Here is a 56,361-nt window from a genome sequence, read left to right on the forward strand (position 1 = left end):
GAAGCGGCTCTCGATGTCGCGCATCCGGGCGTCCAGCACCACGCGCCGGCCGTCGGCGATCTCGGCGAAGATGGCGCGGGCCACCACGTCGCGCGGCGCCAGCTCCTGCCCCGGCACATCGGCCATGAAGCGTTCGCCGCGCTCGTTGAACAGCCTGGCGCCTTCCCCGCGCAGCGCCTCAGTGGCGAGTGGCATCGGGTCGGCGCCTACCGCCATGGCGGTCGGGTGAAACTGCACGAACTCCATGTCGCGGAGCACCGCCCCGGCACGCGCCGCCAGCGCGAGGCCGCCGCCGGTGGCACCGAGCGGGTTGGTGGTGGAGCCGTAGAGCCCGCCGAGACCGCCGGTCGCCAGCACCACGGCGCGGGCGGGCAGCGGGAGGAGGCGTCCCTCGCGGTCGCGCGCGGCGATGCCGGCGACGCGGCCCTGCGCGTCGCTCAGCAGCGCGGTCGCCCGCCAGCCTTCCATCACGTGGATGGAGGGGCAGGCGCGGGCGGCGCGCGCCAGCGTTTCCAGCACGACGCGGCCGGTGCCGTCGCCGTCCGCATGCACGATGCGCCGGCGCGAATGGGCGGCCTCCAGCCCGAGGGCGAGGCTGCCATTGGCGTTGCGATCGAACGGCGTGCCGATGTCGAGCAGCCAGTCGATGGAGGCGGGCGCGGCGCCCGCCACCCGGCGCGCCACATGCGGCTCGGAAAGCCCGGCCCCGGCGGTCAGCGTGTCGATGGCGTGGAAATCCGGCCGGTCGTCCGCGCCGATGGCGGCGGCGATGCCGCCCTGCGCCCAGCCGGTCGCCGCCTCGCTGCCGAGCGGGGAGGCGACGACGAGGGTGACGGGCAGCGGCGCCAGATGCAGCGCGGTGGCGAGGCCGGCGACCCCGCCGCCGACCACGACGACATTCTGCGGCGAATGGTTCACGAAGCGATCCTCTCCCGCGATCAGCGGATGGCGAGCATGCGTTCGACGGCGAGCCGGGCGCGGCCGGCCACGGCGGGATCGATCTCGACCTGCGTGGTCATGGTCTCCAGCGCGCGGCGGATCGCCGGCAGGGTGATGCGCCGCATGTGCGGGCACAGGTTGCACGGGCGCACGAACTCGACGTCGGGATGGTCCACCGCGACATTGTCGGCCATGGAGCATTCGGTGATCAGCACCACGCGGGCGGGCTTCTCGTCGCGCACATAATCGGCCATGCCGGCGGTCGAGCCGGCATAGTCGGCCTCCGCCACCACCTCGGGCGGGCATTCGGGATGGGCGAGCACGATCACGCCGGGATGCGCCTCGCGCAGGTCGCGAATGTCCTGCGGGGTGAAGCGCTCATGCACCTCGCAATGGCCCTTCCAGGCGATCAGCTCGATCTCCGGCACGTCCTTCTGCACGTTGCGGGCGAGGTATTCGTCCGGCAGCATGAGGATGCGGTTGACGCCCCATTCCTTGGCCACGTGGCGCACCACCTTCACGGCGTTGCCGGAGGTGCAGCAATAGTCGCTCTCCGCCTTCACCTCGGCCGAGGTGTTGACATAGGTGACGACCGGCACGCCGGGATAATGCTTGCGCAGCAGGCGGATATCCTCCGCCGTGATGCTCTCGGCCAGCGAGCAGCCGGCCTTGCTGTCGGGGATCAGCACGGTCTTGGAGGGGTTCAGCAGCTTGGCGGTCTCGGCCATGAAATGCACGCCCGCCATGACGATGACGTCGGCGTCGACCGTCACCGCCTCGCGGGCGAGGGCGAGAGAGTCGCCGACGATGTCGGCCACCGTGTTGAAGATCTCGGGCGCCTGATAGTTATGGCCGAGCACGACGGCGTTGCGCTCGCGCTTCAGGCGTTCGATCGCCTCGACCTCGCGGGCGACCAGCGGCCATTCCGCCGGCGTCAGGTGCTTGGACACGCGGGCATAGAGATGGGGAAGCGGGAGCGCCGCGGGGCTGGCGGCGGGCGCCAAGCCGTGCACGAAACCGGTGGAGCCGGCGGCGATGGGCTCGCCGCCGTCGCGGCGGGCCGCCACGTTCAGGTCCAGCATCGCATCCTCCCTTATGCTCGTTTTGAGTATAATTTGGGCCAAAGAGAACCGGGCTCCAAGCCCGGCGATCCTGCTTATGCTAGGACTGAGTATAAGTCGCTGTCAACAGTTCGTCACAAATCGGGCCATTGGATTTTTTGGGTGTCGGCAGGGCTGCGGGAGAATGCAGGAATGACGTTGAAGATCGAGCCCGCGCGGGAGGCGGACGAGCGGGCCGTGGTGTATCTGTGGCGTGCCTGCGGGCTGACCGTGCCGTGCAACGATCCGGCGACGGATTTCCGCTTCGCGCGGGCCGGCGCCAGCTCGGAGGTGCTGGTGGCCCGGCTCGAATGCGGCCGCGTCTGCGCCAGCGCCATGGTCGGCCATGACGGGCATCGCGGCTGGCTCTATTACGTCGCGGTCGATCCCATGCTGCAGCGCCAGGGCGTCGGCGCCTCGATCGTCGCGGCGGCCGAGGACTGGCTGAAGGCGCGCGGCGTGGTCAAGGCGCAGCTTCTGGTGCGCGAGACCAATAGGGCGGTCGTCGCCTTCTACGAGAAGCTCGGCTTCGAGGTCGCCCCGCGCATCGTCATGGCGAAGTGGATCGACGGGCGTGATTGATCCGCCGCCAGTGATCACCGCCGCGCAAAGCCGCCGGGCAGGCGCAGGCCGGGGGCGGGGCGCTCCAGCAGCACCTCGCGGCGGAAGCGCACCAGCCGGGCGGGGCGGCCGCCGGTCTCGGCGGTGGTCTCGCCGGTCTCCTCGACCAGCCGCTGCTGCTCCACCAGCCGGCGGAAGTTCTGCTTGTGCAGCGGCGTGCCCGACAGCGCCTCCACCGTGAGCTGGAGTTGGCCAAGCGTGAAGCTCGGCGGCATCAGCTCGAACACCACCGGGCGGTACTTGATCTTGCCGCGCAGCCGCGCGATGGCGAGCGCCAGCATGCGGCGATGGTCCTCCCGCATCTCCGCGCCGGAGGTGCCGGGCGCCAGGCGGTCGGAGCCGCGCTCGCGCAGCGCCTCGGCGACCAGCCCCGCCTCGTAGAGCAGTTCGTAGCGTTCCAGCACGCGCTCTTCGTTCCAGCCGGCCTCGCTGCCGCGCGCGGCGCCGCCGAAGCACAGCGCCACGCGTTCGGCGCGCATCTCGCCCATGCGCGAACTCGCCGCTCCCGCCGCCCAGGCGCGCAGGCCCGGCTCAAGGCTGTCGAGCACGCCCGGCCGCCCGTCGCGCCAGTCCTCCCACGGGAAGTAGCGGTACCAGCTCTGCCACGCCGCGTCGGCGTCGCCCGCCGGGCGCGCCTCGCGCACCAGCGCGAGATAGGCGAGGGAGAGCGCGCGCGCGCCATCCTCGCCGCGGTCGCGGTCGCCGAAGGTGTAGAGCTGCTCGACATGGCCGAGCTCCTGCAGCGTCTGCCGCTCCACCCAGCTCCGCAGGCCCACCTCCAGCGTGCGGTGGCCGCGCTCCAGCGGGCCGGAGGGAAGCGAGTCGCGCCCGTCGCCATGGCGGATGGTCAGCACCTTGGGGTCGTCGCCCGTCACCGCCACGATCACCGCCGACAGGCCGATGGCGAGGCTCGGCTCCGGCGCGTCCGGCGGGTCGGCCTCGGGGGGCGTGTGGTGAAGGGGCGTCGGCATAGGCGTCCGGTGTCGGCGGAAAGGATGGTGACGGCACGAAGATAGCATGGAAGCGTGCCGCCCGCTTGCGCACGCCGCGCGGGAGTGGCAATCCGCCTGAACAGGCAATGGAGAGGCGCGATGAGCGGCAAGGTGGTTCTTCCCGGCGGCGAAAAGGTTCCGGCCCTCGGCATCGGCACCTGGATGATGGGCGAGCGGGCGGCGGCGCGTAAGGACGAGACCGAATCGGTGCGCCTCGGCGTCGAGCTCGGCCTCAGACTGGTCGACACCGCCGAGATGTATGGCGAGGGCGCGTGCGAGAGCTTCCTCGGCGAGGTGCTGGCCGGGCTGCGCGACAAGGTGTTCCTCGTCTCCAAGGTCTATCCGCAGAACGCCAGCCGCGCCGGCGTCGTCGCCGCCTGCGAGCGCAGCCTGAAGCGGCTGAAGACCGATCATCTCGATCTCTACCTGCTGCACTGGCGCGGCGGCGTGCCGCTGGCCGAGACGGTGATCGGCTTCGAGCACCTCAAAAGCCAGGGCAAGATCCGCCACTGGGGTGTCTCGAATTTCGACACCGACGACATGCTGGAGCTTTGGGACACGCCCGGAGGCGACGCCTGCGCGGTCAACCAGGTGCTCTACAACCTCACCCGGCGCGGGCCGGAATTCGACCTGCTGCCGTGGCTGGAGGAGAACGAGGTGCCGCTGATGGCCTATAGCCCCATCGAGCAGGGCCGCATCAAGACCGCCGGCGTGCTCGCCGAGATCGCCGCCAAGCACGGGGTGAAGCCGTTCCAGGTGGCGCTGGCCTGGGTGCTGCGCAGCCCCAACAACATCGTCATCCCCAAGGCCTCGCGCCCCGAGCACATGCGCGAGAACGCTGGCGCGCGCGACATCAGGCTCGACGCCGACGATTTCGCCGCGCTCGACAAGGCCTTCCCACCGCCCGGCCGCAAGCGCGCGCTGGAAATGCTGTGAGACTGTTCGGCGGCCCCGTTTCCCGTCGCCGTCATCCCCGGGCTCGACCCGGGGATCCATATCTTTGCCCGATGAAGGCGTGGATGGCCGGGTCAAGCCCGGCCATGACGCTCTGACCGCGGGTCGGCCGCGATGAACGCCTCCCTCCGCCTCGACAACGTCACCCTCACGCGCGGCGGGCGCACGGTGCTCGACGGCGTGTCGCTGGAATTGGCCGAGCGGCGCGTCGGACTGATCGGCACCAACGGCTCGGGCAAGAGCTCGCTGGTGCGTCTGTTCAACGGCTTGCTGACGGCCGATGCCGGCCGTGTCGTCGTGCATGGGCTCGACGCGGCGGAGAAGGCGGACGAGCTGCCGCGCAAGGTCGGCTTCATCTTCCAGAACCCCGACCACCAGATCATCTTCCCGACGGTGGCCGAGGAGGTCGCCTTCAGCCTCGAACAGTCCGGCCTGCCGCGCCGCGAGGCGGCGAAGGCGGCCATCCCCGCGCTCGAACGCTTCGGCCGCGCGCACTGGGCGGAGCGGCCGGTGCATGCGCTCTCGGAGGGCGAGAAGCAGTTCCTCTGCATCATCGCCGTGCTGGTGATGGGGCCGGCGGTGATCGTGCTCGACGAGCCTTTCTCCAGCCTCGACCTGCCGACACGGCGGCGGCTGGAGGCGCTGGTCGCCGGCCTGCCGCAGCAGGTGGTGCTGGTGGCGCACGAACTTGACGCCTTCGCCGCCTATGACCGCGTGGTCTGGCTGCATGAAGGGCGGGTGCGGATGGACGGCGCTCCCGGCGAGGTGGTCGCGGCCTACCGCGCCTTCGCGGAGGCGCTGGCGTGAGCGGGACATCCTGCGTTTCCCGGCCCAACGGAGGGGAAGCCGAAGTGCCGCGCCGGGACCCAGCACAAGAATCACCCGTAGGGACATACTTTTTAGGTTCGGCGGCTTCGCCGGATTATTCCTGGGTCCCGGATCGGCGCTGCGCGATGCGCAGCTTGTCCGGGAAACCCGGTGGCGCCGCGCCGGAGATCCCTCGTCCATGATCTCGCTCTATCTGCCCGGCCGTACCTGGCTGCATCGCATGCCCGCCGGCTGGAAGCTGCTGGCGCTGGCCCTTGTCAGCCTCGCCATCACGCCGGTCGACAGCGTGGCGGTGATGACGGGCCTCGTGGTCGCGGTGCTGGCGCTCTATGCCTCTCTCGGGCGCGCGGCGCTGGCGCAGATCGCGCTGCTGCGCCCGCTCTGGATGCTGTTCGTCATCCTGCTGGCGCTGCATTGGTGGAGCGGCGACGTCCTGTTCGGCGTGCTGGTGGTGCTGCGCATCGTCGCCATGGTGCTGCTGGCCAATGCCGTGACCATGACCACCCGCATGGATGCGATGATGGACGCGGTGGAGCCGCTGCTTATGCCTTTGCGGCTGTTCGGCGTCGCCCCGCGCCGCGTCGCGCTGGCGGTGGCGATGATGATCCGCCTCATCCCGCTGCTGTTCGCCCTGTGGGAGGCGCTGAACGAGTCCTACCGTGCCCGTTCCGGCCGGCGGGGCGGCTGGCGCCTGCTCGCGCCATTCTGTATCCAGACGCTGAGACTGTCCCATAACACCGCCGAGGCGCTTGCTGCGCGGGGCGGCGCACCCCGAGGAGGCCACCGATGAAGGATCGTTCGCTCGTGCAGATCGCCCTTTATGCCGCGATCTTTGCGATGCTGGGCCTGCTGCCGCGCTTCGACCTGCCCTTCGCCGGCGGGGTGCCCATCACCGCGCAGAGCATGGGCGCCATGCTGGCCGGCGTGATGCTCGGCGCGTGGCGCGGGGCGCTCGCCATCGTGCTGCTGCTGTTCGTGGTGGCGCTCGGCGCGCCGCTGCTGGCCGGCGGGCGCGGCGGGCTCGGCGTGTTCTTCTCGCCCTCCGTCGGCTTCATCTTCGGCTGGATCGCGGTGGCCTTCGTCGCCGGCTGGATCATGCAGGCGCTGCGCACCGCGCCGGTATTCCCCTCCGCGCTGGTGGCGGCGGTCATTGGCGGCATCTTGGTGATGTACGCCTTCGGCATCGCCGGCATGTCGCTGGTCGGCGGGCTGGCGCCGCTCGACGCCGCCAAGGCGTGCCTGATCTTCATCCCCGGCGACACGATCAAGGCGGTGCTGGTGGCGCTGATCGCCCAGACGGTGGCGCGCGGCATGCCCGAGGCCCTGCTCTCGCGCAACGCGTGAGCGCGGAGGCGCCGATCATCGGCGCGAGGCTGCCGGCGCTGGCGGAGGCCGCGCCGGACCGGCTGGCGCTGGTGTGCGACGATGAGGTGCTGACCCGCGCGCAACTCGCCACGCACGTCGGCGGGCTCGCCGCATGGCTGGCCGGGCGCACCGCGCCGGGCGAGGGCGTGGCGCTCACGAGCGGCAATGCGCCGGCGCTGGTGGAAGCCTTCTTCGCCTGCGCGGTGAGCGGGCGACAGGCGCTGGTCTACGATCCCTCTTGGCCGGCGCCCTACCGCGCCGCCATCGACGCGGCGCTGGCGCCCGCTCTCACGCTCGACGCGCTGCCGGAAGTGCCGCCCGCGCCCTTTGCCGAGCCACCCGCGCCGGAGGCGCCCTTCTATGTCGGCTTCACCTCCGGCTCGACCGGCCTGCCGAAGGGCTATCGGCGCAACCACCGCTCCTGGATCGACAGTTTCGCGGTAAGCGCCGCCGAGTTCGGCGTAAGCGACGCCGATGTCGTGCTCGCGCCGGGCGGGCTCGCCGCCTCGCTGCATCTCTACGGCGTCGTCCACGCGCTCCATATCGGCGCGCGCGCGGTGATGATGCGCCAGTTCCACCCCCGCCGGGCGCTGCGGCTGATCGGGCGCCACGGCGTGAGCGCGCTCTACGCGACACCGACGCAGCTTCAGATGCTGGTCGAGGCCGGCACCGGCGAGAGCTTTCCCTCGCTGCGCATGCTGATGATCAGCGGCGCCAAATGGCGGCCGGAGACCCGTGCGGCGGTCGAGGCGCTGTTCCCGAATGCCCGCATCGCCGAGTTCTATGGCGCCTCGGAGCTGAGCTTCGTCGCCATCGCCCATCCCGACGAGCGCGTGCCGGCGGGCGCCGTGGGCCGGGCCGCGCGCGGCGTCACGCTCCGCATCCGCGATGCGGCGGGCCGCGATCTGCCGGTGGGCGAGGCGGGCGCCATCTGGGTCGGCAGTTCCATGCTGTTCGACGAATACGCCTGCGGCAGTGCCCCGGAGACCCGCCGCGCGGACGGCTTCCTCACCATCGGCGACCATGGGCGGCTGGACGAGGCGGGCTTCCTCTATCTGCACGGGCGCGAGCGGCGCATGCTCGTCACCTCGGGGCTCAACGTCTACCCGGAGGAGGTCGAGGCCGTGCTGGCGGGGCTTTGCGGTATCGAGGAGGCGGCGGTGTTCGGCGTGCCCGACCCGCTGCGCGGGGTCGAGCTGGTCGCGGTGCTGCGCGGGCGATATGACGAGCCCGCCCTGCGCGCCGCCTGCCGGGCGGTGCTGCCGGCGGCCAAGATCCCGCGCCGCTTCCTCGCCCTCGACGACTGGCCGCGCACCGCCGGCGGCAAGGCGGACCTCCGGGCGCTGGAGGCCATCGTTCATGAGAGGCTGAAACGGTGAGCGGGGCCTTCATCGTCAGCGCTCGCCGCACGGCGGTGGCCCCGCGCGGCGGCGCCTTCCGCGCGATGGAGGCGCACGATCTCGCCGCCCCGGTGCTGCGGGCCTGTCTTGTCGATGCCGGTCGCGAGCCGCACGAGGTGGAGCACGTCATCCTCGGCAACGCGCTGTCCGGCGGCGGCAATGTCGCCCGCCTCGCGGCGCTGGCGGCCGGCCTTCCCGCGAGCGTGCCGGCGCTGACGCTGGACACGCAGTGCTGTTCCGGGCTCGACGCGATCCAGCTTGCCGTCCGCATGGTGGAATCGGGCGCGGCGGAGCTCGTGCTTGCCGGCGGGGTGGAGAGCTTCAGCCGGTCGCCGCTGCGCGCCGTGCGTCCGAGGACGAAGGGCGAGGCGCCGGTCTTCTACGACCGCCCGCCCTTCACCCCCTTTCCGGCGCGCGATCCCGACATGATCGAGGTGCTGGCGCGGGCGGCGCGGGGGATGAGCCGGGCCGAGCAGGCGGCCTTCGCCATTGCGAGCCACGCCAAGGCGCTGGCGGCGCGCGGGCGGCTGGAGGCCGAGATCGTGCCGGTGGCGGGCCTCGCCTTCGACAGCTTCACCCGTGAGCTCACCGAGCGCCTGTGCGCCCGCGCGCCCGTGCTCCATCGCGACGGGGAGACGGAACTGGACGCGGCCGGCGTCGCGGTGGAGGCGGATGCGGCCGCAGTGGTGCTGGTGGCGTCGCGGCAATGGGTGGAGCGTCGCCTCCATGTCGGCCGTCCGCTTGCTGAGGTGTTCTATGTCCGCTCCTTCGCCGGTGCGCCGGAGGACCCGCCGGGGACGGTGGATCACGCGCTGCGGGAGACGGCCTTCGAGACGGCTTTGGTGGACGTCCACAACACGGACTCTGAAGCGAGGCTGGATTGGGCGCAGATTCCCGTCGTCGAGCTGATGGAAGCCTCGGCCGGGCAGGCATCGCGTAATTGCGCCTGGGCCGGACTCGATCCCGCCCGCATCAATCGCGGCGGCGGCGCGCTCGCGCGTGGCCATCCCATCGGCGCCTCGGGCGCCATCCTCGCCGTGCGACTGTTCCACGAGATGGCGGGCGAGCCGCCGGAGACGCTCGGCCTCGCCGCCATCGCGGCGGCCGGTGGACTGGCCAGCGTGCTCATGTTGCAGCGCAGCTAAGCACCTGTTTGCCGCGAACGCCTCCAATGTGCAGGATGCGTTTCGAATCGTCCGTAGAAGACGATCGTCTGTTCCCGGGAGACAGGACCCGCCGGCCGAATGAACGCTATCTCCTCTCGCCAGCAGGACATACTCGTGCTGGCGCGCGCGCAGGGGCGGGTGAGCGTCGAAGACCTCTCCGCGCGTTTCGACGTGTCGCCCCAGACCATCCGCAAGGACCTCAACGATCTTTGCGTGCGACGGCTGATGTCGCGCGTGCATGGCGGCGCCGTGGTCGCCTCCGGCGTCGAGAACCTCGCCTATGAGGCCCGCCGCGCCATGGCGCAGGGCGCCAAGCGCGCCATCGCCGAGGCCGCCGCCAGCATGGTGCCGAACCGCGCCTCGCTGTTCATCAATATCGGCACCACCACCGAGGAAGTGGCCCGCGCGCTGGCGGACCATGAGGACATGCTGGTCATCACCAACAATCTCAACGTGGCGACGCTGCTCTACCGCCACCCGAAGATCGAGCTGATCATGGCCGGCGGCCCGGTGCGCCACGCCGACGGCGCGGTGATCGGTTCGGCGGCGGTTGACTTCGTGCGCCAGTTCCGGGTCGACTACGCCGTCATCGGCGCCTCCGCCATCGAGGAGGACGGCACGCTGCTGGATTTCGACTATCGCGAGGTGCAGGTCGCCCGCGCCATCATCGACAACGCACGGCAGGTCATACTGGTGGCCGACCGCTCCAAGCTGGAGCGCACCGCGCCGGTGCGCATCGGCTCCATCGCCGAGATCGACACCTTCGTCACCGACACGGTGTCGTCACCCGAGCTGCGCAATGTCTGCCAGCGCGAGCAGGTCGAGCTCATCGAGGTCGGCAGCCTCGACGACGAGGCGTTCTGAGCGCGCGGGCGGCGCGTTACAACCGGGAGGTGGCTGGCCCTCCCGGCGTCCTGCCCTAGATTGGCTGACGCATTCGCGACCCGTTCCGCGCGGAGCGCCGACCTGAGGCCGGTGCCGCGCCCGCGACCCGGAGGAAAATGACGATGGAACTGCGCCGCCTCGGACGCTCCGACATTCTGGTTCCCCCGCTGTGCTTCGGCGGCAACGTGTTCGGCTGGACCGCCGACGAAGCCACGTCCTTCCGCCTGCTGGACGGGCTGTTCGAGGCCGGCTTCACCTTCATCGACACCGCCGACGTCTATTCGCGCTGGGTGAGCGGCCATGAGGGCGGCGAATCCGAGGCCATCATCGGGCGCTGGATGAAGGCGCGCGGCAACCGCGACCGGCTCGTCATCGCCACCAAGGTCGGCGCCGACATGGGGCTCGGCAAGGTCTGCCTGAAGCCGGACTATATAAGCGAGGCGGTCGAAGCCTCGCTGACGCGGCTGCAGACTGACTATATCGACCTCTACCAGTCGCATTGGGACGACCCGGAAACCCCGTTCGAGGAGGTGCTGGGCGCCTATGACGAGCTGATCCGGGCCGGCAAGGTGCGGCTCATCGGGGCTTCCAACCTCTCCGGCCCGCGCCTGTTCGAGGCGCTGGCGGTGGCCACGCGGGAGAAGCTGCCGCGCTACGAGACGCTGCAGCCCGAATATAATCTGTGCGAGCGCGCCGGGTACGAGGCCGAGCTGGAGCCGATCTGCCGGGCCAACGGGCTCGGCGTCATCACCTATTTCTCGCTCGCGGCCGGCTTCCTGACCGGCAAGTACCGCACCCCGGCCGACGCGCAGAAGAGCGTGCGCGGGCGGTCGCTGGTCGACAAATATCTCAATCCGAAGGGCCTCGGCATCCTCGCCGCGCTCGACGAGGTGGCCAATGCCAAGGGCGCGACGCCGACGCAGGTGGCGCTCGCCTGGGTGATGGCGCGCCCCGGCGTGACGGCGCCGATCGCCAGCGCCTCGCGCGTCGAGCAGCTCGGCGAGCTGATCGCCGCCGCCGAGCTGACGCTCTCGGACGCCGAGATCGCCCGGCTCGACCGGGCGAGCGCCTGGAAGGAATAGAGGTTAGGACGCTGGCCATGACCACCCGCAGCCCCGCGCAGATCGGCCGCCTCATCGACGCGGGGCGCGGCGTCGCCCCGGCCGATCTGGTGATCAAGGGCGTCCGCCTGCTGGACGTCATCACCGGCACCATCACCCGCACCGACATCGCCATCGTCGGCGACCGCATCGTCGGCACGTACGACAGCTATGACGGCGCGACGGTCATCGACGGCAGCGGGCTGTTCGCGGTGCCCGGCTTCATCGACACCCATCTGCACGTCGAATCCTCGCTGGTGACGCCGCTGGAATTCGACCGCTGCGTGCTCCCCCACGGCGTCACCACGGCGATCTGCGACCCGCACGAGATCGCCAATGTGCTGGGCGCGGAGGGCATCGCCTGGTTCCAGCGCTGTGCCGAGCACACGATCATGGACCTGCGCGTGCAGCTCTCCTCCTGCGTGCCGGCGACCGGCTTCGAGACCGCAGGAGCCGAGCTGGATGCCGCCGATCTCGTGGCGCTGCGCGGCCATGCCTCCGGCATCGGCCTTGCCGAGTTCATGAATTTCCCCGGCGTGCTGTTCCGCGACGCGGGCTGCCTCGACAAGCTCTCCGCCTTTTCCGACGGGCACATAGACGGCCACGCGCCGCTGCTGCGCGGGCGCGACCTCAACGGCTACATCGCGAGCGGCATCCGCACCGAGCACGAGGCGACCTCGCTGGAGGAGGCGCGCGAGAAGCTGGTGAAGGGCATGACGGTGCTCATCCGCGAGGGCTCGGTTTCCAAGGACCTGCACGCGCTGATCCCGCTGATCTCGGCCGACACCTCGGCTTTCCTCGCCTTCTGCACGGACGATCGCAACCCGCTCGACATCGCCGAGGAGGGCCATCTCGACTACATGATCCGCGAGGCGATCAAGGGCGGCGCGCCGCTGCACCATGTCTACCGCGTGGCGAGCTGGTCGGCGGCCAACGCCTTCGGGCTGAGGGATCGCGGCCTGATCGCGCCGGGCCGGCGCGCCGACATCGTGCTGCTCGACGATCTGGAATCCTGCTCGGTGCGCCATGTCGTCAGCGCCGGAAGGCTGGTGACGCCCGAGCTCTTCGCCACGCGCGCCCATGTGCCGCCGGTCGGCCTCGATTCCATGAAGGCCGAGCCTGTCGAGGCCGCCGATTTCCGCATCCCCGCCACCGGGCCCGCCACCCGCGTCATCGGCGTGGTGCCGGGGCGCATCATCACCGAGGATCTGAGCTTCGACCTCGCGGTGATCGACGGCGAGAAGCACGCCGATCTGGACAAGGATGCGGTGAAGGTCTGCGTCGTTGCCCGCCACGGCAAGAACCGCAATATCGGGCGCGGTTTCGTGCATGGCTTTGGCATGAAGCGCGGCGCCATCGCCTCCTCGGTCGGCCATGACAGCCACAACATCACCGTGGTCGGTGTCGACGAGGCCGATATGGCGGTGGCGGTGAACCGGCTGATCGACCTGAAGGGAGGCTTCGTGGTGGCCGAGGGTGGGCAGGTGCGGGCCGAGCTCGCCCTGCCGGTGGCTGGGCTGATGGCGGATACCTCGTTCGAGGAGGTGCACGACGCGCTGATTCCGCTGCGCGCGGCGGCCAAGGCGCTCGGCGTCGTGCTGCCCGAGCCGTTCCTGCAGGTCGCCTTCCTGCCGCTGCCGGTGATCCCGCATCTGAAGATCACCGATTTCGGCCTGTTCGACGTGAACGCCTTCGCGCTGATCGAGGGGTAGGGCGTCACCGGCCCGCTTCGCCCGCACCCCGTCATGGCCGGGCTTGACCCGGCCATCCACGCCTTCGTCGAGGCGGGGAGGTGGGAGTCGTGGATCCCCGGGTCAAGCCCGGGGATGACGTTGTATCGGGATGACGCGGTAGAGGGTGGGGCGTCGAGCCCGACGGCGCCCCCGCGCCGCCTCTCGGAGCCGGGTCTCTGTCCGCCACGCCCGCCGGCCCTCCCGCCGGCCGCGCCGATCTGCTAGACCGGCCGGGTGATCCGTGAGGCCTGCCGCTCCGCAATGTCCCGCCTGCGCTCGACCGTCTTCCTCGTCCTGCTCGTCCTGTGGACGCTGCTGCTGGCCGCGACCATTCCCTATTACGCGCTGCGCCGCGATCCGCCCGCCACGCGGCGCTTCTCGCGCGTGTGGGCGCGCGGAGTGCTCGCGCTGCTGCGGCTCGTGGGGGTGGCATGCCGCACCGTCGGCGAGGCGAACCGGCCGGACACGCCCGCGCTCTATGTCGCCAACCACCAGTCGACCTTCGAGACCATCGCCGCCGCCACGCTGGTGCCCGATGTCGCCATCGTGCTGAAGGAGGAGCTGTACCGCATCCCGGTCTTCGGCTGGTTCCTCAAGCGCTCGCCGATGATCGCTATCGACCGGGCGGGCGGCGGCGCGGCGATGAAGAAGATGTTCCGCGAGGGTCGCGAGGCGGCGGGTGAGGGGCGCAGCCTGCTGATCTTCCCGGAAGGCACCCGCCAGCCGGTGGAGGCGCGCGCGCCGATGCAGCGCGGCGTGCTGCTGCTCTACAAGGCGCTCGGCCTGCCCGTGGTGCCGGTGGCGCACAATGCCGGGCTGTTCTGGCTGGCGCGCAGCTTCGAGATACGGCCGGGCACCATCACCGTGTCCTTCCTGCCGCCCATCCCCCCCGGCCTGCCGGATGCCGAGTTCATGGAGCGGATCGGCGCGGCGATCTATGACGAGCGCGACCGGCTGGTGGCGCTCGCAAGAAGTGAGGAACAAGCGTGAGCGATATTCCCGGTATCGTCATCGTCGGCGCGGGGCAGGGCGGCTTCCAGGCCGCCGCCTCGCTGCGCGAATCCGGCTATCAGGGGCGCCTCGTCCTCGTCGGCGACGAGCCGGGCGTGCCCTATCAGCGCCCGCCGCTCTCCAAGGCCTATATGAAGGGCGAGGCCGGCATCGAGCAGATCGAGCTGCGCCCGGCCGCCTTCTATGCCGATCACCGCATCGAACTGGTGAACGCGCGCGCCGCCGCCATCGACCGGGCGGCCAAGCGCCTGCTTCTGCAGGGCGGCGAGCCGCTGAACTACGCGCACCTCATCCTCGCCACCGGCGCGCGCAACCGGCCGCTCCCGGTGCCGGGCCGCGAGCTTGCCGGCGTGTTCTATCTGCGCAGCCGCGCCGATGCCGATGCGCTCAAGCAGCGGCTGGAGGCCGCCCGCCGCGTGGTGGTGATCGGCGCCGGTTTCATCGGGCTGGAATTCGCGGCGGTGGCCCGCGCGCTCGGCCATGAGGTGACGGTCATCGAGGCCGCCGCCCGTCCGCTGGCCCGCGCCGTCTCGCCCGACATGTCGGCCTTCTTCGCGCAGGCCCATGCGGCGATGGGCACGAAGCTGCTGCTCGGCGCTGGCGTCGTCGGGCTGACGGGCGAGGGCGGCCATGTGACCGGCGTTGAGACGACTGACGGGGCGGTGCATCCCGCCGATTTCGTGCTGGTCGGCATCGGCGTGGTGCCGAATGTGGAACTCGCCGCCGAGGCCGGGCTGGAGGTGGCGAACGGCATCGTCGTCGACGCGCATCTGGCGACCGCCGATCCGTCGATCTCCGCGCTCGGCGATGCTGTGGCCTATCCCAGCCGCTTCGCCGGGGCGATGGCGCGGCTTGAATCAGTGCAGAACGCCGTCGATCAGGCGCGCAGCCTTGCGCACCGGTTGACGGGCAAGGTCTCGCCCACGGGGGAGCCAGCGCCCTTCGATGCCGTGCCGTGGTTCTGGAGCGACCAGGCCGACCTCAAGCTGCAGATCGTCGGCCTCGCCGGCCCGACGGATGCGGGGGTGCTGCGGGGCGATCCCGCCTCGCGACGCTTCTCGGTGTTCCGCTTCCGCGAGGGCGTGCTCACCGCCATCGAGAGCGTCAACCGCCCGGCCGACCACATGCTCGGCCGCCGCCTGCTGGCCGGCACGCCCGCGATCACCCCGGAGCAGGCCGCTGACGAGAGCTTCGAGCTGAAGAGCCTGCTGGGGCGGTAGTCTCGTTTTCTTTCATTGTCATCCCGGCCGCAGCGAAGCGGAGAGTCGGGATCGCCATTCATTTCGCGCGATCCCGGATCGGCCTGCGGCCGTCCGGGATGACGGGAGGTGGAGGGGAGCCGCTCGTCGTCTTTGTCTTCCCCCGTTTGTATTCCTCCGTGCTACCATCGGAAAATCCGTTCCATCATGGGTCGCCCGATGGCCTTTTCGCTGCGCCAGCTCCAGTATTTCGTGGCCGTGGCGGAGAACGGCTCGGTGTCCTCGGCCGCGCATACGCTCTCCATCTCGCAGTCGACCGTTACCGAGGCGCTGCGCGAGCTGGAACTCGATCTCGGCTTCCGGCTGCTGGAACGGCACGCGCGCGGCGCTGATCTCACGCTGAAGGGCCACCATTTCCTGCGCCACGCCCGCAAGATCCTCGGCGACGTCGCCGATGCGCGCCGCGCGCTGGCCGGGCCGGAGACGGCGGCGCTCACCGGCCGGCTGTCGGTCGGCGTCACCCCGCTGGTTGCCGGCTACATCTATTCCGATCTCATCGCCCGCTTCCGCCGCGCCTTCCCCGGCATCACGGTGGAGGCGGTGGAGGACGCGGCGGATTATCTCGAACATCTGCTGGTCGGCGGCGAACTCGACGTCGCCGTCATGGTGCTGCCGCCGGGGCGCCGCTCGGCGGCGTTGCAGACCGAGGCGGTCGAAGTCTCGCCCTATCGGGTCTGGCTGCCGCTCGGCCACACGGCGCTTGCCGAGGAGCGGGTGAGCCTGCGCGAGCTCTCGGGCGAGCCGCATGTGCTGCTGACCATCGACGAGATCGCGGAAGCCTCGGAAATCGTCTGGCGCCGGCTCGGCATCCGCCCGCCGGTGGCCTTCCGCACCCGCTCGGTGGAGGCGGTACGCTCGCTGGTGGCGACAGGCGCCGGCGTCGCCGTGCTGCCGGACCTCACCTATCGTCCCTGGTCGCTGGAAGGCGACAAGATCGAGGCGCGCACGCTGGTCGACGACGTCCCGGCGGTGGAGGTGGCGACCGCCTGGCGGCGCGGCTCGCCGCTCTCCGGCGCCGCCGCCGGTTTCGTCTCCATCGCGGCCACGCGCCATGCCGGCCGGCGGTGACAGCGGCTGGAAGCTGCACATCCCGTACTCATCGGTTTTTCCGATGCCTGCCTTCTGATCTTTGGTGTGGCGCGCGCCGTGGTGCGGCGGCACACTTTCCCTAAAGGGCGGCCAGCGCCCGCAGAACAGAGGGAAAGATCATGCCGACCATTGCCCGTTATCTGCATCTGCCGGCGCTCGTCGCCTGCGCCTCGCTCACCCTCCAGCCCGCCTTCGCCGCCGAGATGAAGGCGCTCGGCAAGGGCGAGGGGCAGGTCGATATCGTCGCCTGGCCCGGCTACATCGAGCGCGGCGAGACCGACAAGGCCTATGACTGGGTGAGCGCCTTCGAGAAGAAGACCGGCTGCAAGGTCAATGTGAAGACCGCCGGAACCTCCGACGAGATGGTCGCGCTGATGAACGAGGGCGGCTTCGACCTCGTGACCGCCTCGGGCGACGCCTCGCTGCGCCTCATCGCCGGCAAGAAGGTCGCCCCCATCAACACCAAGCTGATCCCGAGCTGGAGCACGGTGGACGAGCGCCTGCAGAGTTCGCCCTGGCACACGGTGAACGGCACCCATTACGGCGTGCCCTACCAGTGGGGCTCCAACGTGCTGATGTACAACACCGAGACCTTCAAGGACGGCGCGCCCAAGAGCTGGAACGTCGTCTTCGAGGAGCAGACGCTGCCGGACGGCAAGTCCAACAAGGGCCGCGTGCAGGCCTTCGACGGGCCGATCTACATCGCCGACGCGGGGCTCTATTTGATGGCGCACAAGCCCGAGCTCGGCATCAAGGACCCCTACGAGCTGACCGAGGACCAGTACAAGGCCGCGCTCGACCTGCTGCGCGCGCAGCGCAAGATCGTGCAGCGCTACTGGCACGACGCCATGATCCAGGTCGACGACTTCACCAATGAAGGCGTGGTCGCCTCTTCCTCCTGGCCGTTCCAGGTGAACCTGCTGGTCAGCCAGAAGAAGCCGATCGCCTCGACCATTCCGCAGGAGGGCGCCACCGGCTGGGCCGACACCACCATGATGCATGTCGACGCCAAGCACCCGAACTGCGCCTATATGTGGATGGAGCACTCCCTCTCGCCGAAGGTGCAGGGCGACCTCGCCTCGTGGTTCGGCTCGGTGCCGTCCGTCCCGGCCGCCTGCAAGGGCAACGAGCTGCTCGGCGCCGAGGGCTGCAAGACCAACGGCATGGAAGACTTCGAGAAGATCCACTTCTGGCGCACCCCGGTCGCCAAATGCGCCAGCCAGGCCGCCGGCTGCGTGCCCTATTACCGCTGGGTGTCCGACTACATCGCCGTGCTCGGCGGGCGGTAGGCCGCTGCGGGCCTTTCCGCTTCTCCTCCTCTTTCGCCGGGGGAGGAGGAGCGGTTCCCGCCTTAAGGCGCGATTCTCCGCCGGATCCCGGATCGGCGCTTCGGCTGCGCCTCCGCTTGTCCGGGACACAAGGCGCGACTGTTTCCCGGATAAGCTGCGCGAAGCGCGGCGCCGATCCGGGCCCAGCGCAAGACTCTGCGCAGCAGCCCTTCCGTTCTGCTCAAACCGCCTTTTGCCGGACCGCCGCCTCATGCATCTTCAAACCTCCACCGCCACCCCCGCCGTCCGCTTCCAGGGTGTGGAGCGGCATTTCGGCCATGTGCGTGCGGTGGACGGCGTCGATCTCGCCATCGCGCCGGGCGAGTTCTTCGCCATGCTCGGCCCCTCCGGTTCGGGAAAGACGACGTGCCTGCGCCTGATCGCCGGCTTCGAGCAGCCCGATGCCGGCCATATCGAAATCTTCGGCGAGACGGTGGAGGGCCTGCCGCCCTATCGCCGGGCGGTCAACACCGTGTTCCAGGACTACGCGCTGTTTCCGCACCTCTCGGTCGGCGACAACGTGGCCTATGGGCTGAAGGTGCGCGGCGTCGGCCGCGCCGAGCGCGACCGGCTCGCCCGCGAGGCGCTGGCCATGGTCAAGCTCGCCGGCACCGAGACGCGCCGTCCCTCCCAGCTCTCCGGCGGCCAGCGCCAGCGCGTCGCGCTCGCCCGCGCGCTGGTCGTGCGGCCCAAGGTGCTCCTCCTCGACGAGCCGCTCGGCGCGCTCGACCTCAAGCTGCGCGAGGAGATGCAGTCCGAGCTCAAGGGCCTGCAGCGCGCGCTCGGCCTCACCTTCGTCTTCGTCACCCACGACCAGGGCGAGGCGCTCTCCATGGCCGACCGCGTGGCCGTGTTCAACGAGGGCCGCATCGTCCAGGTCGGCCCGCCGGAGGAGGTCTATGAGCGGCCGGCGACGCGCTTCGTTGCCCGCTTCGTCGGTTCCGCCAATGTGCTGGAGGCGGCGCAGGCGGCGTCTCTCGGCGGCGCCGCCCGTCCCTCCAGCCTGCGACCGGAGAAGATCGCATTGCTCGCCCATGGCGCTCCCGCGCCGGAGGGGGTCGCCGTGATCGAGGCGCGGGTGATCGACGTGTCCTATCAGGGCCCGGTGCGCCGGGTGACGGCGGTGACGGAGCCGGGGCTCACGCTTGCCGCCGCCGTGCCCGCATCCGCTGCCGGTGTCATCGCCGGCGCAACGGTCCGGCTCGCCGTGCCCGCCGCCGCCCTCGTGCCGATGGAGGGCGAGGGATGAGCCTCGCCACCTTCGAGCTTCCCGAGCCCCGCGAGGGGGCGCTGCGCCGCCTCTCCGACGTGCTCACGCGCCACACCCGGCTGCTGACGCTGCTGCTGCTCGTGCCGCCGCTGCTCTGGCTCGGCCTCGTCTATCTCGGCAGCCTGTTCGTCTTCCTCGGCCAGTCGATCTTCTCCATCGACGAGTTTTCCGGCACCATCGTGCGCGAGCCGACCACGGCGACGCTGCTCGAACTGTTCCGCCCGGCCAATTACGACATCGTGCTGCGCACCGTCGGCATCGCGACCGCCGTCACGCTGCTCTGCGCGCTCATCGCCTTTCCCATCGCCTATTACGCCGCCCGCTATGCCGGGCCGAAGGTGAAGGCGGCCTTCTACCTCGCGGTGATGATGCCGCTGTGGTCGAGCTACCTCGTCAAGGTCTATGGCTGGAAGCTGCTGCTGGCCAAGGAGGGCGCCATCGGCTGGTTCGCCGACCGACTCGGCCTCGGCGGCGCGCTGGAGGCGTGGCTCGACCTGCCGCTGGTCGGCGGGCCTTCGCTCTCGGTCAGCTATACCGGCATGGTGCTGACCTTCACCTATCTGTGGCTGCCCTTCATGATCCTGCCGGTGCAGGCGGCGCTGGAACGTGTGCCGCCGCATCTCATCGAGGCGGCCGGGGACCTCGGCGCTTCGCCCGGCCTCGTCTTCCGCACGGTGATCCTGCCGCTCGCCATGCCGGGCGTGGTGGCGGGCGCCATCTTCACCTTCTCGCTGACGCTGGGCGACTACATCGTGCCGCAGATCATCGGCACTTCGGCCCTGGTGCTCGGGCAGGCGGTCTACACGCTGCAGGGCACGGCCGGGAACATCCCGCTGGCAGCGGCCTTCTCGCTGGTGCCGATCCTCGTCATGGCGGTGTTCCTCACGGTGGCGAAGAGGACGGGGGCGTTCGATGCGCTGTGATATCGGGCGTTTCGACTGGAGAGTCTTCGCTGGGTCCCGGATCGGCGCTCCGCCTGCGGCGTCGCTTGTTCGGGACACGAATGCCTCGCCGTTTCCCGGACAAGCTGCGCGCCGCGCAGCGCCGATCCGGGACCCAGGGGAAGATGCACCGAAGGTGCCCTTCGGCAGCCTCGACGGGAGCCCCGTTCCATGACCCGCGCGCCGCTCTCCCTCAAGATCGCCGCGCTGGGCGGGCTCGCCTTCCTGCACGTGCCGCTGCTGTTCATCCTGCTCTACTGCTTCACCACGGAAGAGAAGAGCTATGCCTTTCCCCCGCCGGGCTTCACGCTGAAATGGTTCGGCGTGGTGTGGGAGCGGGCCGACATCTGGGCGGCGGTGGGCCTTTCGCTGAAGGTGGCGGCGCTCGCCACCGTCATCGCCCTCGTGCTCGGCACGCTGGCCGCCGGGGCGCTGGCGCGGGCGCGCTTCTTCGGCCGCGAGCCGGTGTCGCTGCTCTTCGTGCTGCCCATCGCGCTGCCCGGCATCGTCACCGGCATCGCGCTGCGGCAGGCCTTCGGCATGATGGAGATCCCGTTCTCGGTGTTCACCATCGTGCTCGGCCACGCCACCTTCTGCATTGTCGTCGTCTACAACAACGCGGTGGCGCGGCTGCGCCGGCTGTCGCCCTCGCTGATCGAGGCCTCCATGGACCTCGGCGCCGACGCCTTCCAGACCTTCCGCCTCGTGGTGCTGCCGAACATCGGCACGGCGCTGCTGGCGGGCGGCATGCTGGCCTTCGCGCTCAGCTTCGACGAGGTGATCGTCACCACCTTCACCGCCGGCCAGCAGTCCACTTTGCCGATCTGGATGCTGTCCGAACTCATCCGCCCACGGCAGCGGCCCGTCACCAATGTGGTCGCCGTTCTCGTGATCCTCGTGACCTTCCTGCCCATCCTCGCCGCCTACTACCTCACCCGCGAGGGCGAGGCGGTGGCCGGAAGCGGAAAATAGGAGACGCCCCATGACTGCCCCCTCCGACGGGAACACTGCCCTTTCCGATACGCAGATGCTGATCGGCTCGGCCTTCGTCGCCGGCACCGAGACCCCCGAGACGGTGCTGAACCCGAAGACCGAGGAGACGCTGGTCGAGCTGCCCGAGGCGTCGCCCGATCAGGTCGACGCGGCGGTGAACGCGGCGGAGAAGGCGTTTTCGAGCTGGTCGCGCACCACGCCGGGCGAGCGCTCCAACCTGCTGCTGAAGCTCGCCGACCGCATCGAGGCCGAGGCCGAATCCTTCGCCACGCTGGAGGCGCTGAACTGCGGCAAGCCGCGCCACGCGGTGCTGAACGACGAACTGCCGGGCGTCGTCGACTGCTTCCGCTTCTTCGCCGGCGCCGTGCGCACCCAGCACGGCATGGTGGCGGGCGAGTACATGGCCGGCCATACCTCGATGATCCGGCGCGATCCCATCGGTGTCGTCGCCTCCATCGCGCCGTGGAACTACCCGCTGATGATGGCGGCGTGGAAGCTCGCCCCGGCGCTGGCCGGCGGCAACACGGTGGTGATCAAGCCTTCCGAGCAGACGCCGCTGACCACGCTGAAGCTGGCGAAGCTGATCGCCGACATCTTCCCGGAAGGCGTCGTCAACGTCGTGCTGGGGCGCGGCGAGAGCGTCGGCAACGCGCTGATCAACCACCCGAAGGTGGCGATGATCTCGCTGACCGGTGACATCGCCACCGGCAAGAAGGTGCTGACCGCCGCCGCCAGGACAGTGAAGCGCACGCATCTCGAACTCGGCGGCAAGGCGCCGGTGATCGTGTTCGACGACGCCGACATCGAGGCGGTGGTCGAGGGCGTGAAGGTCTTCGGCTATTACAATGCCGGGCAGGACTGCACCGCCGCCTGCCGCATCTATGCCGGCGACAAGGTCTACGAGAAGCTGGTCGCCGACCTCGCCTCCGCCGTCTCGGGGCTCAAATTCGGGCAGGCGGACGATTCCGAAAACGACATCGGCCCGCTCATCTCGGCCCGCCAGCGCGCCCGCGTCGCCTCCTTCGTCGAGCGCGCGACCGAGCTCAACCACATCGAGATCGCCACCGGCGGCAAGCTTGCCGGCGGCAGCTCCGGCAAGGGCTTCTTCTACGAGCCGACCGTGGTCGCCGGTGCGCTGCAGTCCGACGAGATCGTGCGCCGCGAGGTGTTCGGCCCCGTCGTGTCCGTCACCCGCTTCTCGGATGTGGAGGAGGCGGTGAGCTGGGCGAACGACAGCGATTACGGGCTCGCCTCCTCGGTGTGGACCAAGGACGTGTCGAAGGGCCTCGCGACCGCCGCGCGGCTGCAATATGGCTGCACCTGGGTGAACTGCCACTTCATGCTGGTCAGCGAGATGCCGCATGGCGGCCTCAAGCAGTCCGGCTACGGCAAGGACCTCAGCGCCTATGCGCTGGAGGACTACACGGTCGTGCGCCACGTGATGGTGAAGAACGGCTGATCCGGGCCGTCCCGGCCGGCCGCCGCGCGGCCGGCGCCTCCGGCGGGATTGGCTTCGCGCGGCACCGCCAATTTGGAGTATGATACCCCGCGCCGCGCGATTGTGATCGCCCGGCACGCATTATGACGCATAATTAAGTTGGAAGATTTTCTCATATCTGCTGTGTCGCAGCATGGATTTTTTCCTTTTCCGACACGGCTTGATGAGGCTCTGATGCGACGCAGAACCGGCGTGTGGCTGATTGCGGCACTTCTCGTGGGAGCGGGAGCCCTCGCACACCAGAAAGGCTGGGTCGACGTCGGCGCGCTGCTGGGCGGTCGCGGCACGGCCAATGCCGCCGCCGAGCCGAAGGCGACGCCCGCCACCGCGGTCGAGGTGGCGCTGGCCCGCCAGGTAACGGTGACGACCGACATCTCCTCCATCGGCTCCCTGCAGTCGGACGAATCGGTGAAGGTGGCGTCCGAGGTCTCCGGCCGCATCCAGGAAATCCGCTTCCGCGAAGGCGAGCATGTGAAGGCCGGCGACGTGCTGGTGCAGCTCGACCCCGCGCTGGTGCAGGCCTCGCTGGAGGAGAACGAGGCGAGGCTCGCCCTGGCCGAGGCCAATTACAGCCGCGCCCAGCGCCTGCAGCAGTCCGGCTCGGGCACCGCGCGCGCCCTCGACGAGGCGCAGGCCGAGCTCAACACCTCGCGCGCCCTGCTCAATTCCCAGCGGGTGCAGATCGGCAAGCACACCATCACCGCTCCCTTCGACGGGGTGGTGGGCCTGCGCACCGTGTCGAACGGCGCCTATATCGCCACCGGCACCGAGCTGGTGAACCTGGAAAAGATCGACACCCTCAAGCTTGACTTCAAGGTGCCGGAAACCCAGCTCGCCGCCATCACGCCCGGCCAGACCGTCATGGTGACGCTGGACGCGCTGCCCGGCCGCTCCTTCACCGGCACCATCTATGCCATCGACCCCATGGTCGACGTGAACGGGCGCTCGCTCAGCGTGCGGGCGCGCCTCCCCAATGACGAGATGGTGCTCCGCCCCGGCCTGTTCGCCCGCGTCGTGGTGAAGGGCCGGCAGACCCGCGACGCCGTGTTCGTGCCGGAGAGCGCCATCGTGCCGCGCGGCCAGGACCGCCTCGTCTGGCAGATCGTCGACGGCAAGGCACGGCAGGCCAAAGTTCAGCTCGGCCAGCGCCTGAACGGCGAGGTCGAGGTGAAGGGCGTGCCCGTCGGCGCCAGCATCGTCGTCGCGGGGCAGGGGCGCCTCCAGCCCGGCGCCGCCGTGGAAATCGTGACCGCGCCGCCGGCGCCGCAAGGCTGAGGCCGCGTCCATGGGACTTTCCGAACTCTGTATCCGCCGTCCGGTTTTCGCGACGGTGCTCAGCCTGCTGCTGATCCTCGTCGGCATCGTGTCGTTCAGCCGGCTGACGGTGCGCGAATACCCCAATATCGACGAGCCGGTCGTCTCGGTCGTCACCAACTATCCCGGCGCCTCGGCCTCCATCGTCGAGAGCCAGGTCACGCAGGTGCTGGAAGGCTCGATCGCCGGCATCGAAGGCATCGACGTGCTGGAATCGACCAGCCGCTCGGAATCCAGCCGCATCACCGTGCGCTTCCGCCTGGAGATCAACCCGGACGTCGCCGCCAGCGACGTGCGCGACCGCGTGAGTCGCGTGCGCCAGCGCCTGCCGGACGAAATCGACGAGCCGGTCATCTCCAAGGTCGAGGCCGACGCCCAGCCGGTGGTGTTCATCGTCTTCCGCTCCGACAAGATGACGGGGCTGGAACTGTCCGACTATATCGACCGCTACGTGGTCGACCGCTTCAAGAACCTCACCGGCGTCGCCGACGTGCAGATCTTTGGCGAGCGGCGCTATGCGATGCGCATCTGGATCGACCGCGAGCGCCTCGCCGCCTATGCCCTGACGGTGCAGGACATCGAGGACGCGCTCAACGCGCAGAATGTCGAGATTCCGTCCGGCCGCATCGAGAGCGCCGACCGCGAGTTCACCGTGCTCTCGCGCACCGGCATGACCTCGGTCGACCAGTTCAACCAGATCGTGGTCAAGCGCGCCGACGGGGCGCAGGTCCATATGAGCGACGTGGCCCGCGTCGAACTCGGCGCGGCCGACGAGCGGCGCGCCAGCCGCTTCAACGGCGGCGCGGCGATCATCGTCGGCCTGATCAAGCAGGCCGTGGCCAACCCGCTCGACGTCTCGGCCGGCGCCCGCTCGGTGCTGCCGGCGGTGAACGAAAGCCTGCCCGAGGGCATGACCGCCACCATCGGCAACGACAACGCCATCTTCATCGACCGCTCGATCAAGGCGGTGTTCCACACCATCTTCGAGGCGGTGGTGCTGGTGGTGCTGGTGATCGTGGTGTTCCTGCGCTCGCTGCGCGCCTCGATCATCCCGATCGTCACCATACCGATCTCGCTGATCACCACCTTCGCGATCATGTACGCGCTCGGCTTCAGCGTGAACACGCTGACGCTGCTCGCCTTCGTGCTCGCCATCGGCCTCGTGGTCGACGATGCCATCGTCGTGCTGGAGAACATCTTCCGCCACATCGAGCACGGCATGAAGCCGATCCCCGCCGCCATCAAGGGCGCGCGCGAGATCGGCTTCGCGGTCGTCGCCATGACGATGACGCTCGCCGCCGTCTATGCGCCCGTCGCCTTCGCGCCGGGCCGCACGGGGCGCCTCTTCCTCGAATTCGCGCTGACGCTGGCCGGAGCGGTGATCATTTCCGGCTTCATCGCGCTCAGCCTGACACCGATGATGTGCTCGCGCCTGCTCAAGCACGAGGACAAGCCGGGCCGGCTCTCCGCCTTCATCGAGCGGCGGCTGCGCGGGCTGGAGGAGGGCTATCGCCGCGTGCTGCAGGCCAGCCTGCGGGCACGCCCGGTGGTGATCGTGCTGGCGCTGGTGGTGGCCGCCGGCAGCGCGTACTTCCTGCGCGCGCTGCCCTCCGAGCTGTCGCCGGTCGAGGACCGCGGCATGATCCGCGTCACCGGCAGCGGGCCGGAAGGCTCCACGCTGGCCTACACCTCCCGCTACACCAACCAGATCGATTCCGTCGTCTCCAAGGAGCCGGAGGTCGACAGCGTCCTCATCATCAACGGCTTCCCGGAAGTGCACCGCTTCCTGGTGATCGGCCGGCTGAAGGACTGGGACGAGCGCGACAAGCGCCAGCAGCAACTGGTTGCCGAGCTGACGCCGCAGCTACGCCGCATCGCCGGCCTCAACGCCTATGCCAACAATCCCCCCTCTCTCGGCGCCTCCAACAATTCGCGGCCCATTGAGTTCGTCATCCAGACCTCGGGCACCTATGAGCAGCTCGACGAATATGTCGACCGCTTCCTGGAGCGCATCCGCGACTATCCCGGCCTCGTCAGCATCGACAGCGACCTCAAGCTGAACAAGCCGGAAATCTCCGTCGCGGTCGACCGCGCCAAGGCGGCCGATCTGGGCATCGACGTCGCCGTGCTCGGCCGCACGCTGGAAAGCCTGCTGGGCGGACGGCAGGTGACGCGCTTCGAGGTGGCGGGCGAGCAGTACGACGTCTATGTCCAGCTCGACGCGCGCGACCGCTCCTCGCCGGCGACGCTCGACACCATCTATTTGCGCGCGGCGAGCGGGGAGATGGTGCAGCTCTCCAACCTCGTCACGGTGCGCGAGAGCGTGGCACCGCAGGAGCTCAAGCGCTTCAACCAGCTTCGCGCCGCCACCATCTCGGCCAATCTGGCGCCCGGCTTCTCGCAGGGCGAGGCGCTCGCCCATCTCGACCAGGTGGCGCGCGAGGTGCTGCCGCAGACGGTGCAGACCGACGTCGCCGGCCAGAGCCGCGAATTCCGCGCCGCCGGCCAGAGCCTCGTCGTGGTGTTCCTGCTGGCGCTCGGCTTCATCTATCTGGTGCTGGCGGCGCAGTTCGAGAGCTTCCGCGATCCGGTGATCATCATGCTCACCGTGCCGCTGTCGATGACCGGCGCGCTCGCCGCGCTTTATTTCGCCGGCGGCTCGCTCAACGTCTATTCCCAGATCGGCCTCGTCACGCTGGTGGGCCTCATCACCAAGCACGGCATCCTGATCGTCGAATTCGCCAACCAGCAGCAGGAGGCCGGGCTCGACCGGCGCGCGGCGGTGGTGGAGGCGGCGGTGCTGCGCCTGCGGCCGATCCTGATGACCACGGGCGCCATGGTGCTCGGCGCGGTGCCGCTCGCCTTCGCCGACGGCGCCGGCGCGGAGAGCCGCTCGCAGATCGGCTGGGTCATCGTCGGCGGCATGTCGCTCGGCACGCTGCTCACCCTGTTCGTGGTGCCGACGGTCTATTCGCTGATCGGGCGGGTGCACCACACCGCCCATGCCGAGATCGCGCCCGGACTCGTGCACACCAACCCGGCGGAGTAACCGGCGGCGCCGGTCGACCCGTCACGGCATCACGGTTCCGCAATTGGGGTCGAGCACCTGCCCGGTGAAGGCGTCGCCGTCCGCCGAGGCGAGGAACACCACGGAGCGGCCGACATCGCGCGGTTGGCCCCAGCGCTTGAGCGGAATTCTTTCGCGCACCGCCTCGGTATATTCCGGCCCGGCGCGGAAGCGGCCGGTGGCGGTCGGCCCCGGCGCCACGCAGTTCACCGTTATGTCGGGGGCGAGCGCCAGCGCGAGCGATTTCGACATCGCCATCAGCCCCGCCTTGGCGGCGGCGTAGTGCGGCAGGGTCGGATCGCCGATATAGGCCTGCTCGGAGGCGATGTTGACGATGCGCCCGCCGCCGCGCGCCCGCAGATGCGGGATCGACGCCTGCGCCAGGAAGAACGGCCCGCGCAGATTGACGTGCAGCATCTCGTCGTAATCGGCCTCGGAGATATCGGCGAGGGGCTTGTGGCGGGAATAGCCGGCATTGTTGACCAGCAGGTCGAGGCCGCCCAGCGCCCGCGCCGCCTCCGCCACGATGCGCCGGCAGTCGGCGACGACGCTGACATCGCCCGCCACGGGGAAGGCGCGCCGGCCCAGACGCTCGATCTCGCGCACCACCTCCATCGTCTCATCGGGCCGGTTGAAGTCGGCGACCGCGACATCGGCGCCCTCTTCCGCCAGACAGATGGCGATGGCCCGGCCGATGCTCTCGCGCCGCCCCGCGCCCGTCACCAAAGCGAGCCTGCCCTCAACGCGTCCCATCGCTCCGCTCCCGAATCGCGTGCGGAATGTCGCCGCCCCGGCGACGGCACCCGGAATTCACGGCAGCGCCGCCCCGCTCAGGGCCGCCCCGCTCATGGCCGCCCCGCTCATGGTCGGCTCCAGCGCGAAGGGGCCACCCCAGGCGCGCAGCATCGCCGGATCGCGGCTCGCCAGCATCAGGCATTTCCATAGCGTGACCGAGATGGAGTCCAGCACCACGATGCCGAGCTCACGCTCCAGCCGGGGCGCGAGCGCCGAACCTTTGAGATTGGTGCAGACGATGGCGGCGACGTCGCAGCCCTCGCGGGCGACCTCGCGCACCATGCGGGCGATCTCCTCCTCGCCAACCTCGGCGAAGGAATAATTGTCGCTAAGCCCGAGATGGCGCTCCGCCACGCAAGGCAGCCCGGCGGTCTGCCAGTTCGCCTGTATCCGCGCCTGCACGTCGGTGCTGTAGGGCGTCACCAGCCCGATGCGGGCGAAGCCGCCAAGCCGGAACAGCTCGCGGAAGGCGAGCACCGCCGTGCAGGCGGGAATCCCGGTGCGCGCGGCGATGGCATCGCACAGCGCCTCGTCGCGCTCGAAGCCGAGCCAGGCGGCGGAGGTGCCGTTCCAGCCGATGACGTCGACGCGCGCATCCGCCAGCAGCTCGGCGGCGGCGAGGATGCCTTCGGGGGCGAACTGACCGAGCGCGGTCGGCGACAGGGCGATCTCGGTGACGCGGAAGCGGGAGAAATGCGCGCTCACCCCGTCGAGCCCCGCCAGCATGGCCGCCGTCAGCGGCTCCAGCGCGGTGTTCGAGGAGGGGGTGAGCATGCCGAGCCGCGCGAGGGGCACCGGGGGAGGGGCTGCTGTCACGATCGTCTCGCTGCTCGGGGCGGCCGGACCCGCAGGACGTGCGGACGGGCCATGTCACCCCCCAAGGCTTAGCCGCCGCGCGGCGCGACCGTCAAGATTGTATGCGATCTATGGATGTTGAATTCATATGCAGATAATCGAATTCTGTTCAAAAGTTACGCACGCGAAATTGCCCGAAGGCAGGCGAGTGGCGGAGATGGTGGACGAAACGGTTCCGCCATGTATTTTCCTGCCGGAGATTCGAGCAGCCACCCCGCCAGCCGAGGTTATATCGTCGATGACGACGCTTCCGAACCGCAAGGAGCCTGGCCGGGCCGGCACTGCCGAGCGTTCTCCGTTGCACGACGACGTCGTCGGCCGTCTCCGCCAGATGATCATCCGCTGCGAACTTGCCCCGGGTGAGCGATTTACCGAGCACACGTTGGTCGAGAAGTTCGGCGTCTCGCGTACCCCGCTGCGCGAGGCGCTGAAGATCCTGGCCTCCGAAGGGCTGGTGGAGATGCGCCCGCATCGCGGCTCGTCGGTGGCGCCGATCTCCATCGAGGAAATCTCGCAGACCTTCGCGGTGCTCGGCGCGCTGGAGGAGATGGCGGGGCCGCTGATCTGCGACCGGGTCTCGAATGTCGACATCGCGCGGCTCGACGCCATCAAGGATGAGATGAGCAGCCGGCGCGACGCCACCGACCGCAACAGCTATTTCGAGCTCAACGTCGCCTTCCACCAGTCGATGATCGCGCTCGGCGGCAATGTCGTGCTGTCGGCGACCTACAACCAGCTCTTCGGCAAGCTGCAGCGCGCCCGCTATCTCGTGAACGACGACCGGAACCGCTGGAGCGAGTCGGCGCGCGAGCATGACTGGATCATGGAGGCGCTGCGCCAGCGCGACGGCGCCGAACTCTCCAAACGCTTGAAAGAACACAATTCCCGCACCGCCCGGGCGGTGGTGGAGAAGCTGCGCGGCTGACCGCGCCCGCCTGCGCGCCGCCGCGCTGGCATCCTCCTTGCTGATGAGATGGGGCGCGGCACTCGCCCGCGTGGCCTTCGCGCGCCCTCCGGCGTGCCGGGCGCGGGCCGCCGCGCATCATCCCCGTGACCATCTAGCCACGCAGGCGCCCGCCGCCCGCGCGAAGGATTCCCCATGTCCGAGCCGCTGCATCTCCACTTCGAAAACCACGCCGCCCTCGGCCCGGTCTTCCAGGCCACGCCCGAGCGCGTCGAGGCCGCGCTCGCCAAGCGTCCGGAACTGCGCGAGCGGCTGCGCATCACCATCGGACTGGACGGCGAGGGCTATGCCGAGGCGATGCAGACCGCCGACATCCTGTTCGGCTGGAATTTCGACCGCGCGCTGATCGCCGGCGGCGGCGCGCCGCGCCTGCGCTGGGTCCACGCGCATGGGGCGGGCATCAACCACCTGCTGCCGCTCGACTGGCTGCCGAAGCGCGCCGTGCTCACCAACAGCCGGGGGGTTCACGCCGAAAAGGCCGATGAATACACGATCATGGCGCTGCTCATGCTCAACAACCGGCTGCCCGAAAGCGCCACCCACCAGCGCGCCGCGCGCTGGGAGCAGGTGTTCTCCTCCTCCATCGTCGGCAAGACCGTGCTGGTGATCGGCGTCGGCCATATCGGTGCCGGAGCGGCGCGCTGGGCCAAGCGTTTCGGGCTGAATGTAATCGGCATACGCCGCAGCGGCCGGCGCCACGCCCATGTGCACGAGATGCACACGCCGGACGCGCTGCACGCGCTGCTGCCGCGCGCCGATTTCGTGCTGGTGAGCGCCCCGCACACGGACGAGACGACGCATCTCATCGGTGCCGCCGAGCTCGCCCTGATGAAGGACGGCGCCGGGCTGGTGAACTACAGCCGCGCCCATCTGGTCGACTATGACGCGCTGCGGGCCGAGCTGGAGAAGGGCCGGCTCAGCGCGATCCTCGACGTGTTCGACCCCGAGCCGCTGCCGGCTTCGTCGCCGCTGTGGCGCACGCCGAACCTCATCATGACGCCGCACTGCGCCTCGGACGACACCGAGCGCTTCACGCCCAAGACGCTCGATCTCGTCTTCGGCAATGTGACGCGGCTCCTCGCCGGCAAGCCTTTGGTAAATCGCGTGAATCGCGTGCGTCAGTACTGACCCGGCACGCAAATGATTTAATTCAGGAACCAGCATGTGACCACAAGGCACGAGGCTTGCATTCATTTACAGCTACGCAGGCGGCCCGACCCCACCCGCCCGCAACAGGAGGTACGGATGACCGGTTTCATGCATTTGGCCCGTCGCTCGCTGCTCGCGGCGCTGGCCCTGACGGCCGCCGGCGCGGCGCTCGGCACCCACGCGGCCCGCGCGGCCACGCTCGAGGAGATCAAGGCGCGCGGCTACATGGTCGTGGCCACCGAGGACGACTACAAGCCGTTCGAGTTCCTTGAGGACGGCAAGCCGACCGGCTTCGACAACGAGCTGCTGGTCGAGCTGCGCAAGTTCGTGCCCTTCGAGATCCGGCAGGAGATCATCCCCTGGTCCGGCATCCTCGCCGGCGTCGCCAGCGGCAAGTACGACATGGCGCTGACGGCGGTGATCATCACCAAGCCGCGCATGGCCTCGCTCGCCTTCACCACGCCGATCGCCGACGCCACGCATTACTACGTCACCCGCAAGGACGACACCTCGATCAAGGAGATCAAGGACCTGTCCGGCAAGAAGGTCGGCGTACAGACCGGCAGCGCGCAGCTCGAAAAGCTGCCCGAGCTGCAGGCCATGCTGGACAAGACCGGCGGCAAGCTCGGCGAGGTGACCCAGTACGGCTCCTATCCCGAGGCCTATCAGGACCTCGCGCTGGGCCGCATCGACTATGTGATCAACACGATCATCAACCTGCGCTCGCTGGTGAAGGACAAGCCCGACGTCTTCGCGCTCGGCCAGCCGGTCTCCGGCCGCACCGTGCCGGCCTGGGCCATCAAGAAGGGCAATGACGGCCTCGTCGAGCTGATGAACGCCTTCCTTGCCGAGCAGAAGAAGAACGGCAATCTGGCGAAGCTTCAGGAGAAATGGTTCGGCCAGTCCTTCCCGGACCTGCCCGTCCACTTCGAGCCCTGATGTACCTCAGGCCGGCCGCCTCGCGCGGCCGGCGGATGCCCGCACGTGACATTCAACGCATTCCTCTCCCTGCTGCACGGCGCCGGTGTGACGGTCTCGGTCTCGATGGCCGGGATCGCGCTCGGCGTGCCGTTCGGTCTCGTGCTGGCGCTGCTGCGCTGGCGGCGCGTGCCGTTGCTCGCGCCGCTCACCACCGTCTATGTCAGCCTGCTGCGCTCGACCCCGGCGGTCACGCTGTGCCTGCTGATCTTCTTCGCCCTGCCGGTGATCGGCATCGAGATCGACGCGCTCTCGGCGGCGATAGCCACGCTGGCGCTCAACACGGCGGCGTTCAACTGCGAAATCTGGCGCTCCGGGCTCACCAGCTTCCCGCGCGAGCAGGTGGAGGCGGCGCGCACCTTCGGCATGAGCGGCACTCTCATCTTCCGCCGCATCATCTTCCCCCAGCTCTGGCGCACCTGCCTGCCCGCGCTCGTCAACGAGATGACGCTGCTCATCAAGTCGAGCACCGCCATCGCCGTGATCGGCGTGGCGGAGATCACCCGCGCGGCCATCCGCATCGGCGCGCAGACCTATGATCCGCTGCCGCCCATGCTGGTGGCGACGGGCATCTATGTCGTGCTGGTGCTCGTCTTCGTCGGCATCCAGCGCCTCACCGAGCGCCTCTACGGCCAGGCGGGAGGCGCCCGATGATACGCGACGTCTCGCTCATCTGGCAGAATGCCGACCGGCTGCTCGACGGGCTGACCAACACGGTTATCCTCAGCCTCGTCGGCGCGACGCTGGCGCTGGTGTTCGGCGCGCTGGTGGCGATCGCGCTGATGGCCTCGAACCGGGCGGTGCGCCTCACCAGCCGCGGCCTCGTGGACCTGATGCGCTGCGTGCCGTTCCTGATGCTGGTCTATCTCGTCTATTACGGGCTGCCGCGCCTGGGTCTGCGCTTCGACAGCTGGACGGCCGGCCTCGTCGCCATCGTGATCTACAACACGGCCTACATGGCCGAGATCATCCGGGGCATCTGGAGCCGGCTGGAGCGCGAGACCATCGAGGCGGGCATCGCCTTCGGCTTCCACGGCTGGAAGCTGGTCGCGCGCATCGTCATGCCGCAGATCTTCCTGGCGGCGGCGCCGATGATCGGCAACCAGCTCATCCAGATCATCAAGGACACGGCCTTCCTCACCATCATCGCCGTGCCCGAGCTGACCCACGCCGCCAACAGCATCCAGGCGCAGTATTTCATTCCCTTCGCGACCTTCCTCTCGGCAGTGCTGCTGTACTGGGCGCTGTGCATGGTGGTGGAGCTTGGGGTGTTCGTCGTCGAACGTATCGCGGAGAAGCGTCGCTGATGACCGAGGCTGCCACCGAGACCCGCGACCCGCCGGTGCTGGAGATCAGCGGGCTGACCAAGACCTTCGGCGACCGCATCGTGCTCGACGGCGTGTCGCTCAGCGTCGCGCGCGGGCAGACCGTCTGCCTGCTGGGGCCGAGCGGTTCGGGCAAGTCGACGCTGCTGCGCTGCGTCAACTGGCTGGAGACCCCCGACCAGGGCGCCATCTACCTCTCCGGCGAGCGCATGGGCATCCGCAAGGGCGGCGTGGTGCCGATGGGCAATGGGGAGCTGGCGCGCCTTCGCATGCGCATGGGCACCGTGTTCCAGCACTTCAATCTCTGGCCGCATATGAGCGTGCTGCAGAACATCATCGAGGCGCCGATCCATGTGCAGAAGCGCCGCCGCGACGAGGTGATCGCCGAGGCCGAGGCTCTGTTGGAGAATGTCGGCCTCTCCGACAAGCGCGACGCTTTCCCGAGCCGGCTTTCCGGCGGGCAGAAGCAGCGCGTCGGCATCGCCCGCGCGTTGGCGATGAAGCCCGAGCTGCTGCTGTTCGACGAGCCGACCTCGGCGCTCGACCCCGAGCTGGTCGGCGAGGTGATCGCCGTGATGAAGACGCTCTCGCAGGGCGGAAGCACCATGCTGGTGGTCACCCACGAAATGGGCTTCGCCCGCGAGACGGCCGACAAGGTGGTGCTGATGGATGCCGGGCGCATCGTCGAGGAGGGCGAGCCGGAGGTCTTCTTCGGCCGGCCGAAGACCGAGCGGGCGCGCCAGTTCCTGCAGCGCTACGTGAGCGCGTAAGTCAGTCGAGGAGGAAAGCATGAACGAGACGACGACACCGGCCGCGGCCGAAGGGCTGGACGGCGTGATCTACGATTTCGTCATCCCGCCGCGCCAGCCCTGGAGCCATGTGGTGAAGGCCGGCGAGGTGCTGCGCATCATCGACCTCGAAGGCCAGCAGGCGGTCGACTTCCTCTGCTACAACGCCGCCGACCCCGGCGACCGCTACAGCTCGATGAACACCATCAAGGTGCAGGGCAATTCCTATGTCGGCAAGGGAACGGTGCTCTACACCGACGCCGGCGTCGCGCTGTTCACCGTGGTCGAAGACACGCTGGGCCGGCACGACACAGTGTATGGCTGCTGCAGCAACGCCAACAATTTCCTGCGCTACGGCGTGAAGACGACCGAGAGCTGCTACTCGAACTTCCTGAGCGAGCTCGGCAAGCACGGCATGGACCGCAGCGCCATCGTCTCCAACGTCAACTTCTTCATGCAGGTGCCGATCCTCGACGACGGCAGCGCCGGCATCGCCGCCGACATCTCGCCGCCCGGCGGCTATGTCGACCTGCGCGCGGAGAACGACGTGCTGGCGGTGATCTCCAACTGCCCGCAGATGCACAACCCCTGCAACGCCTACAACCCGACCCCCATCCGCGTCATCATCCGCACGGCGGCCTGAATGTCCCATCTCTCCGCCGCGAGCCTTCTCGCGGAACTGCGCGCGCGCGACGCCGCGCTGGGCGCCTTCACCGCTTTTTCCGAACCGCCGGGCGAGGGGGAGGCTGCCGCGCTGGCTCGCCTGCCACTCGCCGGGCTGCCGGTGGCGGTGAAGGACATCATCGACACCGCCGATCTGCCGACCGGTTACGGCTCGCGGCTCTATGCCGGACACCGGCCGGCGATGGACGCGGCCATCGTCACCGCGCTGAGGCAGGCGGGCGCCTTCATCGTCGGCAAGACCACGACGACCGAATTCGCCACCCATCCTCCGACCGCGACGCTGAACCCGCGCGCGCCCGGGCACACGCCGGGCGGCTCCTCGGCCGGTTCGGCGGCGGCGGTGGCGGCCGGGCTGGTGCCCATCGCGCTGGGTACGCAGACGCTGGGCTCGATCCTGCGGCCGGCCTCCTATTGCGGCGTGGTCGGCTTCAAGCCGACGCATAACTGGTTCCCGCTGGCCGGCATGAAGGGGCTCGCCGCCTCGCTCGACACGGTGGGCTTCCTCGCCGCCGATGTCGGCGTGACGCGCCGGGTCTACGAGGCCCTGGTGCCCGACGACGCGGCGCCGCCGGTCCGTGCCCCGCGCCTGCTCTTCGCCCGCGCGCCGAACTGGGATCGCGCCACGCCGGATGCGCAGGCCGCCATCGAGGCCCGCGTCGCCGAGCTGCGGGACAGAGGCTTCGACATTGCCGAGGCGCCGCTGCCAGAGGGCTTTTCGGCGATGGACGGCACCGCCAACACCATCCACGACTACGAGGCCCACCGCGCGCTGGCGCCCGACATGGCGGCGAACGCGGCGGCCGGCGGTGGCCTCATAGACCCGACGCTGGTCGAGCGCATCGCGCGCGCCGGGCGCTGGAGCGTTACCGATTACCGCGCGGCTCTGGGCATGGTGGAGCGCCAGCGCGCCGCCTTCACGGAGCTGTTCGGCGCGTTCGACGCCATCATAAGCCTCGCCGCCACCGGCGAGGCGCCTGCCGGCCTCGGGTCGACGGGACTGCCGCTGATGAACAGCGCCTGGACCGCGCTGCACATGCCCTGCCTGTCGCTGCCGGTTCTGGCGGGGGCGAACGGGTTGCCGATCGGCCTTCAGCTCATCGGCGGCCGCGGGCAGGACATGAAGCTGCTCGCCATCGGCGCGGCGGTGGAGGCGGCGCTGGCGGGCTGAGCGCCCGCTTGTGCCGGCCGGCGGGCTGTGGTCCGTTGCGGGGTATCTCACGACCGGCCGGAGACCGATGGCAGCCCTTTCCGCCCTGTGCTCCCGCGCGGCCCCGATGGCGTCGGCCCGATGACGCCGCGCCGCCGCCGCGCCCTTGCCGGCGTCCTGCTGTGCAACGTGCTGGAATGGTACGACTTCATCATCTACGGGATGCTGGCGATCCACATCTCGCGCGTCTTCTTCCCGCAGGACGGCACGCAGGCCGCGCTGCTGGCGACGCTGGCGGTATTCGGCATCAGCTTCGTCATGCGCCCGCTGGGCGCGCTGGTGCTCGGCGGGCTGGGCGACGGGCGTGGGCGCAAGCCGGCGCTGCTGCTGGCGGCGGCGCTGATGGCGGCGGGAACGCTGACTATCGGCCTGCTGCCCGGCTATGAGCGGCTGGGCTTGCTCGCGCCGCTGCTGCTGCTCGCCGCCCGCATGGTGCAGGGCTTCTCGGCCGGCGGCGAATGGGGCGTCGCCAATGCCTTCCTGCTGGAGACGGCCCCGCAGGGCCGGCGCGGCTTTTCCGCCAGCTTCCTCTCGGTGACGGTGGCGCTCGGCAGCATGCTGGCGAGCGCGCTCACCGCCTTTCTCGCCGGCACGCTGACGCCGGAAGCGATGGCGGCATGGGGCTGGCGCGTGCCCTTCCTGATCGGCGGCACGCTCGGCCTCGTCGCGCTGTGGCTGCGCTCGGGCATCGACGAGACCCCGGTCTTCCTGAGCGGCGGGGCGCCCCCCGCCCGCGCGGCGCCCCTGCTCCAGCGGGTGCGGCGGCCGGGGCTGACGGTCATCGGCCTCACCCTGCACTGGACCGTCTGCTACTACATCTTCCTCGTCTACTTCCCGCTGTTCGCGCAGCGCCATGGCGGGCTCGGCACCGCGCAGGCCGTCTGGTCGAATACGCTGGCGACGGCGGCCATCGTGCTCATCGTGCCGCTGGTCGGGCACCTGTCGGACCGCTACGGGCGGCGCCCCTTCCTCATGGCCTCGTGCCTCGCCGTGCTGGCGGCGGTGGTGCCGGTGCTGTGGAGCGTGGAGACGGTCGGCGGCCTGCCGCTGGTGATCGGCGGCCAGCTCCTGCTGGCGGGGGCCATCGCGCTCTATTCCGGCGCCTGCCCGGCGGCGGTGGCCGAGCTTTTTGCGACCGGCGACCGCTCGCGCTGGTCCGCCGTCGCCTATGCGCTGGCGACGGCGATCTTCGGCGGCTTCGCGCCCTTCGTCGCGGTCTGGCTGAGCGACACGCTGGGCAGCCCGCTGGCACCGGCCGGCTATGTCATGCTCGCCGCGGCGGTCAGCTTCGCGGTCATTTGGCGCATGCCGGAGACCGCCGGTCGGCCGCTCGGCTGAGCCCTATTCGTCGGCTGGCTCGGGCGCCGCCTTCCGCGCCAGCGCGGGCGGGCGGCCGAAATGGCCGTGGAAGGCACGCGCGAAACTTGAATAGCCCTCATAGCCGACGCGGCGCGCGACCTCGCTGATGGAGAGGCTACCCTCGCCCAGAAGCTCCCGCGCGCGCTCCATCCGCAGCATCTGCGCATAGGCATGCGGGGTGAGGCCGTAGGCGCTGCGGAAGCCGGCGGTAAGCTCGTTGCGGTTGAGGCCGACGCGCAGGGCGAGCTGCTCGATGCTGGGCGGGTCGGCGAACTCGCGGCGATAGATCTCGGCCGCCGCTTCCACCGCATGGCGCTTGGCGTGGCCGGCGAGGGCGCGCGGCGCGGCCGGGCGCTGCGGCCGGTGGAGCTGGGCGGCGACCTCGCAGATGAACTCCACCGTCTTCACGCCGAGGAAGATGCCGCGCAGCGGCTCCGGGTATTTGCAGGCAAGCATCTGGTCGACGAGGCCGAGAGCACTCGCCGGCAGCGGCAGTTGCAGCACCTCCGGCGAGCCCTCGCGCGACAGGAAGATCGGGCGGTAGAGTTCGGGCACGGTGGCGAGGTTGAGCCCGTAATGCCGCAGCAGATGCTCGCGTTCGCAGATGACGAGCACGCCGCGCAGCCTATGGCCGGCCTGCGTGTGGGCGGTGGAGCGCGGGGCATTGCTGATCTGCAGGATCTGCGGCGGCACGAGATCCATGCGCGGGCCGATCCAGCGGTCGTAGCTGCCCGCCACGATGGCCTGCATGCAGACGAGATCGGGCCGCGTCAGCGCGAGCGCATAGGCGCCGTCGATCTCGAAGTTCATGAGATGAAGCAGCGTGTGGGCGTCGACGCGCCGGTAGCCGTGCTCGCGTGCGCGCAGCAGGTCCGACAGGCCGGGCGCCACCTGGCTGGAGGGAACATACTCGCCGACGCCCAGCCCGCTGCGCAGGGCCGCGAGATCGACGCCAAAGCTGCGCGGCTCGTCCACTGAGGCTGTCTCGCTTCCCGTCCCGCACCTGCGTCGTGTGGCGGGATAGTGCACTTCTTCACGCGCTATATCCAGTTCGCACGGCGGCCTTTGAGGCCCGCCGACGCGGCGCTAGGCCGGGGAAGGCTGGTCCCGTGCCGGACCCGCCGGCCGGTTCCGGAAGGGCATGCGCTCCCAGCGAATACTGATGGTGCGGAAGTCGTCGTCGATGGCGCTATGGTGCAGTGCGGTGGTTTGTACGCAGTTCATGTGCAGATGCGAACATTTGCGTCGAAACAAAACTACAAGAACAAAAATAAGTTCTGTCGGGGGATCGCGATTTCATGCCAATAATCGGCTGCAACGTCGCTGCGACGGACCCCGAGGCGTGCCCCGTCGGCCGTTCCCGTCCGAATTCATGACACATCGCGAGGCGCACCATGGCTGACAGGCCGGTTGGAAAACTCTCTCTCTTCTCCCTCACCGCCATGGTCGTCGGCTCGATGGTGGGGGCGGGCATCTTCAACCTGCCCGGCCGTTTCGCCACCGCGACCGGACCCTTCGGCGCCATCATCGCCTGGACCATCGCCGGCACCGGCATGTACATGCTGGCCCGCGTTTTCCAGGCGCTGGCGGAGAAGCGGCCGGATATCGATTCCGGCGTGTTCGCCTACGCCAAGGCCGGCTTCGGCGATTACATGGGCTTCCTCTCGGCCTTCGGTTACTGGCTGGGAAGCTGCCTCGGCAACGTGTTCTACTGGGTGCTGATCGGCTCGACGCTCGGGCGCTTCTTCCCGGAGATCTTCGGCGATGGCAGCAGCGCCACCGCAATCATCGTGTCGCTGGTCGGCATCTGGGCCTTCCATTTCATGATCCTGCGCGGCGTCGAGCAGGCCACCTTCATCAACACCATCGTCACCATCGCCAAGATCGTGCCGCTGATCGTGGCGATCATCGCCTTCGTGTTCTTCTTCCACTACGCGCAGTTCTCGGAGAATTTCTTCGGCGGCGTGGGCATGCCGGAGAAGACGCTGGTGGCGCAGGTGCGCGACACCATGCTGATCACGGTGTTCGTGTTCCTCGGCATCGAGGGCGCCAGCGTCTATTCCCGCTTCGCCAAGACCCGCGCCGATGTCGGCTCGGCGACCATACTCGGCTTCGTCGCCGTTACCGGCCTCATGGTGGCGGTGACGCTGCTGCCCTACGCCACCGCGCCGCGCGCGGCCATCGCCGGGGTGGCGAACCCCTCGCTCGCCGGCGCGCTGGAACTGGTGGTCGGCCATTGGGGCGCGGTGTTCATCTCCATCGGCGTGCTGGTCTCGGTGCTCGGCGCCTATCTCGCTTGGTCGCTGATCTGCGCCGAGGTGCTGTTCGCCGCCGCGAGGTCGCAGGACATGCCCAAGCTGTTCGCGGCGCAGAACTCCAACCGCGTGCCGGCCAACGCGCTGTGGCTCACCAATATCGTGGTCTCGCTCTTCGTCGTCTCGACCTACTGGTCGCGCGACGCCTTCAACTTCATGCTCGACATGACGAGCGTGACCTCGCTGCTGCCTTACCTGCTGGTCGCCGGCTACGGCGTGCTGCTGGCGCGCAGCGGCAAGGGCTATGAGAACGCGCCCGGCGAGCGCCGCCGCGACATGAGCTTCGCGGCCGTCGCCATCGTCTACACGCTGTTCATGTTCGTCGCGGCCGGCCTGAAATACGTACTGCTGGTGGCCGTGCTCTTCGTGCCCGGAACCATCCTTTACGTGTGGGCGCGCCGCGAACAGAACGCGCGGCTGTTCGCGCCGGTCGAGATGATCGTCTTCGCCGTCACGCTCGCGGCCGGCGCCATCGGCGCCTACGGCCTTGCGACCGGCCTCATCACCCCCTGACAAGAAAAGCAACGGGAGCCTCATCATGGGTACCAGTTTCGGCGTGCATTCCGAGGTCGGCCAGCTGCGCAAGGTGATGGTCTGCGCGCCCGGCCGCGCGCATCAGCGCCTGACCCCGAGCAATTGCGACGCGCTGCTGTTCGACGACGTATTGTGGGTCGACGTCGCCAAGCGCGACCATTTCGACTTCATCAACAAGATGCGCGAGCGCGGCATCGAGGTGGTGGAGATGCACAATCTCCTCACCGAGACGGTAGCCATTCCCGAGGCGAGGAAATGGATCCTCGACCATCAGGTGGTGCCGAACCAGATCGGGCTCGGCTTCGTCGATGAGGTGCGCGCCTATCTCGACGGCCTGCCGGCGCGGGCGCTCGCCGAGACGCTGATCGGCGGCCTGTCGACCTATGAGTTCCCCGAGACCATCGGCGGCACCACGCTGGAGCTGATCCGCGACGCCGCCGGCGTCAACGAGTATTTGCTGCCGCCGCTGCCCAACACGCTCTACACCCGCGACACCACCTGCTGGATCTATGGCGGCGTGACGCTGAACCCGCTCTTCTGGCCGGCGCGGCACGAGGAGACCATCCTCACCACCTCGATCTACAAATTCCACCCGGACTTTGCCGGCAAGGTGAATGTGTGGTGGGGCGACCCGACGCAGGACTGGGGCCTCGCCACGCTGGAAGGCGGCGACGTGATGCCGATTGGCAAGGGCAATGTGCTGATCGGCATGAGCGAGCGCACCTCGCGGCAGGCGATCAGCCAGCTCGCCGGCGCGCTGTTCGCGCAGGGGGCGGCCGAACGTGTCATCATCGCCGCCATGCCCAAGCTGCGCGCGGCGATGCACCTCGACACGGTGTTCACCTTCGCCGACCGCGACTGCGTGCTGCTCTACCCCGATATCGTCGACAAGATCGAGTGCTTCTCCTACCGCCCGGACGGCAAGGGCGGCGTCGAGCTTTCCAAGGACAAGGGCCTCGTCGAGACGGTGCGCGAGGCGCTCGGCCTGAAGGAACTGCGCGTCGTCGAGACCGGCGGCAACGACTACACCCGCGAGCGTACCCAGTGGGATTCGGGCGCCAACCTCGTCTGCGCCGCGCCGGGCGTCGTCTTCGCCTATGACCGCAACACCTATGCCAACACGCTGCTGCGCAAGGCGGGCATCGAGGTCATCACCATCGACGGCTCCGAGCTCGGGCGCGGGCGCGGCGGCGGCCATTGCATGACCTGCCCGATCATCCGCGACGCGGTGGAGTTCTGACGGGCGCGGGAAACTCCCTCTCCCCGTCGGGGAGAGGGTTGGGGTGAGGGGACTTCGCGGCGTTGCGATCGCCGAGCCCCTCACCGACCCGCTTCGCGGGCACCTCTCCCCGACGGGGAGAGGATGTTCGCCGCGTGGTCGTTTCAGGTGACACGATGACCCAGCCCACCCAGCAGAAATTCGCCATGCCGACGCTGACCGCCATGGTGGTCGGCTCGATGGTCGGCGCCGGCATCTTCTCGCTGCCGCAGACCTTCGGCCGCGTCACCGGCGGGCTCGGTGCGCTGATCGCCTGGGCCATCGCGGGCGGCGGCATGCTGATGCTCGCCTATGTGTTCCAGACGCTCTCGCGGCGCAAGCCCGCGCTCGATGCCGGCGTCTACGCCTATGCCAAGGCCGGCTTCGGCAATTATCCCGGCTTCCTCTCCGCGCTGGGCTACTGGACCGTCTGCTGCCTCGGCAACGTCTCCTACTGGGTGCTCATCAAGTCGACCTGGGGCGCCATCTTCCCCGCGTTCGGCGACGGCAACACCGTGCTGGCGGTGGCGATCTCCTCCGTCGGCATCTGGGCCTTCCATTTCACGATCCTGCGCGGCGTGAAGCAGGCGGCCTTCATCAACACGATTGCCACCGTCGCCAAGATCATCCCCATCGTGCTGTTCCTCGTCTTCGTCGGCTTCGGCTTCAAGGCGGACATCTTCGCGGCGAATTTCGACGGCGGGCCGGGGCTGGAAGGGGCCGGCCTGTTCGCGCAGGTGCGCGGCACCATGCTTGTGACGGTGTTCGTCTTCGTCGGCATCGAGGGCGCCAGCGTCTATTCGCGCTACGCCCGCAAGCGCTCCGACGTCGGCCTCGCCACGCTGCTCGGCTTCCTCGGCGTGCTGTGCCTGCTGGTGCTCGTCACCATGCTGTCCTACGGCGTGCTGCTGCGGCCGGATCTGGCGGAACTGCGCAACCCCTCCATGGCCGGCGTGCTGCGCGCGGTGGTCGGCCCGTGGGGCGCGGTGTTCGTCAGCGCCGGGCTGATCGTTTCCGTGCTCGGCGCCTATCTCTCCTGGTCGCTGCTGGCGGCCGAGGTGCTGTTCTCGGCCGCGAAGATGGAGAGCATGCCGGCCTTCCTCGCCCGCGAGAACCGCAACGGCGTGCCGGCGGCTGCGCTGTGGATGACCAACATCCTCGTGCAGTGCTTTCTCGTCCTGACGCTCTTCGCCGAGCAGGCCTTCCTGCTGGCGCTCAAGCTCACCTCCTCGATGATCCTGCTGCCCTACCTGCTCACCGCCACCTATGCGCTGATGCTGGCGTGGCGCGGCGAGACCTATGAGGGGCAGGCCCGCGAGCGCCGCATCGACCTGCTGCGCGCCGGCATCGCCACCTTCTATGCCGGCTGGCTGGTCTTCGCCGGCGGCATCACTTTCCTGCTGCTGTCGCTGGTGATCTACGCGCCGGGCACGATCCTGTTCGCCATCGCCCAGAAGGAGCGCGGCCACCGCGTCTTCACCGGCCGCGAGCAGCTTCTGTTCGCGGCGGCGGCGGCCGGCGCCGTGGTGGCTATCTTCGGCCTCGCCACGGGGCGCATCGCGGTCTGAGCGGTCAGGCGACCGCCGCGCAGCTGCGCACCGCCTCGGCGATCTCGACGAACTGGCGCGCCAGCGGGTTGGTCTTGCGCCACACCATGCCGATGGTGCGGGTGGGCTGGGGATCGGCGAAGCGCACCACCGACACCGAGGCCGAGCGCGTCTCGACCGGGACGGCCATTTCGGGAATCAGCGTCACCCCCATGCCGGCATCGACCATCTGCACCAGCGTCGACAGGGAGCTGGCGTCCAGCAGGTCGCGCGGGGGCAAAGCGGGCGGCGTGCGGGCGCAGAAAGAGAGCGCCTGCTCGCGGAAGCAGTGGCCTTCCTCCAGCAGCAGCAGGCGCATTTCGCGCAGCGCGTCGGGGTGCGGGGGCGGCTTGCCCTCATCTTCGCGCGGGCGCACCAGCAGAAAATTCTCGGTGAACAGCGCCATTTCGGTGAGCGAGGCTTCCGGCACCGGCAGCGCGACGATCGCCATGTCGAGCCGCCCCTCGCCCAGTTCCTGCACCAGCCGGGGCGTCAGCGTCTCGCGCACATGCACGTCCAGCCCGTTGTGCAGCCGCCTGAGACTGGCGATGACACCGGGCAGCAGATAGGGCGCGACTGTCGGGATCACCCCGATGCGCAGGCGCCCCACCATGCCGTCGCGCGCGGCGCGGGCATAGTCGTCGAGCCCGTCCACCGCGCGCAGTATGTCGGCCGCGCGCCGCATGACCTCCTCGCCGAAACTGGTCAGCCGCACCTGCCGGCGGTCGCGCTCGAACAGCTCGGCGCCGAGTTCCTCCTCCAGCGCCTTGATCTGCATGGAGAGGGCCGGCTGCGAGATGGCGCAGTCCTCCGCCGCGCGGCCGAAATGACCGTGACGGGCAAGCGCCTCGAAATAGCGAAGCTGCCTCAGTGTCAGGTTTGTCATAATTTGAGCTTATCGTGACGATCAGAAAATCGGAATTAAAATAATGAAAAGCCTTTGCTAAGACGGTGCCCTTGTAGGCGGCAGCCTCCCGCGCGCGTGGCGGGAGCGCGGGCACCAGGACCGGCCAGCCCCAGGACCAGCCTCAGGACGAGGCGCGTTGCGCGCACCGAGGATCGGAGAGAACCATGAACGACAAGACGGACGAGGGCGCGGTGTCGAAATGCCCGGTCGCCCATGGCGCCAAGCCGCGTCAGAACGGCGACTGGTGGCCGGACACGCTGCGCGTCGACCTGCTGAGCCAGCACTCGTCGAAGTCCGATCCGCTCGGCGGTACGTTCGACTACCGCGAGGAGTTCGCCAAGCTCGACTATGAAGAGCTGAAGAACGACCTGCGCAAGCTGATGACCGATTCGCAGGACTGGTGGCCGGCCGATTTCGGCAATTACGGGCCGCAGTTCGTCCGCATGTCCTGGCACTCCGCCGGCACCTACCGGCTGGCCGACGGGCGCGGCGGCGGCGGCCGTGGCCAGCAGCGCTTCGCTCCGCTCAATAGCTGGCCGGACAATGTGAACATCGACAAGTCGCGCCGCCTGCTGTGGCCGATCAAGCAGAAATACGGCCAGAAGATCTCCTGGGCCGACCTGCTGATCCTGACCGGCAACGTCGCGCTGGAGACCATGGGCTTCCGCACCTTCGGCTTCGCCGCCGGCCGCGAGGACACCTGGGAGCCCGATCTCGACGTGAACTGGGGCTCGGAGACCGCCTGGCTCAAGCACCGCGCGCTCGACCAGTTCGACGCCCCGCTCAGCGCCACCGAGATGGGCCTCATCTACGTCAACCCGGAAGGCCCGAACGCCAATGGCGACCCGCTCTCCGCGGCGGCCTTCATCCGCGAGACCTTCGCCCGGATGGCGATGAACGACGAGGAAACCGTCGCGCTGATCGGCGGCGGCCATACCTTCGGCAAGACCCATGGCGCCGCGGCCGAATCCCACAAGGGCCCCGAGCCCGAGGGCGCCGGCATCGAGGCGCAGGGTCTCGGCTGGGCCAGCAATTACGGCACCGGTTTCGGCGCCGACGCCATCGGCAGCGGGCTCGAAGTGACCTGGACCCAGACTCCGGCCCAGTGGAGCAACTTCTTCTTCGAGAACCTGTTCAAGTTCGAATGGGTGCAGACCCGCAGCCCGGCGGGCGCGATCCAGTGGGAGGCGAAGGACGCCGAGGCCATCATCCCCGACGCCCACGACCCGTCGAAGAAGCACAAGCCCACCATGCTGACGACGGACCTGTCGCTGCGCTTCGACCCTGCCTACGAGAAGATCTCGCGCCGCTTCCTGCAGAACCCGCAGGCCTTTGCCGAAGCCTTCGCCCGCGCCTGGTTCAAGCTGACCCATCGCGATCTCGGGCCCCGCGCGCGCTATCTCGGCCCGGAAGTGCCGAAGGAAGAGCTGATCTGGCAGGACGTCGTGCCCGCCGTGAACCACCCGCTGGTGAACGAGGCGGACGTGGCCGCGCTGAAGGCGAGCGTGCTCGCCACCGGCCTCACCTCGTCCGAGCTGGTCGCTGCCGCCTGGGCTTCGGCCTCGACCTTCCGTGGCGGCGACAAGCGCGGCGGCGCCAATGGCGCCCGCGTGCGCCTCGCGCCGCAGAAGGACTGGGAGGTGAACCAGCCGCTGCAGCTCGCCAAGGTGCTCGCCGTGCTGGAGGGCGTGCGCGCGGAGTTCAACGCCGCCGCGACCGGCGGCAAGCAGGTGTCGCTCGCCGACCTGATCGTCATCGCCGGCAATGCCGGTGTCGAGCAGGCGGCCAAGGCCGGTGGTCATGACGTCACCGTGCCCTTCGCGCCGGGCCGCACCGATGCCTCGCAGGACGCGACCGACATCCACGCCTTCGAGGTGATGGAGCCGGTGGCGGACGGCTTCCGCAACTACCAGAAGCCCACGCTGCGCGTGTCGGCCGAGGCGGCGCTGATCGACAAGGCGCAGCTCCTTACCCTCACCGCGCCGGAGATGACGGTGCTGATCGGCGGCCTGCGCGCGATCAACATCAACACCGACGGCTCGACGCACGGCGTCTTCACCGACCGCCCCGGCGCGCTGACGAACGACTTCTTCGTCAACCTGCTGGACATGGCGACCCAGTGGAAGGCGGCGGGGGATTCGAAAGACGTCTATGAGGGCCGCGACCGCAAGTCGGGCGAGGTGCGCTGGACGGCGACCCGCGCCGACCTCGTCTTCGGCTCCAACTCGATCCTGCGCGCGCTCGCCGAGGTCTATGCCAGCGAGGACGCGAAGGAGAAGCTGGTGAGCGACTTCGTGGCGGCCTGGACCAAGGTGATGAACCTCGACCGCTTCGATCTCGCCTGATCGCGACGGCGCCCGGCGGCATGAGCGCTGCCGGGCGCCCGCCTTGCCCCGCTCTCCGCCGGGGACCGGATGCGCGGAGGACTGGATTTGCAGGCATCGCCCGGCCTATAGGGTGCTTCGCGTGGGGGCAGCCTGTCGGGGAGCGTGATGAACGGGGACGAACTGAGGACGATCCTGTGCCGTCTGGAGACCGGAATGGTCCTGACGGTGCCCGACGAGTGGATCGACCGCACCATTCCCGGCACGCATGTCACGCGCGCCCGCCTCGTCGGCGACATTGCGCGTCAGTTCTTCTGCGTTCACCGGCAGGAATTCGGCTTCCAGCGCTTCGAGAAGCAGGAAGTGCCGTTCACCGGCTGAGCCGGCCGCCCGGTGCCGTGGTCGCCGCCGCGCCGGGTCATAGTTTGTTGGCGAATTGCGTGTAATGTCGGACAAAGCAGGTGTCCGAGGGCGTGGCCCGTGCTTCCCGCATCGGATGTCGCCCTCCCTCCCGGCCGGCCCGCGCGCGTCGGCGCCCATGACCCAGTGGCCCCATGACCATTCTCGGCGTTTCCGACTCGCATAATGCCGCCGCCGCCCTGCTGACGCCCGAAGGCGCGCTAGAGGCGCTGCAGGAGGAGCGGCCGCGCCGCATCAAGAACTATCACGGCATCCCCACGCACTCGATCGACTGGCTGCTCGGCCGCCATGGGCTGAAGCCCGATCAGGTCGAGGTGCTGGCGCTGGCCGGGCACCTGCCCATCCCGCCGATGGACCGCGAGGAATGCATCGCCTTCTTTCGCCGCTGCGGCCAGCTTCCCGGCCGGGTGCGCGCGCTGCTGCGCCACACGCCGCTGCGCCTTCTGGTGCAGGCCGACAAGAAGCGCCGCCGGCGCGACGCCTTCCTCGCGCTGGGCTTCCGGCCCGAGGCGATCAAGACCTTCGAGCATCACGAATGCCACGCCGCCACCGCCTATTACGGGCAAGGCGAGCGCGACGCGCCGGTGCTGGTGGTCACGGTGGACGGCTCGGGCGACGAATTGTGCTCGACTGTCAGCATCGGGCGCGGCAACCGCATCGAGAGGCTGTTCAGCACCGACTGGAGCCATTCCTTCGGCACCATGTACGGCGTCGTCACCTACATGACCGGCATGGTGCCGAACGAGCACGAATACAAGCTCATGGGCATGGCGCCCTATGCCTCGCCCAGCGCCTCGCGCCGCATCGCCGACCGCCTGCACGGCCTGTTCGAATGGGCGGCGGACGGCGCGCCGACGTGGAAGCGCGCCTCCGGCGTGCCGCACACGCTGCACATCCAACCGACCCTTGAGGCGCTGTTCTACGAGCAGCGCTTCGACGCGGTGATGGGCGGCCTGCAGCTCTTCACCGAGGAGATGCTGTGCGAATTGGTGCGCCGCGCGGTGAAGGCGACCGGCGTGCGCCGGTTGGCGCTCTCCGGCGGCGTCTTCATGAACGTGAAGGCCAACAAGCGCATCATGGAACTGGACGAGGTGGACGAGCTCTTCGTCTTCCCCTCCTGCGGCGACGAGACCAACGCGCTGGGCGCGGCCTATCTGGCGCAGGCCGAGCTGCGCGGGGGCGGAACGGTCAAGCCGATCTCCTCCTTCTATCTCGGCCCGGAATGGAGCGTGGAGACAATCGAGGCGGACCTCGCCCCGCATCTGGCGGCCGGCGAGATCGCCGTCGAGCGCCCGGCCTCGATCAACGAGGCGGTGGCCCGCCTGCTGGTCGAGGGCCGCGTGGTCGGACGCTTCGCCGGGCGCGAGGAGTTCGGCGCCCGCTCGCTCGGAAACCGCGCCATCATCGCCGATCCCCGCAATCCCGAGGTCATCCGCGTCATCAACGAGATGGTGAAGAGCCGCGACTTCTGGATGCCTTTCGCCTCCTCGGTGCTGGACGAGAGCGCCGGCGACTATCTCGATAACCCCAAGCACGTCGCCGCTCCCTACATGATCCTGTCCTTCGACACGACCGAGAAGGGCTGGAACGCGCTGAGGGCCGGCAGCCACCCCTATGACCGCACCTGCCGCCCGCAGGTGGTCACGCGCGCGGCGAATGCCGACTACTGGGACCTGATCTCGACCTTCAAGCGCCTGTCGGGCATTGGCGGGGTGCTCAACACCTCGCTGAACCTGCACGGCCTGCCGCTGGTGCACCGCCCGCAGGACGCGGTGCACGTGCTGCTCAATTCCGGCCTCGACACGCTGGCGGTCGGCCCTTTCCTGGTGACCAAGAAGGCGGCCCGACCCGTCAGACGATCCTTCGGCGGGCCGAGAAGAAGCCGATGAGAAGGACGGCCGCCAGCACGACAAGCTGGGCGGCGAGGAAGGGCGGCTCGTTCTGGTTCGGCGCCAGCGGCTGCAGGGCCGACAGCTTCTGGAAGGACTGCACCACCAGCACCACCAGATTGAGGTAGAGCGCGAAGGTCGCCGTCACCGCATAGGCGATGGCGGCGAGCCGGCGCGTGGCGCGCACGGGCAGGGCAGCGGCTGCGACGGCGAGCAGCACCAGCGAGATCACGCCGAACAGGAAGGCCGGTGTCACCCCGCTGAAGGGGAACAGGAAGCCGGTGATGCTGGTGAGCGCGGTGGTGACGAGGAAGATCGCCTGCCAGACGGGAAGCCAACGCCCGGTCGCCAGCACGCCCATGGCCCAGAGGCCGGTGGCGATGGCGACCAGGCTGATGGCGACATGCACGTTCAGCAGCACGTCTATGGAAAGGCCGGGTATCATGATGAGGTCCCTCGGACGGAAGGAGCCGTCGGCTCCCGTTTGAACGATATGGCGTCGGCACGGAAGCGGTACGGCGTCGGTCGAAGTCCGGGGAGCGGACCGCCTCTACTGGCGGTCCAGCAATTTGCGTTCCACCGTCTGGAGGTGGGTGCGCATCGCGGCGGCGGCGGCGGCGATGTCGCGATGCTCGATGGCTTCCACGATAGCCTCGTGCTCGGCGAAGCTGTGGTGGTCGGCGTGCGGCTTGACGGGATCGGTGCGCAGCCGCCCCCAGGTCACAGCGCGGCGCACCGCGTTGAGCGTGTCGAACAGGCCGAGCAGCAGCGTGTTCTGGCTGGCCTCGGCGATTGTGCGGTGCAGGCGGGTGTCCCAGGTCTCGTACTGGCGCCAGGTCTCCGCCTGCCGCGAGCGGGCAAGGCACATGCGCATCTCGGCGATGTCGGCGGGAGTGGCGGTGAAGGCCGCCGCACGGGCGATCTCCGGCTCCATCACAATGCGCGCGCGCATCACCTCGGCCGGGTTGCTGCGGCGGGCGAGGGCGGCGATGTCGGCGAAGGTGTCGAGCGGCCGGCTGCCCATGAAGGTGCCCTTGCCGACATGGCGCCAGAGCTGGCCTTCCGCCTCCAGCACGTCGAGCGCCTTGCGCAATTCGGTGCGCGACACCCCGAGCGCCGCGGAAAGCTCGCGCTCGGGCGGCAGGCGGCCGTCCTCCGGCAGGTCGAGCTGCGCGAGATAGCCGCGCAGCTGGGTGACGATCCCCTTTTCCGGATGGGTATCGGAGGGAGGCGTAAGCATGGAATCAGGCTCAACCAAAATTCGAATTGGTTCAATCTATGGAGGGTCGGAACCGAGCGGTCAAGCGGATCGGCGCTTGACCAGCAACAATGGCCAATATAAACCAAATGGAAATTGGTATCCAACCTCGCGGGTTGGTCTAGCGGCGGATTGAACCGTCCGGCTCATGGGAGACTGACATGCTCAAGGACTTCACGAGGAGATGGGGCCTTTCCGTCACGGCGCTCGCCGTCGGATTCGGCCTCACGCTGGCGGCGGCTTCGCAGGCCGAGGCGAAGGTCCGCGTCGCCTATGGCGACATCGCCAGCGTCGAGAACCTGCACCTGCTGGCGGCCTTCGAGCTCGCCGAGCAGAAGGGCGTCGAGATCGAGATGACCTATCTGAAGTCCGAGGACATCGCCGCGCAAGCGGTGGTCAGCGGGCAGGCCGATATCGGCGTGGGCGGTCCCTATGCCCTGATCCAGAAGGTGAAGGTGCCGGTGCGCCTCTTCCTCCAGCTCTCCACGCTGCGCTTCTACCCGGCGGTGAACGCCGAGTTCTACAAGACGTGGAAGGATCTCAACGGTCAGGAAGTCGCGGTGCATTCGCGCGGCTCGGGCACCGAGGCGATCATGAAGCTGATGGAGGACAAGCAGGGCATCAAGTTCTCCAAGATCAGCTACATCCCCGGCTCGGAAGTGCGCACCGGCGCGCTGCTGCAGGGCAACGTCAAGGCGACCATCGTGGATTCGGCGGGCCGCCGCCTGCTTCAGGAAAAGGCGCCCGGCAAGTTCATCATCCTGCCGCTCGACGGCGTGAACGCCACCGACGAGGCGCTGTTCGCCCGGCAGGACTTCCTCGACAAGAACCAGAAGGAAGTCGACATCATCGTCGAGTCCGTTCTCACCACCTGGCGCGAAGTGACCAAGAACCCCGCCATCGTCGCGGAATGGCGCGCCAAGTACAAGCTGCTGCCGGACCTGCCGGCCGATCAGGTGGCGGAGATCACCCCCTATTTCACCGAGCTGGCGCAGGGCAAGGCGTTCCCGCCCAATGGCGGCGGCGCGGCGGCGGCCAAGGACGACTTCGCCTTCTACTCGCTCTCCGGCCAGCTGCAGGGCGACCCGGCGAGCTTCAAGGTCGAGGATTTCTGGGCGCTTGAGCCGCTGAACCGCGTGCTCGGCAAGGTCGGCACCAACTGATGGCCTTCCCGGCGCAGGCGAACGGCTCCCCCCGGGCCGTTCGCTCCTCCGAGGGCTCCTTCTTCTGGAGGAAGCTCTCGGAGCACCGCACGGCCCTCTGGCGCACCGCGTCGATCGGCCTTTTCTTCCTCGCCTGGGAAATCGCCGGCCGCATTCCGATCAGCTTTGCCTTCCCGACCTTTCTGGAAACGCTCGACGCCTTCATCCGGATGACGCTGGACGGCTCCTTCCTTGCCGCCTATGCGCAGACGCTTCAGCCTCTGGTCATCGGCATCGCCATCTCCGCCGTCATCGGCGTGGGGCTCGGCATCGTGATGGGCCTGTCGCGCTTCGCCGAATGGCTCATCGCTCCGGTCTTCGTCGTGCTGCAGGCGGCGCCGATGGCGGCGCTCATCCCGCTCATCACCTTCGTCTACGGCATCGGCCTGGTGTCGAAGACGCTCGCGGTGATCATGCTCGCCCTGCCGGTAATCGCGCTCAACGGCTACAAGGCCGTCCGCAACGCCAATCCGTCATTGGTTGCGATGTGCTATTCCTTCCAGGGCAGCTGGTGGCAGCGCATCGTCAAGATCATCATTCCCGATGCCAGCCCGGTCATCTTCGCCGGCCTGCGGCTGGGTCTGGCGGCCGGCTTCATCGGCGTCATTCTCGCCGAGCTGCTCATCACCCCCACCGGCATCGGCGACCTCATCACCTATCACCGCTCGGTGGCCGACTACCCGGAAATGTATGCCGCGGTGGTCTCCATCATCCTGGTGTCCACCCTGACGCTGGCCGCGCTGGAGGCTTTCGAGCTTCGCGTGCTGCGTCCCGAGAAGAGAAGGTCCTGATCATGCGGAACATCACCGCCGAGGCGGCCACCGCCGCCACAAAGACCGCCGGCGCCGAAATCGCCGTCGAGGTGCGCGGCATCTGCAAGATGTACAACGAGGTGGAAGCGCTGCGCTCCATCGACCTCGACTTTCCCGCCGGTAAGCTCACCACGCTGCTCGGCCCTTCCGGCTGCGGCAAGACCACGCTGCTCAAGATCATCGCCGGCCTCATCCCGGCCACCTCGGGCGAAATCCGCGTCAATGGCAAGACGGTCACCGGTCCCGGCCCCGAGCGCGCCTTCGTCTTTCAGGACTTCGCGCTGATGCCGTGGGCGACGGTGATGCGCAACGTCGCCTTCGGCCTCGAACTCAAGGGCATGGGCAAGGACGAGCGGCAGGCGATCGCGGCCAAGTACATCGCCGAGGTCGGCCTGTCGGGCTTCGAGAACAAGTTTCCGCACGAGCTCTCCGGCGGCATGCGCCAGCGCGTGGGCCTCGCCCGCGCCTTCGCGGTGAATGCCGACGTGCTGCTCCTCGACGAGCCGTTCTCGGCGGTGGACGAGCAGAACCGCCGCAAGTTCCAGGAAGACCTGCTGGAACTGGTGGAGAAGGAGAAGAAGACCTTCATCTTCGTCACCCACTCCATCGAGGAAGCGGTCTACTGTTCGGACCGCATCGTCATTCTGTCGCGCCGGCCCGGCCGCATCGCGCAGATCATCGAGCCGGAGATCGACCGTTCCGCCTCCCCCGACGCCATCCGCCGTGACCAGGGCTATCTCGACACCGTCGAGGAGATCTGGCAGGGCCTCAAGCATTACGTCGATTAGGGGAGGGCGGCATGACCCTTTTCGGCTATCGCGTGCCCATGATGGCCTCGCTCCTCGTCTGGTGCGTCATCTGGGAGATCGTCGGGCGCTCCGGCGCCATGTTCCTCGTCCCCCCGCTCTCGCATGTGCTGGTCGCGGCGGTCGCTCTCGTGCAGACCGGCACCTGGCAGGCGGCGGCGCTCACCACGCTCAACAGCTTCCTGATCGGCATGGTTTTTGCGATCGTCGTCGGCGTGGCGATCGGCGTGCTGATGGGGCGCTCGGTGACGGCGGACAACCTGCTCGGCATCTGGGTCAACATCTTCGTCTCGGCGCCGCTCTCCGCGCTGGTGCCGGTGCTGATGATCCTGTTCGGCATGGGCGAGACGACGGTGGTCGTCACCGTCTTCCTCTTCGCGGTCTGGATCATCGTGCTCGACACGCGGGCGGGCGTGCAGGGCGTGCCGAACTCGCTCATCGAGATGGGCCGCAGCTACGGCGCCTCGCGCGCCACGCTCTACGGCAAGATCATCCTGCTTGCCGCGCTGCCGGAAATCCTCGCCGGTATCCGGTTGGGTGTGGTACGCGGCGTGAAAGGCGTCGTGATCGGCCAGCTTCTGGTATCGATCATCGGCTATGGCGAATTGTTCGAGCTCTACTCGCGCAATTTCGACATGGAGAACTTCTGGGCTCTGACCATCATCCTGTTCGCTGCGGCGATGGGACTATCGGCCCTGATCGAAAGCATTGAGAAACGCGTCGACTATTATGCGGGAGTACGCTGATGAACGCACCGATCGATAATTCTGCCTACGTGATCACGCCTCCTGGCATTCCGACGCTTCCCGTCGAAGGCTCGGACAAGCTGTTCCCGATCCACCGCATCTACTGCGTCGGCCGGAACTATGCCGAGCACGCCATCGAGATGGGCCACGACCCCAACAAGGAGCCGCCCTTCTTCTTCCAGAAGAACCCCGACAACGTCATCACCGACGGCACCTTCCCCTATCCCGACAAGTCCAGCGACGTGCATTACGAGCTGGAAATGCTGGTCGCCATCGGCAAGGGCGGGGTGAACATCCCGGTCGAGAGCGCGATGGAGCATGTGTGGGGCTACGGCATCGGCCTCGACATGACCCGCCGCGACCTGCAGGGCGAGGCCAAGAAGCTCGGCCGCCCGTGGGAAGTGGGCAAGGCGTTCGAGGACTCCGCGCCCTGCTCGGCGCTGGTGCCGGCGTCCAAGATCGGCCACCCCACCGACGGCAAGGTGTGGCTGAACGTCAACGGCACGCAGCGCCAGCTCGGCGACCTCAACCAGATGATCTGGAAGGTGCCGGAGATGATCTCCTACCTCTCCGGCCTGTTCGAGCTCCAGCCCGGCGACGTCATCATGTCCGGCACGCCGGCCGGCGTCGGCGCCATCGTGCGCGGCGACCTGCTGGAAGGCGGCGTCGACGGTGTGGGCACGCTGACCGTCAAGGTCGTCTGAGCGCGTCGCGAATCTCCCGGCGACATCCCCGGCGGTGCGCCGCCGGGGATGTCGCGCGGCGGTTCCCAGGAGTTTTCCGGTGGCTAAGATCAAAGTGACGAACCCCGTCGTCGAGCTCGACGGGGACGAGATGACGCGCATCATCTGGGGGCTGATCAAGGAGAAGCTGATCCACCCCTATCTCGACATCGACCTCGACTATTACGACCTCGGCGTCGAGAACCGCGACGCCACCGACGATCAGGTGACGGTGGATGCCGCGCACGCGATCAAGCGGGTGGGCGTCGGCATCAAATGCGCCACCATCACCCCGGACGAGGGCCGCGTCGCCGAATTCGGCCTGAAGAAGATGTGGCGTTCGCCCAACGGCACCATCCGCAACATCCTCGGCGGCGTGATCTTCCGCGAGCCGATCATCTGCCGGAACGTTCCGCGTCTCGTGCCGGGCTGGACGCAGCCGATCATCGTCGGCCGTCATGCCTTCGGCGACCAGTACCGCGCGACCGACTTCCTCTATCCCGGCAAGGGCACGCTCTCGATCAAGTTCGTCGGCGAGGACGGGCAGGTCATCGAGCACGAGGTCTATCAGGCGCCGGACGCCGGCGTCGCGCTGGCGATGTACAATCTCGACGAGGCCATCGTCGAATTCGCCCGCGCCTCGCTCAATTACGGCCTCGCGCGGCGCTACCCGGTGTATCTCTCCACCAAGGACACCATCCTCAAGCAGTATGACGGCCGCTTCCGCAAGATCTTCGAGGAGATCTACGCGAACGAATTCAAGGCCGAATTCGAGAAGCACAAGATCTGGTACGAGCACCGGCTGATCGACGACATGGTGGCCTCAGCGCTGAAGTGGTCGGGCGGCTATGTCTGGGCCTGCAAGAACTATGATGGCGACGTGCAGTCCGACATCGTGGCGCAGGGCTTCGGCTCGCTCGGCCTGATGACCTCGGTGCTGATGACGCCGGACGGGCAGACGCTGGAATCGGAGGCCGCGCACGGCACCGTCACCCGGCACTATCGCGAGCACCAGAAGGGCAAGGAAACGTCGACCAACTCCATCGCCTCCATCTTCGCCTGGACGCGCGGCCTCGCCCATCGCGCCAAGCTGGATGGCAATGACGATCTCGCCGCTTTCGCGAGCACGCTGGAGAAGGTGTGCGTCGACACGGTGGAGAGCGGCTATATGACCAAGGACCTGGCGCTGCTCGTGGGGCCGGACCAGCAATGGCTGTCCACCACCGGCTTCCTCGACAAGGTGGATGCCAATCTGACGCGCGCCATGGCGGGCTGACCGGCGCCACGGACGAGAAGGGGCGGGCGGGGCGGCGGCGAGCCGTGCCCGCCCGCTGTCGTTTCCGGGCCGGCTTCGCCGCCGTCTCCGCGCGCTATCGCGGATCGCCCTTGCGTGTAGGCAGGCGATCTGATGTGTTATAACATATTACGGTCGCCGAAGCGGAAGGGCCCGGGTGCATGAAGCTGCAGCAACTCGTTCAGGAGCCCTTGCACGAACAGGCCTATGCGGCGCTGCGCGAAGCCTTGCGCACCGGGCGTTTCAAGCCGGGCCAGGCGATGACGATCCGCGGCCTCGGCAAGGATCTCGGCATCTCGGCGACGCCGGTGCGCGAGGCGCTGCAACGGCTCATCGCCTCGCAGGCGCTGCAATTGCAGCCCAACCGCACCATCATCGTGCCGGTGCTCACCCGCCGCCGCTTCCAGGAGATCACCAAGGTCCGCGTGCGTCTTGAAGGCCTTGCGGCGCTGGAGGCAGCGCCGCGCCTTACCAGCCGCGACATCGCCGAGCTGGAGGCCCTCTCGTCGGCGATGACCGCCGACATACGCGAGCGCCGCTTCAACGACTACCTCGCCAACAACGAGCGGTTCCATTTCAGGCTCTACGACGCCTCGAAGATGGAATTTCTGCGCGAACTCATTGATCTGGCTTGGCTTCAGATCGGCCCGTGGCTCAACGCGCTGGCCAGCGAGGGGCGTTTCCACGCCATCGCCAACACGGTGCACGACGAGATCATCGCCCTCGCCTCGGCCGGCGACGCCAATGGCGTGTGCGAGGCGGTGCAGCGCGACATTCTGGAGGCAGCGCGCCTGCTGATGCGCTTGCTCGACGACGAGGAGAATGTCCGCCCGCTGGCCGCCGCCGGCTAGGCGCCCGTCGGAGGGGCTGGCGGGCGAGGGCGATTTTTCGCTTGCCACGGCCATGATGTGCCCAATAGTGTTATAACATATAACAACGATCGCAGCGGAGACGCAGGATGGTCGGCGAGTCACGTTGGGTGCAGTGGGTATCCCACCTCATTCTGGGCAGCGCCTCGGCAATGGTGCTGCTGCCCCTGCTGTGGGTCCTGCGCACCTCCTTCGCCGACAAGGTGGTGGCCTATCAGATGCCGCCCCAGCTCCTCTTCGCGCCGACGCTGGACAATTACCGCGACGTGCTGCTGCGCTTCGATTTCGGTTCCTTCTTCCTGAACAGCCTCATCGTCGCACTGACGACGACCGCCATCGCCCTGCTGCTCGGCGCGCTCGCCGCCTACGCCATCGACCGCTTCCGCACCGGCGGCCCGGTCATGCCGCTGGCGATCCTCGCCACGCAGATGATGCCGCCGATCGTACTGGTCATCCCGTTCT

52 protein-coding genes (2 of these 52 only partly in view) are annotated in these 56,361 nt (G+C 68.8%); 43 read left to right on the forward strand and 9 right to left on the reverse strand.

Features of this window, described 5'->3' with window-relative positions; all coding sequences use genetic code 11:
• Both MWN33_RS06510 and nadA read right to left on the reverse strand, forming a co-directional pair.
• A protein-coding gene (locus tag MWN33_RS06510; protein WP_247199610.1) for an L-aspartate oxidase crosses the window boundary here: on the reverse strand, positions 1–918 show its 5' portion. The gene continues 597 nt to the left of window position 1, outside the view; the window shows 918 of its 1,515 coding nt (coding positions 1–918); the start codon lies at positions 916–918; the stop codon falls past the left edge of the window.
• A gap of 20 nt (positions 919–938) precedes the next feature.
• Entirely contained in the window at positions 939–2,021 is a 1,083-nt protein-coding gene (nadA, locus tag MWN33_RS06515; protein WP_247199611.1) for a quinolinate synthase NadA, read from the reverse strand.
• A gap of 171 nt (positions 2,022–2,192) precedes the next feature.
• On the opposite strand from nadA, the gene MWN33_RS06520 reads away from it, so the two are divergent.
• Complete coding sequence (locus MWN33_RS06520) at positions 2,193–2,621, forward strand: GNAT family acetyltransferase (protein ID WP_247199612.1); 429 nt, start codon at positions 2,193–2,195, stop codon at positions 2,619–2,621.
• Between the two features lie 14 nt (positions 2,622–2,635).
• Here MWN33_RS06520 and MWN33_RS06525 read toward each other — a convergent pair whose 3' ends face one another.
• Complete coding sequence (locus MWN33_RS06525) at positions 2,636–3,631, reverse strand: NUDIX hydrolase (protein ID WP_247199613.1); 996 nt, start codon at positions 3,629–3,631, stop codon at positions 2,636–2,638.
• Positions 3,632–3,751: 120 nt separating this feature from the next.
• Between MWN33_RS06525 and MWN33_RS06530 the strand changes: the two genes are divergently transcribed.
• The 19 genes from MWN33_RS06530 (at position 3,752) to MWN33_RS06620 (ending at position 26,835) form a co-directional block, all read left to right on the forward strand.
• On the forward strand, positions 3,752–4,588 hold the full coding sequence (locus MWN33_RS06530; protein WP_247199614.1) for an aldo/keto reductase: 837 nt from the start codon (positions 3,752–3,754) through the stop codon (positions 4,586–4,588).
• Between the two features lie 132 nt (positions 4,589–4,720).
• Positions 4,721–5,413, forward strand: coding sequence for an energy-coupling factor ABC transporter ATP-binding protein (locus MWN33_RS06535; protein WP_247199615.1), 693 nt, complete (start codon positions 4,721–4,723; stop codon positions 5,411–5,413).
• Between the two features lie 199 nt (positions 5,414–5,612).
• Positions 5,613–6,224 carry an energy-coupling factor transporter transmembrane component T family protein gene (locus MWN33_RS06540; RefSeq protein WP_247199616.1) on the forward strand — a complete coding sequence of 204 codons (612 nt, stop codon included), beginning with the start codon at positions 5,613–5,615 and terminating at the stop codon, positions 6,222–6,224.
• A complete protein-coding gene (locus MWN33_RS06545; RefSeq protein WP_247199617.1) occupies positions 6,221–6,778 on the forward strand; it encodes a biotin transporter BioY in 558 nt (185 codons plus the stop codon). Before MWN33_RS06540 ends, MWN33_RS06545 begins: the two co-directional genes overlap by 4 nt.
• On the forward strand, positions 6,775–8,178 hold the full coding sequence (locus MWN33_RS06550; protein ID WP_247199618.1) for an AMP-binding protein: 1,404 nt from the start codon (positions 6,775–6,777) through the stop codon (positions 8,176–8,178). Before MWN33_RS06545 ends, MWN33_RS06550 begins: the two co-directional genes overlap by 4 nt.
• Positions 8,175–9,344 (forward strand): thiolase family protein, encoded by a 1,170-nt coding sequence (locus tag MWN33_RS19140; RefSeq protein ID WP_247199619.1) that lies wholly within the window; start codon positions 8,175–8,177, stop codon positions 9,342–9,344. Before MWN33_RS06550 ends, MWN33_RS19140 begins: the two co-directional genes overlap by 4 nt.
• 99 nt (positions 9,345–9,443) lie before the next feature.
• On the forward strand, positions 9,444–10,229 hold the full coding sequence (locus MWN33_RS06560; protein ID WP_247199620.1) for a DeoR/GlpR family DNA-binding transcription regulator: 786 nt from the start codon (positions 9,444–9,446) through the stop codon (positions 10,227–10,229).
• Between the two features lie 143 nt (positions 10,230–10,372).
• On the forward strand, positions 10,373–11,332 hold the full coding sequence (locus tag MWN33_RS06565) for an aldo/keto reductase (RefSeq protein WP_247199621.1): 960 nt from the start codon (positions 10,373–10,375) through the stop codon (positions 11,330–11,332).
• Between the two features lie 17 nt (positions 11,333–11,349).
• Positions 11,350–13,062 (forward strand): adenine deaminase, encoded by a 1,713-nt coding sequence (gene ade / locus MWN33_RS06570; protein ID WP_247199622.1) that lies wholly within the window; start codon positions 11,350–11,352, stop codon positions 13,060–13,062.
• A 282-nt stretch (positions 13,063–13,344) separates the two neighbouring features.
• Positions 13,345–14,073, forward strand: a complete 729-nt coding sequence (locus tag MWN33_RS06575; RefSeq protein WP_247199623.1) for a lysophospholipid acyltransferase family protein — start codon at positions 13,345–13,347, stop codon at positions 14,071–14,073.
• Positions 14,070–15,314: an NAD(P)/FAD-dependent oxidoreductase gene (locus tag MWN33_RS06580; protein ID WP_247199624.1), complete on the forward strand. Its 1,245-nt coding sequence runs from the start codon at positions 14,070–14,072 to the stop codon at positions 15,312–15,314. Before MWN33_RS06575 ends, MWN33_RS06580 begins: the two co-directional genes overlap by 4 nt.
• A 198-nt stretch (positions 15,315–15,512) precedes the next feature.
• Positions 15,513–16,421 carry a LysR family transcriptional regulator gene (locus MWN33_RS06585; RefSeq protein ID WP_247199806.1) on the forward strand — a complete coding sequence of 303 codons (909 nt, stop codon included), beginning with the start codon at positions 15,513–15,515 and terminating at the stop codon, positions 16,419–16,421.
• Positions 16,422–16,561: 140 nt separating this feature from the next.
• Positions 16,562–17,731, forward strand: a complete 1,170-nt coding sequence (locus MWN33_RS06590; protein ID WP_425531958.1) for an ABC transporter substrate-binding protein — start codon at positions 16,562–16,564, stop codon at positions 17,729–17,731.
• A gap of 250 nt (positions 17,732–17,981) precedes the next feature.
• On the forward strand, positions 17,982–19,019 hold the full coding sequence (locus MWN33_RS06595) for an ABC transporter ATP-binding protein (RefSeq protein WP_247199625.1): 1,038 nt from the start codon (positions 17,982–17,984) through the stop codon (positions 19,017–19,019).
• The gene (locus MWN33_RS06600) at positions 19,016–19,963 is read left to right on the forward strand and encodes an ABC transporter permease (protein ID WP_247199626.1); all 948 of its coding nucleotides are present in this window, start codon (positions 19,016–19,018) and stop codon (positions 19,961–19,963) included. Before MWN33_RS06595 ends, MWN33_RS06600 begins: the two co-directional genes overlap by 4 nt.
• Positions 19,964–20,152: 189 nt before the next feature.
• Positions 20,153–20,953, forward strand: a complete 801-nt coding sequence (locus MWN33_RS06605) for an ABC transporter permease (protein ID WP_247199627.1) — start codon at positions 20,153–20,155, stop codon at positions 20,951–20,953.
• A 10-nt stretch (positions 20,954–20,963) separates the two neighbouring features.
• Positions 20,964–22,433: a gamma-aminobutyraldehyde dehydrogenase gene (locus MWN33_RS06610; RefSeq protein ID WP_247199628.1), complete on the forward strand. Its 1,470-nt coding sequence runs from the start codon at positions 20,964–20,966 to the stop codon at positions 22,431–22,433.
• A gap of 213 nt (positions 22,434–22,646) precedes the next feature.
• A complete protein-coding gene (locus tag MWN33_RS06615) occupies positions 22,647–23,747 on the forward strand; it encodes an efflux RND transporter periplasmic adaptor subunit (RefSeq protein ID WP_247199629.1) in 1,101 nt (366 codons plus the stop codon).
• A 10-nt stretch (positions 23,748–23,757) separates the two neighbouring features.
• Positions 23,758–26,835: an efflux RND transporter permease subunit gene (locus MWN33_RS06620; RefSeq protein ID WP_247199630.1), complete on the forward strand. Its 3,078-nt coding sequence runs from the start codon at positions 23,758–23,760 to the stop codon at positions 26,833–26,835.
• Between the two features lie 21 nt (positions 26,836–26,856).
• On the opposite strand, the gene MWN33_RS06625 is transcribed toward MWN33_RS06620, so the two are convergent.
• Both MWN33_RS06625 and MWN33_RS06630 read right to left on the reverse strand, forming a co-directional pair.
• The gene (locus MWN33_RS06625) at positions 26,857–27,606 is read right to left on the reverse strand and encodes an SDR family NAD(P)-dependent oxidoreductase (RefSeq protein WP_247199631.1); all 750 of its coding nucleotides are present in this window, start codon (positions 27,604–27,606) and stop codon (positions 26,857–26,859) included.
• A 57-nt stretch (positions 27,607–27,663) separates the two neighbouring features.
• Complete coding sequence (locus MWN33_RS06630; RefSeq protein ID WP_247199808.1) at positions 27,664–28,422, reverse strand: maleate cis-trans isomerase family protein; 759 nt, start codon at positions 28,420–28,422, stop codon at positions 27,664–27,666.
• Between the two features lie 319 nt (positions 28,423–28,741).
• Here MWN33_RS06630 and MWN33_RS06635 point away from each other — a divergent pair, with 319 nt between their 5' ends.
• The 9 genes from MWN33_RS06635 (at position 28,742) to MWN33_RS06675 (ending at position 36,936) form a co-directional block, all read left to right on the forward strand.
• Positions 28,742–29,428: a GntR family transcriptional regulator gene (locus MWN33_RS06635; protein WP_247199633.1), complete on the forward strand. Its 687-nt coding sequence runs from the start codon at positions 28,742–28,744 to the stop codon at positions 29,426–29,428.
• A gap of 174 nt (positions 29,429–29,602) precedes the next feature.
• Entirely contained in the window at positions 29,603–30,595 is a 993-nt protein-coding gene (locus tag MWN33_RS06640; RefSeq protein WP_247199634.1) for a D-2-hydroxyacid dehydrogenase, read from the forward strand.
• Between the two features lie 117 nt (positions 30,596–30,712).
• A complete protein-coding gene (locus MWN33_RS06645; protein ID WP_247199635.1) occupies positions 30,713–31,555 on the forward strand; it encodes a transporter substrate-binding domain-containing protein in 843 nt (280 codons plus the stop codon).
• A gap of 45 nt (positions 31,556–31,600) precedes the next feature.
• Positions 31,601–32,248, forward strand: a complete 648-nt coding sequence (locus MWN33_RS06650; protein WP_247199636.1) for an amino acid ABC transporter permease — start codon at positions 31,601–31,603, stop codon at positions 32,246–32,248.
• Positions 32,245–32,901, forward strand: a complete 657-nt coding sequence (locus tag MWN33_RS06655) for an amino acid ABC transporter permease (protein ID WP_247199637.1) — start codon at positions 32,245–32,247, stop codon at positions 32,899–32,901. The genes MWN33_RS06650 and MWN33_RS06655 overlap by 4 nt, the downstream gene beginning before the upstream one ends.
• Entirely contained in the window at positions 32,901–33,689 is a 789-nt protein-coding gene (locus MWN33_RS06660) for an amino acid ABC transporter ATP-binding protein (RefSeq protein ID WP_281493577.1), read from the forward strand. The genes MWN33_RS06655 and MWN33_RS06660 overlap by 1 nt, the downstream gene beginning before the upstream one ends.
• Positions 33,690–33,708: 19 nt before the next feature.
• Positions 33,709–34,350: a DUF1989 domain-containing protein gene (locus tag MWN33_RS06665; RefSeq protein ID WP_247199638.1), complete on the forward strand. Its 642-nt coding sequence runs from the start codon at positions 33,709–33,711 to the stop codon at positions 34,348–34,350.
• The gene (locus tag MWN33_RS06670) at positions 34,351–35,559 is read left to right on the forward strand and encodes an amidase (RefSeq protein ID WP_247199639.1); all 1,209 of its coding nucleotides are present in this window, start codon (positions 34,351–34,353) and stop codon (positions 35,557–35,559) included.
• A gap of 120 nt (positions 35,560–35,679) precedes the next feature.
• Positions 35,680–36,936, forward strand: coding sequence for an MFS transporter (locus tag MWN33_RS06675; RefSeq protein WP_247199640.1), 1,257 nt, complete (start codon positions 35,680–35,682; stop codon positions 36,934–36,936).
• 3 nt (positions 36,937–36,939) lie between these two features.
• Here the strand turns inward: MWN33_RS06675 and MWN33_RS06680 are convergent, their stop codons facing one another.
• Entirely contained in the window at positions 36,940–37,932 is a 993-nt protein-coding gene (locus MWN33_RS06680) for a helix-turn-helix domain-containing protein (RefSeq protein WP_247199641.1), read from the reverse strand.
• Positions 37,933–38,351: 419 nt separating this feature from the next.
• Here MWN33_RS06680 and MWN33_RS06685 point away from each other — a divergent pair, with 419 nt between their 5' ends.
• The 3 genes from MWN33_RS06685 to MWN33_RS06695 all read left to right on the forward strand — a co-directional run bounded on the left by MWN33_RS06685 (position 38,352) and on the right by MWN33_RS06695 (position 42,632).
• The gene (locus MWN33_RS06685; RefSeq protein ID WP_247199642.1) at positions 38,352–39,785 is read left to right on the forward strand and encodes a basic amino acid/polyamine antiporter; all 1,434 of its coding nucleotides are present in this window, start codon (positions 38,352–38,354) and stop codon (positions 39,783–39,785) included.
• A 25-nt stretch (positions 39,786–39,810) separates the two neighbouring features.
• A complete protein-coding gene (locus tag MWN33_RS06690; RefSeq protein WP_247199643.1) occupies positions 39,811–41,046 on the forward strand; it encodes an arginine deiminase in 1,236 nt (411 codons plus the stop codon).
• 155 nt (positions 41,047–41,201) lie between these two features.
• Positions 41,202–42,632 (forward strand): basic amino acid/polyamine antiporter, encoded by a 1,431-nt coding sequence (locus MWN33_RS06695; RefSeq protein WP_247199644.1) that lies wholly within the window; start codon positions 41,202–41,204, stop codon positions 42,630–42,632.
• 4 nt (positions 42,633–42,636) lie between these two features.
• On the opposite strand, the gene MWN33_RS06700 is transcribed toward MWN33_RS06695, so the two are convergent.
• Positions 42,637–43,536 (reverse strand): hydrogen peroxide-inducible genes activator, encoded by a 900-nt coding sequence (locus MWN33_RS06700; RefSeq protein WP_247199645.1) that lies wholly within the window; start codon positions 43,534–43,536, stop codon positions 42,637–42,639.
• A gap of 185 nt (positions 43,537–43,721) precedes the next feature.
• Between MWN33_RS06700 and katG the strand changes: the two genes are divergently transcribed.
• From katG to MWN33_RS06715, 3 genes are all read left to right on the forward strand, one after another.
• Positions 43,722–45,902 carry a catalase/peroxidase HPI gene (katG, locus tag MWN33_RS06705; RefSeq protein ID WP_247199646.1) on the forward strand — a complete coding sequence of 727 codons (2,181 nt, stop codon included), beginning with the start codon at positions 43,722–43,724 and terminating at the stop codon, positions 45,900–45,902.
• Between the two features lie 147 nt (positions 45,903–46,049).
• Positions 46,050–46,262, forward strand: a complete 213-nt coding sequence (locus tag MWN33_RS06710) for a hypothetical protein (RefSeq protein WP_247199647.1) — start codon at positions 46,050–46,052, stop codon at positions 46,260–46,262.
• Between the two features lie 173 nt (positions 46,263–46,435).
• Positions 46,436–48,190: a carbamoyltransferase C-terminal domain-containing protein gene (locus tag MWN33_RS06715; RefSeq protein ID WP_247199648.1), complete on the forward strand. Its 1,755-nt coding sequence runs from the start codon at positions 46,436–46,438 to the stop codon at positions 48,188–48,190.
• Here the strand turns inward: MWN33_RS06715 and MWN33_RS06720 are convergent.
• Entirely contained in the window at positions 48,153–48,635 is a 483-nt protein-coding gene (locus tag MWN33_RS06720) for a hypothetical protein (RefSeq protein WP_247199649.1), read from the reverse strand. The two genes, MWN33_RS06715 and MWN33_RS06720, sit on opposite strands and share 38 nt — an antisense overlap.
• Before the next feature lie 105 nt (positions 48,636–48,740).
• On the reverse strand, positions 48,741–49,430 hold the full coding sequence (locus MWN33_RS06725) for a FadR/GntR family transcriptional regulator (RefSeq protein ID WP_247199650.1): 690 nt from the start codon (positions 49,428–49,430) through the stop codon (positions 48,741–48,743).
• 179 nt (positions 49,431–49,609) lie between these two features.
• On the opposite strand from MWN33_RS06725, the gene MWN33_RS06730 reads away from it, so the two are divergent.
• From MWN33_RS06730 to MWN33_RS06765, 8 genes are all read left to right on the forward strand, one after another.
• Complete coding sequence (locus MWN33_RS06730; RefSeq protein ID WP_247199651.1) at positions 49,610–50,611, forward strand: ABC transporter substrate-binding protein; 1,002 nt, start codon at positions 49,610–49,612, stop codon at positions 50,609–50,611.
• Positions 50,611–51,441, forward strand: coding sequence for an ABC transporter permease (locus tag MWN33_RS06735; protein WP_247199652.1), 831 nt, complete (start codon positions 50,611–50,613; stop codon positions 51,439–51,441). The genes MWN33_RS06730 and MWN33_RS06735 overlap by 1 nt, the downstream gene beginning before the upstream one ends.
• A 2-nt stretch (positions 51,442–51,443) precedes the next feature.
• Positions 51,444–52,250 carry an ABC transporter ATP-binding protein gene (locus tag MWN33_RS06740; protein ID WP_247199653.1) on the forward strand — a complete coding sequence of 269 codons (807 nt, stop codon included), beginning with the start codon at positions 51,444–51,446 and terminating at the stop codon, positions 52,248–52,250.
• A gap of 11 nt (positions 52,251–52,261) precedes the next feature.
• Positions 52,262–53,014 (forward strand): ABC transporter permease, encoded by a 753-nt coding sequence (locus MWN33_RS06745; RefSeq protein ID WP_247199654.1) that lies wholly within the window; start codon positions 52,262–52,264, stop codon positions 53,012–53,014.
• On the forward strand, positions 53,014–53,718 hold the full coding sequence (locus tag MWN33_RS06750) for a fumarylacetoacetate hydrolase family protein (protein ID WP_247199655.1): 705 nt from the start codon (positions 53,014–53,016) through the stop codon (positions 53,716–53,718). The genes MWN33_RS06745 and MWN33_RS06750 overlap by 1 nt, the downstream gene beginning before the upstream one ends.
• Positions 53,719–53,797: 79 nt before the next feature.
• Positions 53,798–55,012, forward strand: a complete 1,215-nt coding sequence (locus MWN33_RS06755; RefSeq protein WP_247199657.1) for an NADP-dependent isocitrate dehydrogenase — start codon at positions 53,798–53,800, stop codon at positions 55,010–55,012.
• Positions 55,013–55,191: 179 nt separating this feature from the next.
• Positions 55,192–55,881 (forward strand): GntR family transcriptional regulator, encoded by a 690-nt coding sequence (locus tag MWN33_RS06760; protein ID WP_247199658.1) that lies wholly within the window; start codon positions 55,192–55,194, stop codon positions 55,879–55,881.
• Positions 55,882–55,988: 107 nt separating this feature from the next.
• A protein-coding gene (locus MWN33_RS06765) for a carbohydrate ABC transporter permease (RefSeq protein ID WP_247199659.1) crosses the window boundary here: on the forward strand, positions 55,989–56,361 show its beginning. The gene runs 452 nt beyond the window's last position; the window shows 373 of its 825 coding nt (coding positions 1–373); its start codon is at positions 55,989–55,991; the stop codon falls past the right edge of the window.

Origin of the sequence: Ancylobacter koreensis, from assembly GCF_023016525.1 — a bacterium.
GTDB classification, from domain to species: Bacteria; Pseudomonadota; Alphaproteobacteria; order Rhizobiales; family Xanthobacteraceae; genus Ancylobacter; species Ancylobacter koreensis.

What these genes read in the sequence shown, in the direction of transcription:
- nadA (WP_247199611.1), bottom strand. Translation starts at nt 2,021, where the DNA reads ATGCTGGACCTGAACGTGGCGGCCCGCCGCGACGGCGGCGAGCCCATC.
- MWN33_RS06520 (WP_247199612.1), top strand. Translation starts at nt 2,193, where the DNA reads ATGACGTTGAAGATCGAGCCCGCGCGGGAGGCGGACGAGCGGGCCGTG.
- MWN33_RS06525 (WP_247199613.1), bottom strand. Translation starts at nt 3,631, where the DNA reads ATGCCGACGCCCCTTCACCACACGCCCCCCGAGGCCGACCCGCCGGAC.
- MWN33_RS06530 (WP_247199614.1), top strand. Translation starts at nt 3,752, where the DNA reads ATGAGCGGCAAGGTGGTTCTTCCCGGCGGCGAAAAGGTTCCGGCCCTC.
- MWN33_RS06535 (WP_247199615.1), top strand. Translation starts at nt 4,721, where the DNA reads ATGAACGCCTCCCTCCGCCTCGACAACGTCACCCTCACGCGCGGCGGG.
- MWN33_RS06540 (WP_247199616.1), top strand. Translation starts at nt 5,613, where the DNA reads ATGATCTCGCTCTATCTGCCCGGCCGTACCTGGCTGCATCGCATGCCC.
- MWN33_RS06545 (WP_247199617.1), top strand. Translation starts at nt 6,221, where the DNA reads ATGAAGGATCGTTCGCTCGTGCAGATCGCCCTTTATGCCGCGATCTTT.
- MWN33_RS06560 (WP_247199620.1), top strand. Translation starts at nt 9,444, where the DNA reads ATGAACGCTATCTCCTCTCGCCAGCAGGACATACTCGTGCTGGCGCGC.
- MWN33_RS06565 (WP_247199621.1), top strand. Translation starts at nt 10,373, where the DNA reads ATGGAACTGCGCCGCCTCGGACGCTCCGACATTCTGGTTCCCCCGCTG.
- ade (WP_247199622.1), top strand. Translation starts at nt 11,350, where the DNA reads ATGACCACCCGCAGCCCCGCGCAGATCGGCCGCCTCATCGACGCGGGG.
- MWN33_RS06575 (WP_247199623.1), top strand. Translation starts at nt 13,345, where the DNA reads ATGTCCCGCCTGCGCTCGACCGTCTTCCTCGTCCTGCTCGTCCTGTGG.
- MWN33_RS06585 (WP_247199806.1), top strand. Translation starts at nt 15,513, where the DNA reads ATGGCCTTTTCGCTGCGCCAGCTCCAGTATTTCGTGGCCGTGGCGGAG.
- MWN33_RS06590 (WP_425531958.1), top strand. Translation starts at nt 16,562, where the DNA reads ATGCCGACCATTGCCCGTTATCTGCATCTGCCGGCGCTCGTCGCCTGC.
- MWN33_RS06595 (WP_247199625.1), top strand. Translation starts at nt 17,982, where the DNA reads ATGCATCTTCAAACCTCCACCGCCACCCCCGCCGTCCGCTTCCAGGGT.
- MWN33_RS06600 (WP_247199626.1), top strand. Translation starts at nt 19,016, where the DNA reads ATGAGCCTCGCCACCTTCGAGCTTCCCGAGCCCCGCGAGGGGGCGCTG.
- MWN33_RS06605 (WP_247199627.1), top strand. Translation starts at nt 20,153, where the DNA reads ATGACCCGCGCGCCGCTCTCCCTCAAGATCGCCGCGCTGGGCGGGCTC.
- MWN33_RS06610 (WP_247199628.1), top strand. Translation starts at nt 20,964, where the DNA reads ATGACTGCCCCCTCCGACGGGAACACTGCCCTTTCCGATACGCAGATG.
- MWN33_RS06615 (WP_247199629.1), top strand. Translation starts at nt 22,647, where the DNA reads ATGCGACGCAGAACCGGCGTGTGGCTGATTGCGGCACTTCTCGTGGGA.
- MWN33_RS06620 (WP_247199630.1), top strand. Translation starts at nt 23,758, where the DNA reads ATGGGACTTTCCGAACTCTGTATCCGCCGTCCGGTTTTCGCGACGGTG.
- MWN33_RS06625 (WP_247199631.1), bottom strand. Translation starts at nt 27,606, where the DNA reads ATGGGACGCGTTGAGGGCAGGCTCGCTTTGGTGACGGGCGCGGGGCGG.
- MWN33_RS06630 (WP_247199808.1), bottom strand. Translation starts at nt 28,422, where the DNA reads ATGCTCACCCCCTCCTCGAACACCGCGCTGGAGCCGCTGACGGCGGCC.
- MWN33_RS06635 (WP_247199633.1), top strand. Translation starts at nt 28,742, where the DNA reads ATGACGACGCTTCCGAACCGCAAGGAGCCTGGCCGGGCCGGCACTGCC.
- MWN33_RS06640 (WP_247199634.1), top strand. Translation starts at nt 29,603, where the DNA reads ATGTCCGAGCCGCTGCATCTCCACTTCGAAAACCACGCCGCCCTCGGC.
- MWN33_RS06645 (WP_247199635.1), top strand. Translation starts at nt 30,713, where the DNA reads ATGACCGGTTTCATGCATTTGGCCCGTCGCTCGCTGCTCGCGGCGCTG.
- MWN33_RS06655 (WP_247199637.1), top strand. Translation starts at nt 32,245, where the DNA reads ATGATACGCGACGTCTCGCTCATCTGGCAGAATGCCGACCGGCTGCTC.
- MWN33_RS06660 (WP_281493577.1), top strand. Translation starts at nt 32,901, where the DNA reads ATGACCGAGGCTGCCACCGAGACCCGCGACCCGCCGGTGCTGGAGATC.
- MWN33_RS06665 (WP_247199638.1), top strand. Translation starts at nt 33,709, where the DNA reads ATGAACGAGACGACGACACCGGCCGCGGCCGAAGGGCTGGACGGCGTG.
- MWN33_RS06670 (WP_247199639.1), top strand. Translation starts at nt 34,351, where the DNA reads ATGTCCCATCTCTCCGCCGCGAGCCTTCTCGCGGAACTGCGCGCGCGC.
- MWN33_RS06675 (WP_247199640.1), top strand. Translation starts at nt 35,680, where the DNA reads ATGACGCCGCGCCGCCGCCGCGCCCTTGCCGGCGTCCTGCTGTGCAAC.
- MWN33_RS06685 (WP_247199642.1), top strand. Translation starts at nt 38,352, where the DNA reads ATGGCTGACAGGCCGGTTGGAAAACTCTCTCTCTTCTCCCTCACCGCC.
- MWN33_RS06690 (WP_247199643.1), top strand. Translation starts at nt 39,811, where the DNA reads ATGGGTACCAGTTTCGGCGTGCATTCCGAGGTCGGCCAGCTGCGCAAG.
- MWN33_RS06695 (WP_247199644.1), top strand. Translation starts at nt 41,202, where the DNA reads ATGACCCAGCCCACCCAGCAGAAATTCGCCATGCCGACGCTGACCGCC.
- MWN33_RS06700 (WP_247199645.1), bottom strand. Translation starts at nt 43,536, where the DNA reads ATGACAAACCTGACACTGAGGCAGCTTCGCTATTTCGAGGCGCTTGCC.
- katG (WP_247199646.1), top strand. Translation starts at nt 43,722, where the DNA reads ATGAACGACAAGACGGACGAGGGCGCGGTGTCGAAATGCCCGGTCGCC.
- MWN33_RS06710 (WP_247199647.1), top strand. Translation starts at nt 46,050, where the DNA reads ATGAACGGGGACGAACTGAGGACGATCCTGTGCCGTCTGGAGACCGGA.
- MWN33_RS06715 (WP_247199648.1), top strand. Translation starts at nt 46,436, where the DNA reads ATGACCATTCTCGGCGTTTCCGACTCGCATAATGCCGCCGCCGCCCTG.
- MWN33_RS06720 (WP_247199649.1), bottom strand. Translation starts at nt 48,635, where the DNA reads ATGATACCCGGCCTTTCCATAGACGTGCTGCTGAACGTGCATGTCGCC.
- MWN33_RS06725 (WP_247199650.1), bottom strand. Translation starts at nt 49,430, where the DNA reads ATGCTTACGCCTCCCTCCGATACCCATCCGGAAAAGGGGATCGTCACC.
- MWN33_RS06730 (WP_247199651.1), top strand. Translation starts at nt 49,610, where the DNA reads ATGCTCAAGGACTTCACGAGGAGATGGGGCCTTTCCGTCACGGCGCTC.
- MWN33_RS06735 (WP_247199652.1), top strand. Translation starts at nt 50,611, where the DNA reads ATGGCCTTCCCGGCGCAGGCGAACGGCTCCCCCCGGGCCGTTCGCTCC.
- MWN33_RS06740 (WP_247199653.1), top strand. Translation starts at nt 51,444, where the DNA reads ATGCGGAACATCACCGCCGAGGCGGCCACCGCCGCCACAAAGACCGCC.
- MWN33_RS06745 (WP_247199654.1), top strand. Translation starts at nt 52,262, where the DNA reads ATGACCCTTTTCGGCTATCGCGTGCCCATGATGGCCTCGCTCCTCGTC.
- MWN33_RS06750 (WP_247199655.1), top strand. Translation starts at nt 53,014, where the DNA reads ATGAACGCACCGATCGATAATTCTGCCTACGTGATCACGCCTCCTGGC.
- MWN33_RS06760 (WP_247199658.1), top strand. Translation starts at nt 55,192, where the DNA reads ATGAAGCTGCAGCAACTCGTTCAGGAGCCCTTGCACGAACAGGCCTAT.